The organism is Paraburkholderia sp. D15 (genome assembly GCF_029910215.1).
Lineage (GTDB): Bacteria > Pseudomonadota > Gammaproteobacteria > Burkholderiales > Burkholderiaceae > Paraburkholderia.
The window spans coordinates 1773235-1830905 of sequence record NZ_CP110396.1; the positions used below are offsets into that span (position 1 = coordinate 1773235).

The 57671-nt window shown below is 63.8% G+C and carries 48 protein-coding genes (2 of these 48 only partly in view); 32 read left to right on the forward strand and 16 right to left on the reverse strand.

Annotated features, from left to right (window positions below; all coding sequences use genetic code 11):
- A protein-coding gene (locus LFL96_RS27790; protein ID WP_281001106.1) for a DUF1295 domain-containing protein crosses the window boundary here: on the forward strand, positions 1-148 show its final stretch. It extends 635 nt beyond the left edge of the window; the window shows 148 of its 783 coding nt (coding positions 636-783); the start codon falls outside the window, past its left edge; its stop codon occupies positions 146-148.
- Positions 149-252: 104 nt separating this feature from the next.
- Positions 253-1368, forward strand: coding sequence for a cyclopropane-fatty-acyl-phospholipid synthase family protein (locus tag LFL96_RS27795; RefSeq protein WP_281001107.1), 1116 nt, complete (start codon positions 253-255; stop codon positions 1366-1368).
- Between the two features lie 84 nt (positions 1369-1452).
- Here the strand turns inward: LFL96_RS27795 and LFL96_RS27800 are convergent, their stop codons facing one another.
- Positions 1453-2241, reverse strand: coding sequence for a hypothetical protein (locus LFL96_RS27800; protein WP_281001108.1), 789 nt, complete (start codon positions 2239-2241; stop codon positions 1453-1455).
- Positions 2242-2361: 120 nt separating this feature from the next.
- On the opposite strand from LFL96_RS27800, the gene LFL96_RS27805 reads away from it, so the two are divergent.
- From LFL96_RS27805 to LFL96_RS27835, 7 genes are all read left to right on the forward strand, one after another.
- Positions 2362-3024 carry a response regulator gene (locus LFL96_RS27805; protein ID WP_281001109.1) on the forward strand — a complete coding sequence of 221 codons (663 nt, stop codon included), beginning with the start codon at positions 2362-2364 and terminating at the stop codon, positions 3022-3024.
- Positions 3021-4394 (forward strand): ATP-binding protein, encoded by a 1374-nt coding sequence (locus tag LFL96_RS27810; protein WP_281001110.1) that lies wholly within the window; start codon positions 3021-3023, stop codon positions 4392-4394. Before LFL96_RS27805 ends, LFL96_RS27810 begins: the two co-directional genes overlap by 4 nt.
- Positions 4395-4510: 116 nt before the next feature.
- The gene (locus LFL96_RS27815; protein WP_281001111.1) at positions 4511-5104 is read left to right on the forward strand and encodes a cytochrome b; all 594 of its coding nucleotides are present in this window, start codon (positions 4511-4513) and stop codon (positions 5102-5104) included.
- Between the two features lie 73 nt (positions 5105-5177).
- Positions 5178-6629 (forward strand): glycosyltransferase, encoded by a 1452-nt coding sequence (locus LFL96_RS27820; protein WP_281001113.1) that lies wholly within the window; start codon positions 5178-5180, stop codon positions 6627-6629.
- Positions 6630-6834: 205 nt separating this feature from the next.
- Positions 6835-8082 (forward strand): aromatic ring-hydroxylating dioxygenase subunit alpha, encoded by a 1248-nt coding sequence (locus LFL96_RS27825; protein WP_281001114.1) that lies wholly within the window; start codon positions 6835-6837, stop codon positions 8080-8082.
- A 157-nt stretch (positions 8083-8239) separates the two neighbouring features.
- Positions 8240-9259 carry an alpha/beta fold hydrolase gene (locus LFL96_RS27830; protein WP_281001115.1) on the forward strand — a complete coding sequence of 340 codons (1020 nt, stop codon included), beginning with the start codon at positions 8240-8242 and terminating at the stop codon, positions 9257-9259.
- A 466-nt stretch (positions 9260-9725) separates the two neighbouring features.
- On the forward strand, positions 9726-10169 hold the full coding sequence (locus LFL96_RS27835) for a rubredoxin (RefSeq protein ID WP_281001116.1): 444 nt from the start codon (positions 9726-9728) through the stop codon (positions 10167-10169).
- Between the two features lie 69 nt (positions 10170-10238).
- Here LFL96_RS27835 and LFL96_RS27840 read toward each other — a convergent pair whose 3' ends face one another.
- Both LFL96_RS27840 and LFL96_RS27845 read right to left on the reverse strand, forming a co-directional pair.
- A complete protein-coding gene (locus tag LFL96_RS27840; RefSeq protein ID WP_281001117.1) occupies positions 10239-11093 on the reverse strand; it encodes an oxidoreductase in 855 nt (284 codons plus the stop codon).
- A 153-nt stretch (positions 11094-11246) separates the two neighbouring features.
- A complete protein-coding gene (locus LFL96_RS27845; RefSeq protein WP_281001118.1) occupies positions 11247-12194 on the reverse strand; it encodes a LysR family transcriptional regulator in 948 nt (315 codons plus the stop codon).
- Positions 12195-12305: 111 nt separating this feature from the next.
- Between LFL96_RS27845 and lysA the strand changes: the two genes are divergently transcribed.
- Positions 12306-13559, forward strand: coding sequence for a diaminopimelate decarboxylase (lysA, locus tag LFL96_RS27850; RefSeq protein ID WP_281001119.1), 1254 nt, complete (start codon positions 12306-12308; stop codon positions 13557-13559).
- A 58-nt stretch (positions 13560-13617) separates the two neighbouring features.
- Here the strand turns inward: lysA and LFL96_RS27855 are convergent, their stop codons facing one another.
- Complete coding sequence (locus LFL96_RS27855; RefSeq protein ID WP_281003877.1) at positions 13618-14538, reverse strand: LysR substrate-binding domain-containing protein; 921 nt, start codon at positions 14536-14538, stop codon at positions 13618-13620.
- Positions 14539-14664: 126 nt separating this feature from the next.
- Here LFL96_RS27855 and LFL96_RS27860 point away from each other — a divergent pair, with 126 nt between their 5' ends.
- Together LFL96_RS27860 and LFL96_RS27865 are read left to right on the forward strand one after the other, a co-directional pair.
- The gene (locus tag LFL96_RS27860; protein WP_281001120.1) at positions 14665-15432 is read left to right on the forward strand and encodes a transporter substrate-binding domain-containing protein; all 768 of its coding nucleotides are present in this window, start codon (positions 14665-14667) and stop codon (positions 15430-15432) included.
- A 68-nt stretch (positions 15433-15500) separates the two neighbouring features.
- Positions 15501-16616 (forward strand): succinylglutamate desuccinylase/aspartoacylase family protein, encoded by a 1116-nt coding sequence (locus LFL96_RS27865; protein WP_281001121.1) that lies wholly within the window; start codon positions 15501-15503, stop codon positions 16614-16616.
- Between the two features lie 33 nt (positions 16617-16649).
- On the opposite strand, the gene LFL96_RS27870 is transcribed toward LFL96_RS27865, so the two are convergent.
- Positions 16650-16916, reverse strand: a complete 267-nt coding sequence (locus tag LFL96_RS27870) for a cupin domain-containing protein (protein WP_281001122.1) — start codon at positions 16914-16916, stop codon at positions 16650-16652.
- A 45-nt stretch (positions 16917-16961) separates the two neighbouring features.
- Positions 16962-17519: a Fic family protein gene (locus tag LFL96_RS27875; RefSeq protein WP_281001123.1), complete on the reverse strand. Its 558-nt coding sequence runs from the start codon at positions 17517-17519 to the stop codon at positions 16962-16964.
- Positions 17520-17864: 345 nt separating this feature from the next.
- Between LFL96_RS27875 and LFL96_RS27880 the strand changes: the two genes are divergently transcribed.
- The 3 genes from LFL96_RS27880 to LFL96_RS27890 all read left to right on the forward strand — a co-directional run bounded on the left by LFL96_RS27880 (position 17865) and on the right by LFL96_RS27890 (position 21747).
- Positions 17865-20336 carry a DUF6531 domain-containing protein gene (locus LFL96_RS27880; protein ID WP_281001124.1) on the forward strand — a complete coding sequence of 824 codons (2472 nt, stop codon included), beginning with the start codon at positions 17865-17867 and terminating at the stop codon, positions 20334-20336.
- Positions 20336-20851 (forward strand): hypothetical protein, encoded by a 516-nt coding sequence (locus LFL96_RS27885; RefSeq protein WP_281001125.1) that lies wholly within the window; start codon positions 20336-20338, stop codon positions 20849-20851. The genes LFL96_RS27880 and LFL96_RS27885 overlap by 1 nt, the downstream gene beginning before the upstream one ends.
- Before the next feature lie 380 nt (positions 20852-21231).
- Positions 21232-21747: a hypothetical protein gene (locus LFL96_RS27890; RefSeq protein ID WP_281001126.1), complete on the forward strand. Its 516-nt coding sequence runs from the start codon at positions 21232-21234 to the stop codon at positions 21745-21747.
- A 119-nt stretch (positions 21748-21866) separates the two neighbouring features.
- On the opposite strand, the gene LFL96_RS27895 is transcribed toward LFL96_RS27890, so the two are convergent.
- Both LFL96_RS27895 and LFL96_RS27900 read right to left on the reverse strand, forming a co-directional pair.
- Positions 21867-24032 (reverse strand): phospholipase C, phosphocholine-specific, encoded by a 2166-nt coding sequence (locus tag LFL96_RS27895; protein ID WP_281001127.1) that lies wholly within the window; start codon positions 24030-24032, stop codon positions 21867-21869.
- Positions 24033-24092: 60 nt separating this feature from the next.
- Positions 24093-24470 (reverse strand): hypothetical protein, encoded by a 378-nt coding sequence (locus LFL96_RS27900; RefSeq protein ID WP_281001128.1) that lies wholly within the window; start codon positions 24468-24470, stop codon positions 24093-24095.
- Positions 24471-24671: 201 nt separating this feature from the next.
- Between LFL96_RS27900 and LFL96_RS27905 the strand changes: the two genes are divergently transcribed.
- The 4 genes from LFL96_RS27905 to LFL96_RS27920 all read left to right on the forward strand — a co-directional run bounded on the left by LFL96_RS27905 (position 24672) and on the right by LFL96_RS27920 (position 32310).
- Entirely contained in the window at positions 24672-26639 is a 1968-nt protein-coding gene (locus LFL96_RS27905; RefSeq protein WP_281001129.1) for an amylo-alpha-1,6-glucosidase, read from the forward strand.
- 52 nt (positions 26640-26691) lie between these two features.
- A complete protein-coding gene (locus LFL96_RS27910; RefSeq protein ID WP_281001130.1) occupies positions 26692-29526 on the forward strand; it encodes a glucosidase in 2835 nt (944 codons plus the stop codon).
- Positions 29527-29721: 195 nt separating this feature from the next.
- Positions 29722-31365: a glucose-6-phosphate dehydrogenase gene (gene zwf / locus LFL96_RS27915; RefSeq protein WP_281001131.1), complete on the forward strand. Its 1644-nt coding sequence runs from the start codon at positions 29722-29724 to the stop codon at positions 31363-31365.
- Between the two features lie 165 nt (positions 31366-31530).
- Complete coding sequence (locus tag LFL96_RS27920) at positions 31531-32310, forward strand: ROK family protein (protein ID WP_281001132.1); 780 nt, start codon at positions 31531-31533, stop codon at positions 32308-32310.
- Between the two features lie 93 nt (positions 32311-32403).
- Here the strand turns inward: LFL96_RS27920 and LFL96_RS27925 are convergent, their stop codons facing one another.
- Positions 32404-33399 (reverse strand): aldo/keto reductase, encoded by a 996-nt coding sequence (locus LFL96_RS27925; protein ID WP_281001133.1) that lies wholly within the window; start codon positions 33397-33399, stop codon positions 32404-32406.
- 451 nt (positions 33400-33850) lie between these two features.
- Between LFL96_RS27925 and LFL96_RS27930 the strand changes: the two genes are divergently transcribed.
- From LFL96_RS27930 to LFL96_RS27950, 5 genes are all read left to right on the forward strand, one after another.
- Entirely contained in the window at positions 33851-36043 is a 2193-nt protein-coding gene (locus tag LFL96_RS27930) for a TonB-dependent siderophore receptor (protein WP_281001134.1), read from the forward strand.
- 76 nt (positions 36044-36119) lie between these two features.
- Positions 36120-36803, forward strand: a complete 684-nt coding sequence (locus tag LFL96_RS27935) for a Fe2+-dependent dioxygenase (protein ID WP_281001135.1) — start codon at positions 36120-36122, stop codon at positions 36801-36803.
- A complete protein-coding gene (locus LFL96_RS27940; protein WP_281001136.1) occupies positions 36800-37522 on the forward strand; it encodes a PepSY-associated TM helix domain-containing protein in 723 nt (240 codons plus the stop codon). Before LFL96_RS27935 ends, LFL96_RS27940 begins: the two co-directional genes overlap by 4 nt.
- A gap of 312 nt (positions 37523-37834) precedes the next feature.
- Entirely contained in the window at positions 37835-42775 is a 4941-nt protein-coding gene (locus tag LFL96_RS27945; RefSeq protein ID WP_281003878.1) for a response regulator, read from the forward strand.
- A gap of 93 nt (positions 42776-42868) precedes the next feature.
- A complete protein-coding gene (locus tag LFL96_RS27950; protein ID WP_281001137.1) occupies positions 42869-43183 on the forward strand; it encodes a high-potential iron-sulfur protein in 315 nt (104 codons plus the stop codon).
- 82 nt (positions 43184-43265) lie between these two features.
- Here the strand turns inward: LFL96_RS27950 and LFL96_RS27955 are convergent, their stop codons facing one another.
- Both LFL96_RS27955 and LFL96_RS27960 read right to left on the reverse strand, forming a co-directional pair.
- Positions 43266-43616, reverse strand: coding sequence for a DOPA 4,5-dioxygenase family protein (locus LFL96_RS27955; RefSeq protein WP_281001138.1), 351 nt, complete (start codon positions 43614-43616; stop codon positions 43266-43268).
- A 38-nt stretch (positions 43617-43654) separates the two neighbouring features.
- A complete protein-coding gene (locus LFL96_RS27960; RefSeq protein WP_281001139.1) occupies positions 43655-44128 on the reverse strand; it encodes a GNAT family N-acetyltransferase in 474 nt (157 codons plus the stop codon).
- Positions 44129-44844: 716 nt separating this feature from the next.
- Here LFL96_RS27960 and LFL96_RS27965 point away from each other — a divergent pair.
- Together LFL96_RS27965 and LFL96_RS27970 are read left to right on the forward strand one after the other, a co-directional pair.
- Positions 44845-45117 carry a DUF1488 domain-containing protein gene (locus LFL96_RS27965; protein ID WP_281001140.1) on the forward strand — a complete coding sequence of 91 codons (273 nt, stop codon included), beginning with the start codon at positions 44845-44847 and terminating at the stop codon, positions 45115-45117.
- Positions 45118-46222: 1105 nt separating this feature from the next.
- Positions 46223-46696: a hypothetical protein gene (locus LFL96_RS27970; RefSeq protein WP_281001141.1), complete on the forward strand. Its 474-nt coding sequence runs from the start codon at positions 46223-46225 to the stop codon at positions 46694-46696.
- 134 nt (positions 46697-46830) lie between these two features.
- Here the strand turns inward: LFL96_RS27970 and LFL96_RS27975 are convergent, their stop codons facing one another.
- Together LFL96_RS27975 and LFL96_RS27980 are read right to left on the reverse strand one after the other, a co-directional pair.
- A complete protein-coding gene (locus LFL96_RS27975) occupies positions 46831-49746 on the reverse strand; it encodes an EAL domain-containing protein (RefSeq protein ID WP_281001142.1) in 2916 nt (971 codons plus the stop codon).
- Positions 49747-49891: 145 nt separating this feature from the next.
- The gene (locus LFL96_RS27980) at positions 49892-50170 is read right to left on the reverse strand and encodes a hypothetical protein (protein WP_281001143.1); all 279 of its coding nucleotides are present in this window, start codon (positions 50168-50170) and stop codon (positions 49892-49894) included.
- A gap of 154 nt (positions 50171-50324) precedes the next feature.
- Between LFL96_RS27980 and LFL96_RS27985 the strand changes: the two genes are divergently transcribed.
- Positions 50325-50612 carry a hypothetical protein gene (locus tag LFL96_RS27985; RefSeq protein ID WP_281001144.1) on the forward strand — a complete coding sequence of 96 codons (288 nt, stop codon included), beginning with the start codon at positions 50325-50327 and terminating at the stop codon, positions 50610-50612.
- A gap of 7 nt (positions 50613-50619) precedes the next feature.
- Here LFL96_RS27985 and LFL96_RS27990 read toward each other — a convergent pair whose 3' ends face one another.
- Positions 50620-51330: a lysophospholipid acyltransferase family protein gene (locus LFL96_RS27990; RefSeq protein ID WP_281001145.1), complete on the reverse strand. Its 711-nt coding sequence runs from the start codon at positions 51328-51330 to the stop codon at positions 50620-50622.
- A 363-nt stretch (positions 51331-51693) separates the two neighbouring features.
- Between LFL96_RS27990 and LFL96_RS27995 the strand changes: the two genes are divergently transcribed.
- Complete coding sequence (locus LFL96_RS27995; protein ID WP_348638448.1) at positions 51694-52038, forward strand: hypothetical protein; 345 nt, start codon at positions 51694-51696, stop codon at positions 52036-52038.
- A gap of 118 nt (positions 52039-52156) precedes the next feature.
- On the opposite strand, the gene LFL96_RS28000 is transcribed toward LFL96_RS27995, so the two are convergent.
- Positions 52157-53107, reverse strand: a complete 951-nt coding sequence (locus LFL96_RS28000; RefSeq protein ID WP_281001147.1) for a LysR substrate-binding domain-containing protein — start codon at positions 53105-53107, stop codon at positions 52157-52159.
- A 100-nt stretch (positions 53108-53207) separates the two neighbouring features.
- Here LFL96_RS28000 and LFL96_RS28005 point away from each other — a divergent pair, with 100 nt between their 5' ends.
- Positions 53208-54152, forward strand: a complete 945-nt coding sequence (locus tag LFL96_RS28005; RefSeq protein WP_281001148.1) for a carbon-nitrogen hydrolase family protein — start codon at positions 53208-53210, stop codon at positions 54150-54152.
- 81 nt (positions 54153-54233) lie between these two features.
- Here the strand turns inward: LFL96_RS28005 and LFL96_RS28010 are convergent, their stop codons facing one another.
- The gene (locus LFL96_RS28010; RefSeq protein ID WP_281001149.1) at positions 54234-56195 is read right to left on the reverse strand and encodes a hypothetical protein; all 1962 of its coding nucleotides are present in this window, start codon (positions 56193-56195) and stop codon (positions 54234-54236) included.
- 387 nt (positions 56196-56582) lie between these two features.
- On the opposite strand from LFL96_RS28010, the gene LFL96_RS28015 reads away from it, so the two are divergent.
- From LFL96_RS28015 to LFL96_RS28025, 3 genes are all read left to right on the forward strand, one after another.
- On the forward strand, positions 56583-56936 hold the full coding sequence (locus LFL96_RS28015; protein ID WP_281001150.1) for a YciI family protein: 354 nt from the start codon (positions 56583-56585) through the stop codon (positions 56934-56936).
- 182 nt (positions 56937-57118) lie between these two features.
- A complete protein-coding gene (locus LFL96_RS28020) occupies positions 57119-57532 on the forward strand; it encodes a YciI family protein (RefSeq protein WP_281001151.1) in 414 nt (137 codons plus the stop codon).
- 55 nt (positions 57533-57587) lie between these two features.
- Positions 57588-57671, forward strand: the start of a protein-coding gene (locus LFL96_RS28025) for a VOC family protein (RefSeq protein ID WP_281001152.1). Its footprint extends 324 nt past the window's final position; the window shows 84 of its 408 coding nt (coding positions 1-84); it begins with the start codon at positions 57588-57590; the stop codon falls past the right edge of the window.

Below are 57671 nucleotides of genomic sequence, written 5' to 3' on the forward strand. Positions count from 1 at the left end.
GCCGCCGATACTGATGGCGTTCCTGCTGCTCAAGCTGTCCGGCATTCCGCTGCTCGAAGCGGGCATGGCGGAGCGGCGCCCCGGTTACGCCGAGTACATGCGCACGACCAGCGCACTGATTCCATGGCCGCCACGGCGGCAGAGATAACCAGAACGAAAGGGCCCGAGGGTGCTCGCACCGCTTCGCATCCACGCAAGTCAGGCTCGGAAAAATAACCATTACCCCGTTGCATGGGACAAGGAGTCAGCCTCATGAGCGTTTCCACGACCGGCCACACGCTGCCGCCTTCCGCGCCTGCCAATGCCGGCGACGGCTGGCTGATTCACGCGTGCGAACGCGGCTGGCTGCCCGACCGCCTGATCCGCCTCGGCATGCGTCAATTGATGCGTCAGCGTCTGCGCGACGAAGCCCTCGACGACGGCGAGATGCGCGCGCGACGCCTTAACCTGCTGCTCGACGAACTGCGCGCGAGTCCCATCGCGATCGAAACGCAGGCCGCCAACACGCAGCATTACGAAGTGCCGGCGGCGTTTTTTCATGCGCATCTCGGGCCGCACCTGAAGTACTCGTGCTGTCTTTATCCGCATGGCGATGAAACGCTCGCCGACGCCGAAGCGGCAATGCTGGAGCGCTATGCCGAACGCGCGGAACTGGCCGACGGTCAGCGGATTCTCGACCTCGGCTGTGGCTGGGGCTCGCTGTCGCTGTGGCTGGCGGCGCGCTATCCGCGCTCGGAGATCGTCGCGCTGTCGAACTCGCACGGCCAGCGTGCGTTTATCGAAGCGCGCGCGGCGGAGCGGGGTCTGCATAACCTCAAGGTCATGACGGGCAACGTCGTCGATTTCGAATTCGATCGCGCGCTGTTGGGCGACGGCTTCGACCGCGTGGTGTCGATCGAAATGTTCGAGCACATGAAGAACTACGCTCTGCTGCTCGCCAAAATCGCGCGCTGGATGCGCGACGATGCCGAGGCGAAACTGTTCGTGCATATCTTCGTGCACCGCACGCTTGCGTATCACTTCGAGGTGCGCGACGGCAGCGACTGGATGTCGAAGTACTTCTTCACCGGCGGCACGATGCCGTCCGAAGCGTTGCTGCTGAACTTTCAGGACGATCTGCGGATGGAGCGGCAGTGGTGGGTGAGCGGCACGCACTACGAGCGCACGGCCAACCATTGGCTCGCCGCACTCGACGCCGCGCGCGATCGCGTGATGCCGATGCTGGTCGACACCTATGGCGCGCGTGACGCGGCAGTGTGGTTGCAGCGCTGGCGCATGTTCTACATGGCGGTCGCCGAATTGTTCGGCTACGCGAACGGCAACGAGTGGGGCGTCGGCCATTACCGGTTCGTGAAGCGGCAGGCGTGATGCACGTGATGCACGTGATGCGATCGATGCGATGGCGTGGCGGCGCCCCTGGCGCGGCGGCCGCCATCGCATGAAGCTGCGCGGCTAGACCGCCGTTTCCCGCGCTGCGGCCCGCTTCGGCACCAGCACGATACACACGACGATAAACACCAGCAGGATCGCCGATGCATACAGGCGGCTGATATGCAGCCCACCCTGCGCGACCGGCTTGTCAAGAAAGTCGCCCAACGTCGCGCCAAGCGGGCGAGTCAGAATGAACGCAGCCCAGAACAAGGCCGTACGCGACACGCGCGTCCAGAAATACAGCGCGGCCACGACGATCAACCCGGCGCCGAACAGCATCGCGCCATATTCGTAGCCGAGGCCAAGACCACCGCGATCGTCGCCCGCGACCCAGTCGCCGAGCGCGGTGCCGAGCGTCTGCGAGAACAGGATCGTGATCCAGTAGAACCACTCCGCTTTCGCCGTGACCACGCTTTGCACGGATACGGTGCCTTCGCTGCGATACCAGATCGCCAGACTGAGCACCAGCAACGTCACGACGACGGCCGTGCCGCCCGGATAGCCGATACCGAGCGAGCGGTCCGCGAAATCGGCGAGGGTCGTGCCGAGCGTGGTGGTCGCGACGATCGTCCCCCAGTACAGGAAGCGATGGAATGCGCGCGCGTTGACCTGCGCGGCGACGAGTCCGACGAACAGCGCGAGGAAGATCGCCGAACCGATCAGGTAGCCGAGGTTCAGCGACATCGATACCCAGTCGCCGCCGGTTTCGCCCAGCGTGGTCGCGGCGACCTTGATGACCCAGAAACCCATCGTCACTTCGGGGACCTTGCTGATGGCCTGTCGGGCCATGCTCCCAGTACTGCCTTTCATATCGCGCTCCTTGCTGGATGATGGGGCGGATACTATTGGGCCGATGCTTAACCGCTGCTTAAGGGTCGGTTAATCTGGATTGCGCGACAATGGCGGCCGGTGTCAATGCACGGGGGCGCGATGCGTCTGCTACTGGTGGAAGACGATGAAATGATTGCGGAGACCGTGCTCGATTCGATGCGGCGCGAAGGCTACGCGATCGATTGGGCCGCCGACGGCCGTGCGGCTGAACTGTCACTCGACAACGGCGTGTACGACCTCGTGCTGCTCGATCTCGGGTTGCCGAGGAAGGACGGCATCGACCTGCTCGATCGCTATCGCCGGCAAGGCGGCCAGGCACCGGTGATCATCCTGACCGCGCGCGATTCGGTGCACGACCGCATTCGCGGTCTCGACGCGGGCGCCGACGACTATCTGATCAAACCGTTCGACCTCGACGAACTGGCGGCCCGCGCCCGCGCACTGCTGCGGCGGCGCACCGGCCAGAAGCAGCCGGTCTATGCGCACGGCGGCCTGACCCTCGACCCCGCCGCGCACGAAGTCAGCAAGGACGGCGCGCCGGTCGCGCTGGTGCCGCGCGAATTCGCGTTGCTGCAGGCGCTGATCGAGGAACCGGCGCGCGTCTTCACCCGTGCCGAACTCGAAGACAAGCTGTACGGATGGGGCGAGGAAGTCGGCAGCAATACGATCGAAGTCCACGTACACAGCCTGCGTCGCAAGATCGGCGCGGAGCAGGTGGTGACCGTGCGCGGCGTCGGCTATCGGCTGAAGAGGCTCGAATGAAGTCGATTCGCCGCTGGCTGCTGGGCTGGCTGATTTGCGGTCTCGCGGTCGTGTCGGGGATCGCCGCGTTCGGGATCTTTCACACCGCCCGCGAGGAAGCCAACGAACTGTTCGACTACGAATTGCGCACGGTCGCGCTGTCGCTGCCGTCGAGTCTCGACACCGCCGAAACGGTCGAGCGGCAAAATTCACAGTTCAAGGACATCGCGGACGACCGCATCCTGATCGAGATCTGGGACGGCGCCGGATCGCTCGTCTATCACTCGCGGCAAGCGGCGACGCTCGCGCGTCTGCCGCCGGGCTACAGCGTGATCGAACGGGGCGAGGAGCATTGGCGGGTGTTCGGCTTGCAGCAACCGGACCGCTTCGTGCAGGTTGCGCAGCCCGTCTCCGTGCGCGAGGCGCTGGCGTTGCGCCTCGCGCTTCATACGCTGTGGCCGCTCGGCCTCTTGATGCCGGTGACGATCGCGCTGGTGCTGTTCGTCGTCGCGCGAGGATTGGCGCCCATCGGCGGACTGTCGCGTCTGCTCGCCACGCGGTCGCTGGATTCGCTCGAACCGCTGCATATCGACGGGAATCTGCCGATCGAAATCCGGCCGCTGGTCGACGCGTTGAACGATCTGCTTCAGCGCCTGAATATCGCGTCGCAGGCGCAGCGCACGTTTATCGCCGATGCCGCGCACGAGCTGCGTTCGCCGCTGGCCGCGCTCAAATTGCAGTTGCAGGCCGCGTCGAACGACGGCACCTTGAAGGACGACGGCCAGACCATCGAGCGGATCGACACGCGCCTGAACCGTATCATCCGGCTCGTCCAGCAACTGCTGACGCTGGCGCGGGAAGACGCGCAGCCCGGTAGCGAGAGCACGTCGGTCAGCTTGCGGCGGATCGGCGAGCAGGCGGTCAGCGACTTCTCGCTGCTCGCGGAAGCGCGGCACATCGATCTCGGTCTGGAGTTCCGGCATCCGGTCACGCCGGACGACGCCTGCAACGTTCTCGCCGACCCGCACGGCGTGAGCGTGCTGCTGAACAACCTGATCGACAATGCCATCCGCTATACGCCGCCGGGCGGCAAGGTCGACGTCGTGCTCGCCATCACCGGCGAGCTTTTCGGCATCGAGGTGGTGGACAACGGCCCCGGCATTCCGGAGGAAGACATGGAGCGGGTGCTCGACCGCTTCTATCGCGGTCAACATACGCGGGGCACGGGCAGCGGGCTGGGGCTGGCGATTGCCGCGCGTATCGCGCAACGGCACCGCCTGACGCTGGCGCTGCGCAATGGCGCCGGCGGCGGCCTGGTGGTGGCGGTCACGGGCTTTGTCACGCAACAGGGAAATAATATGAAACACAGTGCCCTGCACGCGATGGAATAAAAGCCCACACTAAGGCGTTTGGCTAGTATGCCGGACGTCATCCGAACGTTCCGGCATGGCCGTTATTTCAAACAGCTTTCGCGGCATCACGGCCGCGACCGGAACACAACACGACGATGAACACCCGCACCGATTCCCTGTCTGACCTGAACGATCCGGCGACGCGCTACACCCGCACCGCCATGACGCTGCACTGGCTGATCGCGTTGCTGATGATCGGCAACGTGGTGCTGGGCTTGAGCGCCGATTCGCTGCCCGACGACTGGGTGCGTCCGGTGGTCGATACGCACAAGTCGATCGGCATCACCGTGCTCGGTCTCGCGCTGATGCGCATTCTGTGGCGCGTGTCGCACAAGCCGCCGCCGTTGCCGCGCGAGTTTCCGTCGTGGGAAAAAATTGCCGCGCACGTCGCGCACTTCCTGTTGTATTTGCTGATGATCGCGCTGCCGTTGTCCGGCTGGCTGCACGATTCGGCGTGGAAGGACGCGGCCACGCATCCGATGCGTCTGTTCAATCTGTTCACGTGGCCGCGCATCGGTTACGTGATGAACCTCGATCCGGCGCTCAAGGAGACGCTGCACGACCGTTTCGGCGCGTTGCATACGTGGCTCGGCTACGCGCTGTATGCGCTGCTCGCGATGCACATCGGCGGGGCGTTGAAGCATCAGTGGATCGATCGCAAGTCGGTGTTCAAGCGCATGGTGCCGTGAGGCGCAGCGCTTTTTCGCTTTTGTCCTCGCTTTTGCCCCGTCAACCGCTGCATCGAAGAATTCGAGCGTCATTTTGAAGAAAACTCTGGAACAGTCGCTCGCGCTTGCATCGCCCCGTATCCTGCCGCGTCGTTCGACGCCGTTGAGCGCGCTGATTCACCTCAGCGTGCTGGTGCTGTGGGTGCTGCTGTTTGCGCGCGCCTTCTTTCTGAAGGGCGCGCTCGCGTGGTCGACCGGCATCGTCTACGTGCTGTACGACACCGTGCTGCTCGCGTTCGTCACGTGGAAGTCGCTGCCGCTGATGCGTCGTACGCCGCCGCTCGAACCCGATTACGACCGCCGCAATCTACCCTCGATGGGCGTGATCGTCGCGTCGCATAACGAGGCGACGGTCCTGCCCGTGACGCTCGCCGCGTTGCTGCGGCAAACCCACGGCCCGGCGCAGATCGTGATCGCCGACGACGGCTCGACCGATCACACGCGCAAGCTGCTGACCGAACGCTTCGGCCTGAGCCCGGCCGCCGACGGCGTGTTGAGCGCGCCGAGCACGCTCTATCCGAACCTGTACTGGCTGCGCGTGCCGCACGGCGGCAAGGCGCGCGCGCTGAACGCCGCGATCACGCTGATGCATACCGACACGGTGATGACCGTCGACGCCGACACGCTGCTCGACGACGATGCCACCTACGCGATGCGCGCCGCGTTCGCGAACGAGCCGAAGCTGGTCGCCGCCGCCGGCATTCTGGTGCCGGTCTGCGGCAAGTCGGCGTCGGGCCGCGTGTTCCAGTGGTTCCAGACCTACGAGTACATGCGCAACTTCATCGCCCGTTTCGCGTGGATGCGCGCCGACAGTCTGCTGCTGATCTCGGGCGCGTTCGCGTCGTTCCGGCGCGATGCGCTGGTCGACGTGGGCGGTTTCGACCCGCAGTGCCTGGTCGAGGACTACGAGCTGATCCATCGCCTGCGGCGCTACTCGGTCGACCACGGTCTCGGCTGGGACGTGCGCGTGGTCGGCGACGCGCATGCGCGCACCGACGCGCCGGACAACCTCGGCAGCTTCCTGCGCCAACGGCGCCGCTGGTTCGCGGGCTTCCTGCAGACGCAGTACTGGAACCGCGACATGACCGGCAACCCGCGTTACGGCACGCTCGGCATGCTGATGCTGCCGGTCAAGGCGATCGACACCATGCAGCCGATCTACGGCCTGACGGCGTTCGCGTTGCTGGTGGCGTTTCTGTTCGGCGGGCACGGCGCGATCGTCATCTCGATCTTCAGCGTGATCGGCCTGAAGACCGCGATCGACCTCGCGTTCTATCTGTGGAGCATCCATCTCTATCGACGCTGGACCGGTCAGCGCACCGGCTCCAGTCTCGGCATGGCGATGCTCGCGGCGGTCGCCGAGCCGTTCACGTTCCAGCTGGTGCGGCACGTGGGCGCGGCGCTCGGCTGGCTGCATTTCTTGCGCGGCGGACGCTCGTGGGGCGTGCAGCGCCGCTCCGGCCTCGTCGCGCACGACGAAAGCTAGCGGTGGTTTTTGAGGGGGCGCGGCGTGACACGGCCGCGCGCACCAGGGCGCTAAACCCCGCCGGGCGGGGCGCCGGCGCGGCCCAGGGTGCGCTCGGGGAACCCAGGGGACCCCTCCTTCGAGTAGACTGACGGGCGATGCCGCCCTGACAGAACCTCGAGAAAGGCGGCGACCTTCTATCCGCTCGTGCACGGAGGCCCCACCTATGCATGCTGTTCCCCCGCTAGAACAAGACACCGCAGAAGCAACCGTCGCAACCGTCGACGCGCCGCCGGCGCGTGACGCAGCGCAAAAGAGCGCGCAATGGTCCGCCAACGGCCAGACACCCAACCCGACCGCCAACGATAAACCGGTGCGCGACCTGCGCCGCGTCGGGATTCATCCCGACTACTGGTATCCGCTTGCGTGGTCCCACGAGGTGAAGCGCGGCAAGACGCACGGTGTGACGTTCGCGGGTGAGCCGATCGTGCTGGCGCGCACCGAGACCGGCAAGGTGTTCGCGCTGGAAGATCGCTGCGCGCATCGGCAGGTTCCGCTGCATCAGGGCGTGGTGGAAGGCGAATCGATTCGCTGCGGCTACCACGGCTGGACCTACGACTGTTCGGGCAGCTGCATCGACGTGCCGTATCTCGGCAAGGACCGCCTGCCCAACGGCGTGCGCTCCTACCCGTGCCGCGAAGTGGAAGGCCTGATCTTCGTGTTCCCGGGCGACCCCGCTCTCGCCGACGAACAGACGCTGCCGCCGCTCGGCTCGGTATCGGACCCGAAGTACAAGACGCGCCGCTTCGGCCGTCCGGTGAACTGCCACTACTCGTTCATGCACGAAAACCTGATGGACATGAACCATCAGTTCCTGCACCGCCGGCAGATGGGCCAGATGCGCGCCCGTTCGCTGGGCCGGCGGCGCGGCGACGGCTGGGTCGAGGTCGATTACACGTTTGCGCGCATGGCCGGCCAGCAGCCGATCGGCGAGGCGATCGTGTTCGGCCAGAGCCGCAAGACCGGCGGCGACAACGACAAGGACGTGATGACGATCCGCACGCAGTATCCGTATCAGACGCTGCAGATCCGTACGTCGGAAAACACGCTGGTGATGGACCTGTGGATCATCTACGTGCCGCTCGACCGCGAGCAGCGCACCAACCGCACCTTCGGTCTGCTGTCCATCCGCAAGCCCGGCATTCCCGGCGTGCTGAATCTGGCCTGGCCGCTGCTCGTGTGGTTCACCGAGCGGATCTTCAAGGAAGACCGCGAGATCGTCGAAGCCGAGCAGCGTGCGCACGATTCGCAAGGCGCGGACTGGAATCACGAGGTGTTCCCCGTGATCAACGAACTGCGCGAACTGCTGCGCGAAAGCGGCGCGCCGGATCAGGTGGTGGGCGCCGGCACGGGCGATACATCGGTGATCCGCTTCTGGGATTCGCGGCACGGCAAGCCGCAGCCGAATAACTGATATTCGAGTATTTTTGCGTCGCCCTGGACCGTACAATCATCCGCGACGATGAGCGGCGTGCCGGGCGATGCGGCTGGCATCACCACCGTGCGCGGGGCGCGGGCTGATCGATCGGGAAAGCATACAAACATAATTAATCGCCTGAGAGGCTCATCCGATGAGTATCGAACTGCATGCGGTCATGCCGATTGTCGTGTTGTTGTCGGGCCTTGCCTATGTAGCGTGGGCGCTCGCGAAGGGCGGCCCCAAAGCCCCTCCGCCCATGGATTCGATCAACTCGCCGTTCAAGTCGATCGATTACTCCGATTTACCTCCCCTCGAACATTTCGTTGCGCGCGATCAAACCGCGCTCGCTTATCGCGTCTACCGTGGCCGCACGGGTGCGGGCACAGGCATAGGCACGGGCCCCGGCAGCATACGCGGCAGCGTGGTGTTGATTCACGGCTCGTCGGCAAGCAGCGTAAGCATGCATACGCTGGCCAAGGCGCTCGTCGCGGAGGCTTACGACGTCTACGTGCCCGACGTACGCGGTCACGGCGAATCGGGCAAGAAAGGCACGATCGCGTACATCGGCCAGCTGGAAGACGACCTCAGCGATTTCATCGACGCCGTGCAGCCGCCAGGCCCGCGCACGCTGGCCGGTTTCTCCGCAGGCGGCGGCTTCGTGCTGCGCTTCGCGGGCGACGCGCGGCAGATGGCTTTCGATCGCTACGTGCTGCTCGCGCCGCTGATTCACCACAACGCGGCGAGCACGCGGCGCGGCGGTGGCGGATGGGTGAACGTGGGCCTGCCGCGAACCATCGCGCTGGTGATTCTCAACCAGCTGCGCATCACCTTCTTCAATCATCTGCCGACGGTGGCGTTCGCGCTGACACCGGAAGCCGCGGCGATGCTCACGCCGCAGTACTCGTACAACCTGATGCAGAACTTCCGTCCGCGCGACGACTATCGCGCGACGATTCGCGCGACCCGGCGTCCGGTCGAGGTGCTGGTCGGCGCGAACGACGAAGCGTTCTACGCCGATCAATTCGCCGGGGTTTTCGCGGAAGCGGGACGCGTGGTGCCGGTCACGATCGTGCCCGGCGTCGGACATATCGGTTTGACGTTGGAGCCGGCCGCGGTGGCCGAAATCGTGGCGGCGGTGTCCGAGCGGCAGGGCGAGGCCGTCGCGTCCTGAACGCCTGGCGAGTTCCGGATGCCCGGCGTATACCGGGCAATCTTTGCGGCGCGCGGAGAATTAATCCATCTCCTGACGCGAGTCAATGAAGCGTGCGCGAGCGGGCATAATGTCGGCCTGATTGTCGATCTGATACACCCGGGTTTGCGCCAGTCGGTCTAACCGGCTCGCGGACCCGTGTACCATTTCGCTTTTTCCGACTTTTGAAGAAACGCCCGTGACCTCGCAACCCGTCTCCACCCCATCGCGTAAATCCCTCACCCTGCTGCAACTGCTCGGCCTGATCGGCGCGGCCGGTCTGATTGCCGCCATCGTGCTGAATCAGTTCGTCTGACTTCGCCGCGACGTTTCGTCGGCCGCCTGGTTTTCCGTTTTTTCGTTCATGCCGGTCAGTGCGCGCGTCGGAACATTTTTCGACGCGCGCGCGTCCGGCTTTCCCGTTTCCCGATAGAGATTCCGATCTGCCATGTACAAGAAGGGCGTCGCCGTGGAAATCCAGTTTTCGCCCGAGCGGCTCAATGACGGCGCTGGCGATCCGTACTGGATCGATCTGACGCAGGCCGAGGCGCAGCGACTGCTTGAAGCGTTGCAGGCGCGGCTCGCCGCGTCGCCCACGGCGACCGATGCGCCGCTCGTGATGAGCCTCGATGCCACGTCTGTCGCATCTGCTGCATCGGTCACGTCAGTCACGCCGACGATCGCGGACGACGCGCCGGCGCCCGCTGCCGCGGCGCCGGCGGACGACTTCAAGCAATGGGTCTGCGTGATCTGCGGCTGGGTCTACGACGAAGCCGAAGGCCTGCCGGAAGAAGGACTCGCGCCGGGCACGCGCTGGGCGGACGTGCCGGCGGATTGGCGTTGCCCACTGTGCGACGTGGGCAAGGAAGATTTCGCGCTTGTCGAGTTTTGAAGCCGGCGGTTGCTAACTCACCAGCAACCCACCGGCTTCTCAACCCACCAACGTTTCAATCCCTCAGTTTCAACCCGCGCCCTCCGGATAATCCGCGCCCACCGTGGTCGCTTCCCACGTGTCGAAATCGCCGCGCATGAAGTCGAGCTTCTTGCGCGCCAGTTCGAGCGCCATCTTGCCGAGCAGTAGACGCAGCGGCGGCGTGTCGGACAGCGCGGCGTCGATGATCGCCTGCGCCGCGCGCACCGGATCGCCCGCCTGTTTGCCGCTGCGCGCCTCGGTCTGCTTGCGGCGCTCGCCGGCGGTGCTCGCGTAATCGTCGATCACGGTGGCCGACTGTTTGATCGACGGTCCGGCCCAATTGGTGCGGAACGGTCCCGGTTCGACGATCATCACGTCGATGCCGAGCGGCTTCACCTCCATCGCCAGCGATTCCGACAGGCCCTCGACCGCATACTTGGTCGCATGGTAGTACCCAGTCGCCGCGAAACTCGTGATGCCGCCAATCGACGACACGTTCACGATCAACCCGCTCTTCTGTGCGCGCATGATCGGCAGCACCGCCTTGGTCGTGTCGACGAGACCGAACACATTGGTTTCGAACATCGCGCGGACCTCCGCGTCGTCGCCTTCCTCGATCGCGGCGAGATAGCCGTAGCCCGCGTTATTGACCAGCACGTCGATGCGGCCGAAGTGCTGCTTCGCCTGCTTGACCACCGCTTCGACCTGCGCGAGCTGGGTGACGTCGAGCGGTAGAACCAGCACGCGGTCGCCGTGCGCGGCGGCGATGTCCTGTACCTTCGACGGGTCGCGCGCGGTCACCACCGCGCGCCAGCCGCGCTCCAGCACCAGCTTCGCGAGCTCGCGGCCGAAGCCGGTGGAACAACCTGTGATCAGCCAGACGGGATTGTCTCGATTCATCATTTGGGAAACTCCTGTTGATGGTCTGCGACGTCGGAATGCGGAACACGGCGTGCGAACGCGTGCGGCGCGGCGTGTTGTACGGTTCGCGCAGCTCGTGAAGCCGCTGAATCGCCAAAGTGCTTAGCGTGAAGCGTGCCCGGTCTGATTGCCGGGTCAGGAGCGAGAGTTCGCGCGATGCGCACGGCCTCCGGTGTGACGCTTCAATTCTAGACGCAGCGCGGCGGCCTCGCTTTGCAGCGCTTCGACGAAGACCCGCGCAAGCGGATGGCCTGGCCGATGCTCCGGCTCGATCACGCTCACGCGAAACGGCAGCGATATCGCGAGCGGACGAATCTGCAAACCCCGGTCGGCGAAATCGAGTGCGGTCAGCGGATTGACGATCGCGATGCCCAGCCCCTGGCGCACGAAACTGCACACCGAGACCGCGTTCGGCGTTTCGACGATCTGGCGGCGCGCGATACCGGCTTGCGCGAAAGCGTCGTCGATCTGAACCCGGTAAGGGTCGTTGGGCGACAGGCTGACGAACGGTTGATTCGCAAAGTCCCTGAGCGCGATGACGCGCTTGTTCAGCAACGGATGCCCGTCGGGCAGCACGCACACTTCATCCACTTCGAGCAGCGGCGTCAGACGCGTGCCGGCCGGCGGCGCGCCGTGTTCGGTCAGGCCGAGATCGTAGCGTTGCGCGGTGAGCCATTCCTCGAGAAAGGGCGATTCCTGGGTCGCAACGGACACGCTCGCGCCGGGTTGCGTATCGAGAAAGCGCTTCGACGCGCCCGGCAGGATCGAATGCGAGAACGCGGGCAGCGCGATCACGGCAAGCTGGCCGCCCTGGAACTCGCGCAAGCTCGCCGCCGTCGATGCCACGCGTTCGAGCCCGACATACGCGCGCTTGATTTCGTCGAACAGCGTCAACGCGGATGCCGTGGGACGCAGCCGTCCATGCACCCGTTCGAATAGCGCGAAGCCGATGCTCTGTTCCATGCGGGCGAGCTCGCGGCTCACCGTCGGCTGCGAGGTGAAGAGCATGGCGGCGGCCTGCGTGACGCTGCCTGTCGTCATCAGCGCGCGAAAAACTTCGATGTGACGGTGAGTGAGCGCCATGATGGGTATATCAGGAATGAATGGGTCAGCGAATAATAGGTATTTTACTGAAAGGCTGGTTCTCCGCATCATGTCGGTCAGGTCAACGCTTGAGCATGGGAGCAGGAAATCGTGACGTCATTCGATTCGTACCAGATCGCCGGATTGGCGCGACAGCACGGCACGCCGCTGTGGATTTACGACGCGGACACGATTCGCCAGCGCATCGACGAACTGCGCGCATTCGACGTGATTCGCTACGCGCAGAAAGCGTGTTCGAATCTGCACATTCTTCGGTTGATGCGCGCGCAAGGCGTGGTCGTCGACGCGGTGTCTCACGGGGAAATCGCGCGCAGCCTCGCCGCGGGCTTCACGCCGGACGGCGACCCGGAGGGCGTGATCTTCACCGCGGACTTGATCGATCACGCGACGCTGGCCACCGTGATCGAGAAACGCATCACGGTCAATGCGGGGTCGCTCGACATGCTCGAACGTGTCGGACAACACGCACCGGAAGGTCATCGCGTGTGGCTGCGGATCAATCCTGGGTTTGGCCACGGACATAGCAACAAGACCAACACGGGTGGCGAGCATAGCAAGCACGGCATCTGGCTCGACGAGTTGCCGCAGGCGCTGGCGCTCGTGCGTCGCTATCGGCTGAAGCTGGTCGGGCTGCACATGCATATCGGTTCCGGCGTCGACTATGCGCATCTATCGCGGGTGTGCGATGCGATGGTCGAGGCGGTTCAAGGGCGTCAAGGTCTTCAGGGGCACGATATCGAGGCGATTTCCGCGGGCGGCGGACTGTCCGTGCCGTACAAAGCGGATGACGCGCGCATCGATACGGGACACTACTTCCGGTTGTGGGACGCGGCGCGCCGGCGGATCGAGGCGCACGTCGGGCATCGCGTGAGACTGGAGATCGAACCGGGGCGCTTTCTGGTGGCCGAGGCCGGCCTGCTCGTCGCCGAGGTGCACGCGCTGAACCGGCGGCCGGCGCAGCAATTCGCGCTGGTCGATGCGGGGTTCAACGATCTGGTGCGGCCTTCGTTTTACGGTAGCCATCATGAAATGACGGTGTTGAAACGCAGCGGTGCGCCGAGCGATGCCGCGCCCGATGCGCTCGCTATCGCCGGGCCGTTGTGCGAAGCCGGCGATGTATTTACGCAGGCAGCGGGCGGCGTCGTCATGAATCGGACGATGCCCGCGCCGGAGGTAGGCGACTTCGTCGTGTTTCACGATGCGGGCGCGTACGGCGCGTCGATGTCATCGAACTACAACAGCCGGCCGCTCGCGCCCGAGGTGTTGCTGGAAGGTGGCGAGCCGAGAGTGATCCGGCGTCGCCAGACGATCGAGGAACTGGTTGCGCTTGAAACGATGGATTGAAGGCAAGGCAAGGCAAGGCAAGGCAAGGCAAGGCAAGGCAAGCGCTAACACGCCCGCCTCAACGCGCCCGCACCGTGCGCGAATACGATGCGATCATCGTCGCGAATTCCTGCGCGGCCGGCGTCAGCGGAACCGCCGCGCGTTGCAGCAGGCAGACATCCTGCTCGACCGCCCGCTCGCGCACGGGAATGGCGGTCAGCGTGCTCGCGAACGGCCCGCGCTGCGCGACGACCGACGCCTCCAGCGACAGACAATCCGTCGCGCCGACCAGATGCAGCGTCTCGTACAGACCCTCCACGGTCGCGATGATTCTGGGCGGCGGCAGCCCGTGGCTATCGAACATCTGGTTGAGCCGGTGCACCTGCGGGTTGTCCGTGAGATTGGGCGAGCGCGTGGCCAGCCACGGGCAATCGACCAGTTCGGCAAGCGACGTCGCATGTGCCTTCGGATGACCCCGCCGGCACACGACGACCGGATCGGACGGATAGAGCGGCGTGACGGAAAGATCGGTCGTATCGGTGTACTTCGACACCAGCGCAACCGCGAAGTCGAGCGTGCCTTCGCGAATCCGCGAGATCATCATGCGCGAGGTGCCGGTGCGCAGATGCACCGCGACCCGTTCGAAGCGCGTGCGAAATTGCGTCAACACCGGCGCGAGCGCGTCGATCAACGGCTCGGTGGTCATGCCGAACGTGACTTCGCCGACGTAGTCGCCGCGCAGTTGCCGCACTTCCTGCTCGGCCCGCTCGCATTCGCCGATGATCGCACCCGCCCGCTGCAACAGACGTTGCCCCAGCGCGGTCAGCGCGATGCCGCGATTCGTGCGCGTGAACAGCGTCGCGCCGAGCATCGATTCGAGATTCTGCAACTGCTGCGTGATCCCGCTCTGCGCGATGCCGAGCGCCCGCGACGCCGCGCGGATGCTGCCGTGCTCGGCCACCGCGGTGAACGCGCGCAACTGGGAGATCGTCAATGCCATGGCGGAGTGGGTCCGGTGATCGGTAAAAGTGATCATGATAGTCCGAATGGGACTTCTTTGAGGCGCGGGCGCGGCATAGGATCGTGCTGTCGTACTCCGCCCACTCCACACTCCCACCCGCCTTCCATGAAAACTCTGCTGACGATCCTGTGCGCCGCGCTGACCTTGAGCAGCGGCGCATTCGCCGCCGAGCCGCAGACTGTGCGCCTCGGCATCGATCCGACCTATCCGCCGATGGACGCCAAGGCGCCCGACGGCACGCTCAAGGGCTTCGACGTCGACCTCGGCAACGAGATCTGCAAACGCATTCACGCGCGTTGCCAATGGGTGGAGCTGGAGTTCTCGGGGATGATTCCCGCGTTGCAGGCACGCAAGATCGACGCGGTCATGTCGTCGATGGCGATCACGGAGAAGCGTCAGCAGCAGATCCTGTTTTCGTCGAAGCTGTTTCAGTTCAAGTCGCATCTGATCGCGCGGCAAGGTTCGCCGCTCTCGGCCGGGTTGAATGCGTTGTCCGGCAAGCAGATCGGCGTGCAGTCGGGCACGCAGTTCGAATCGTATGCGTTGAAGAACTGGGCGCCGAACGGCGTGCACGTGGTCGCGTACAAGAGCCAGGACGAAGTCTTCGCCGATCTGGAAAACGGCCGGCTCGACGGCGCGTTGCTCGGCACGGTGGAAGCCGATTACGGTTTTCTGCGCACGCCGGCGGGCAAGGGCTTCGCCTTCGTCGGCGAGCCGCTTTCGATGGGCGATCACGGCGTGGGTATCGGCTTGCGCAAGGACGAGACGGAATTGCAGGCGTCGATCAACGCGGCGATCGCCTCGATGCTCAAGGACGGCACGTACGCGCAGATCGCGAAGAAGTACTTCGACTTCGACCCGTACGGCAACTGACCGGCAATCGACCGGCGACGAGTCGCCTTATTTCCCCCTTATCCGCATTTGCTCCAGGCTTTTCCTTCATGAACAGGCAATCGATTCCGCTTCTCTCGCCGGCTATCGGCACGCACCGCGAACTGGTGTCGTTTCATTTCGGCCCGACGGATCAGGGACACAAGATCTACATCCAGTCGTCGCTGCATGCCGATGAAACGCCCGCGATGCTGACCACCGTGCTGTTGAAACGTCGTCTGCTCGAACTGGAACGACAAGGCGCGCTGGCGGCGGAAATCGTGCTGGTGCCGGTGGCGAATCCGGTCGGGCTCGGTCAATACGTGCTCGGCCAGTTTCTCGGCCGTTTCGATCTGGGCAGCGGCAAGAACTTCAACCGTCATTTTCTGCAGTTCACGAAGCTGGCGGCGCGCGCGCAGGAAGTGCTGGGCAGCGATCCCAAGGAAAACGTGCGGCTGGTGCGCAAGCTGATCGCCGAAGAACTGGACGCGCAGAAGCCGCTGACGGAATTCGACTCGCTGCAATTGGCATTGCTGAAGCTTTCGCACGATGCGGACGTGGTGATCGATCTGCATTGCTCGCTGGAAGCGGCGATGCATGTCTACACCAGCGAGGCCGGATGGGCGGAGTTCGAGCCGTTGTCGCGCTACCTCGGCGCGCAGGCTTCGCTGCTCGCGACGAACTCGGGCGGCGATTCGTTCGACGAGACGCACAGCTTGTTGTGGTGGACGTTGCAGCAGGCGATGCCGGCGGACAAGCCGGTACCGAACGGCGCGGTTGCGGTGACGGTGGAGTGTCGCGGACAGCGTGACGTGTCGTACGAGGTGGCGCAGGAAGATGCGGACGCGATCGTCGATTATCTGGTGTGGCGCAAGGCGATTCGCGGCGCGGTGAAACCGCTGCCGCCGTTGCTGTCGCCGGCGACGCCGCTGGCCGGCAGCGAGCAGTTCTACGCACCGGTGAGCGGGATTCTGATTCATCGCGCGAAGATCGGCGACACGATTCGCGTTGGGCAGCCGCTGTTCGATATCGTCGATCCGTTGACGGATGAGACGACCACGATTTCCAGCCATACCGAAGGCGTGTTTTATATGCGTCGCGCGATTCGTTTCGTGACGGCGGGCGCGCCGTTGGGACGCGTGACGGGCACGCGTCCGTTCAGGACGGGGGTGTTGCTGGGGGCGTGAGGATATAGGGCGGGGTGGGTTGCCCGCCGTTCCTTATTTTCTTCCGACCAGATACGTCACACCATTCGGACCGTAGCGCTCCGAATGCGGTTTGTCAGCCGCGAGGTGGAAGACGTCGCCGGCTTTGTACACCTGCTCCTCGTCGCCGCAGACGATGTGCAGTTCGCCCTCCAGGATCAGCGCCTTCGCTTCGAAGGGATGGGTGTGCACGTCCATTGTTGCGTTGGGTTCCTTCGTCACGACGACGGGTTCGGGGAAACCGTCTTGCGTCAGGTTTTGGGTGAAGGTTTCGCGGTTCATGGTGGGGCCTTATACAAGGAGGTGAACGCGCCTCGGCGTGGCCTCTTACATGCCAGATCCCGGCGACGGCGGAGCCGTATCCGGTGCAGTTGCGCGACGTAGCCCGAGCACGTCGAGATAGTTGTCGAGCGAGCGCTGGACCGACTCGGCCGCGAGGCGGGCGGTGTCACTATAGTCTCCGCTGACGCACGCTTTGTCGAGCGCGGCGTAGTAAGCAAGCCGATCTTCTTTGCGGATGATCGCGGGCGGGTAGCTCGCCTTCATTAACTCGAAGTTCAGCAGCAACCGTCCCGTCCGGCCATTACCGTCGACGAATGGGTGAATCTTCACGAAGCGCGTGTGCAGTTCCGCCGCACGTTCGACGGGGTGCATGTTTCCGGCCGTTTCATACCAGGTGATCAGAGCGGCCATTTCGGCGGGCGGATGCAGGAAGTCGGGCGGAGTCGTGCTCGCGCCCTCGATCGCGTTGGAGTGATACGTCCACTCCAACATCAGCTTTTCGCGCAAAGAAGCGACCGTGTGCCGCGGCAGCGGGCGTGCCGCATCGAGCGTCGCCTTGTCGGCGTCGATCGTGTTCAGGAGCCCGGCGATTTGATTCGGCATTTGCATTCCCAATGCGAGATTTGTTGTCATGCGCCCAGGTGACGGTCAAAGTCATCTCAGGTCCTATATCCCCAATGGGGACAACAATCAAGCATCGGCGAAATTCCGGCCGGGATGGGTAGCGGACGGCATGAAAACCGGACGCATTTCTGAGGCCATAGAGCGTTGCATCTCATCTTGTTGCAAACCGCGACCCCGATTCGCCATGCCCGGCAATTTTGCACATCCGTCAAATTTCGTCTCAAGGTTTCACCTTTTCCGAGTTTTCTTATTCTGAGTCGGACCTCCCTGATTCAGCGTCTAGCGATTGCGAATTTCCAACGACGCTGAGAAGAAGGGAGGCCTATGAGATTCAACGATTCGCCTTGCGGAACGATGGGCGATCTGATGCGCGCAATCGCCCTGTTTGCGCTGTTGTTCATTGCATTCGGTGCAAATGCAACCGACTGTCTCACGCTCTACTCGCAGTCCGGTGCAATGCCGGGATCGAAAACCTGCCGCCTCGACGTCGTGGGCAATACGCCGGGCGGCATGGGCAACTACGCGTGTATCAACGACCTCGCGCTGATCGATCAGTGGTGCGCCTCGCCGGTTCCAGACGAACCGGAGGCGACGTGCCCGGTTGCTGATCCGGTGTATCCCGGCAGCGGCGCGGTGACGCTGACGCAAGCCGACTTCGTCAGTGGCGACGACATTCCCCTGCTGTTCACACGCACGTACCGCTCGAAATCGCTGTCAGGCGCAGCCACGGCGATGGGACCGGTCTGGTTCCACAACTGGCAGCGCAGCCTCGGGCTGGCTAATTCGAACAACGGGAGTTCGTCGACGGTTCTCGCGTATCGGGACAAGGGTGAGCCGGTGACGTTCCGTTGGACGAGCGGCACGTGGCGCTCGACTGGATTCACGGGGCTCGCGCTTTCGCAGAACGGATCGGGCTGGACGCTGACCGACCTGCAAACGGAAACCATTGAGTCTTACTCCGCGCAGGGTCTGCTGTTGTCCGAGACCACGAAGACGGGATTCGTGCGCACGCTCGCCTACGACGCATCGGGTCTGTTGACGACCATCACCCAGCACGCGACGGGGACGTCGGCGAACCAGGACCTGACACTTCGTCTGGACTACGACGACAGGCGTCGGTTGTCGCGTCTGAACGATCCGCTGGGCCGCATGACGCAATACGGGTACGACGCGAGCAGCAACCTCGTATCGATCACCTGGCCCGACGGCTATCAACACCGCTACGTCTATGACGACGCCCGCTTCAGGAACGCGCTGACCGGCGAAGTCGACGAATCGGGCAATCGCGTCGCCACCTGGACCTACGACTCGCAGGGGCGCGCGGTCGCCGTCACTCATCCCGACACATCGCGCAATGTGCAGTTTGCCTACGGCCCGGGTTCGACCGTGATCACCGATCGCCGACGGGCGACGACGTTAAACATGTCGTCGATTGGCGGCATGTTGCGGCCGACGGGCACCGCGTCGGTCGCGGGAAACACGGCCTCGACATGGGACAGCGCGGGCCGGCCGCTCAAGGATACGGATGCGAGCGGCGGCAGCGCCGACTACAGCTACGACGATGCGGGCCGCCCCATCCGCGCCACGATCAAGAGCCCGTCCGGTACGTCGATCACAACAATGCGCTATGCGGACGCGACGAGTCTGCGTCCGTCGATGATCGCATCGCCCGGCTTGATCCAGTCGTTCGTCTACGACGTCAACGGCAACACCACGGGCATTGCCGAGACCCCCACGCTCGATGCAACGGGCGCGAGCGCGTTCGATGCGCCGAAGTCCGGCGGCGTGACGATGGCTTACGGCATGACGTACGACGCGACGAACCGGCTCGCGTTCGTGCAGCAACTGGCGGACGGCCAGGTGAAGGGCCAATGGAGAGTCACGCGCGATGCGACCGGCAACGTCTTCGCGATCGTGATCCAGCAGACGATTCCGGACGCGACCGAAATGGTCCTGCGTGACGCGGCGCACCGGGTGTTAGCCGGTTACAACCCGACCGGCGATTTCTATCTGCGTTACGACCGGCGCGGGCGCATCGACGTCTTCAAGTTCAGCGAGTACGCGAGTCCGGCGAACGGCGGTATCCGGCGCGTGTTCAAGGCGAGGTGGACGTACTCGCCGGACGGCCAGGTCGCGGCGCGAAGCGCGACGGTTGCGAGGGACGGCAGCGTGCTCGATCTGAACGACGGCACGGACATTCCGGTCAGCAGCGAGGAGGCGGATCAGTGGATCGATAACTACAACAATGGCGATTCGCCGGTTGGGCCGCCTGCGGGGTTGCAGGGTGCCCGGTCGATGCTGCGGTCGGGGACGGCCGTTGGTGGAGGCGCTATTTGTGGAAGCTGCCACTTCTCGGTGGGCTTGATCGACGGTGCGGCGCGAGGTATTGCGTTTGTCTGGCGGATCGCACAGAACCCGGCGGTGCGATACGGCATCGGTCAGGGTGCGCGCAAGGCGGCGGAGAACTGGGAGCGCATCAAGCAGATGTGCAAGCCGGCCGCCGAGACGGAGGTCGATGGGATTCCGCCGGGACGGATTACGTCGGAATACACTGATATTACGGTGGGCCGGAGCACGCGGAATGTCGAAACAGATGTTGGCAAGGGTGAATTTGAAGCAAATCTACGCAACGATGGTTGGGCCGAAAAGGTCAGTTCCGACGGTAAGACGGATATCTTTACCAAAGGCGATCTCAAGTACACAGTGCGTGAGCATTCGAACGCTGGCAGCCCAACTGCGGAATATTTCCCGGCAGGAGCCACCAGCGCAACCCTAAAAATACGACTGGCCAAGTGATGAAAGATCTGGACTATATATACGACCGAGCAGCGTTTACGGAACTGTGGGAACGTGCGACGACGAACGTTTCGTCTCTAGTGAGCAAGCCGCGCGACGATCTACTTTACTTTGATGCGATCGACATCGCGACGCAAAAATTCTACGAGCTAGCACAGACGTTGCTCGCGTTCGAGAATGCGACTGATTTCGCGACGTTGATTCTTAAACCCGATCCGTTCACTTATTTCCATCACCTCTTCGGCAAATATCCCGGCTTCATTCATCGAAGCGGTAACACGTACGAAGATTTTTTTGAGCTCATGATGCGAGACCCTGGTGGCAACATCGCCGACGCGCTGGGCGTGAATCACGAACGCTACGTGGTCATGCCGCTGACAGGCGAATGGATCGCGTTCGGTGATAGATCCTGGGACATTGGTGTTCTTTATGGACCGCCGGCCATCATGGAGTGCGCAAAGCGCTTCTATCCGTTCTTCATTACTCCGCCGGAGCTTTTTCGAGTTCAGCCATAAAAAACTCGAGTACTTGCAATCTCTCGACACTCAAAGTGAGGTGAAATGGACGGGCGTATCTTTTTCGACGACGCGGCTGAATTCAACGGTCTGTTGACTACGGCCAGGACTCACATTCGGGAGCTCGCGGGCATGCCTGCGAGCGAACCGGTGTACTTCGATTCAGCCACTACTACCAGGTCGTACGAGATCTGCTTACGTTCGCCCATTCGCGCGAGACCGCGATTTTTTCGAGCACACCGGAAGTCAATGACTTTGCACGTAGGCGACTGGCCCGTGATCTCGTACAACCACCAAAAACCTTCAAGATTGCTCATTGAGATTTGGGAGGACGGCGTTGCAGGCGCGCGCCGCCCGACCCTCAAGATCCGACTGCCGAAATGACGCCAATCGACTTCATCCACGAGCGCTCAGAGTTCGCACCGCTTTGGACGCGTGCAAAAAAGAGCCTCGATCTGCTTCGTACTATGCCGCTCGAGGACTTGCTCTTTTTCGACTCGATCGATCTCCAGACGCAAAAGTTCTTCGAGCTCATACGCCATTTACTTGCCTTCAAAGGATCGAGCGACTTCGCCACGCTGGTCATGAAACCAGACCCGTTTAACTACTTTCACTTCCACTTCGGCAAGTACCCTGGTTTTATACAGCGGGCCAATCATACTGATGAAGAGTTCTTCGAATTTTTGTTGAAGGATCCAGGCGGTAGCCTTGCAGACGCACTCGGAGTCAATTCGGAACACTACGTCGTGATGCCCCTGCCGGGAGACTGGATTGCCTTTGGCGACAGATCGTGGGGAACAGGTGTACTTTACGGGCCGCCCGACATCATGGAATGTGCCAGAAGTTTTTATCCGTTCTTCCACTCTCCGCCGGAGCGCTTTCGAGTTGAGCCATAGTCGATAGCCCACAAAAACAAAGAGGCGCGAATTCGCGCCTCTTCGTCCATGCAAACCTCGGCAGAAAAAAGAAAGGCTCTGTTCAACATCCGGAGCCCTCACTGCATTAATTCAAACCCTCAATTCACCACCAGCACCGGCGCCACCGCCGCCGGATCGCTGATACTCGGCCGGCCATTCTCGACGTGTCCCGCGAAGCGGCGCGAGAAGCTCGCGTCGTCGTTATCGGTCACCGTCAAGTCGTACCAGTGGTGGCTCGACGCCAGCACCCACGCTTCCTCGACAGGCGACCCGGCCGGCACGAACACCGGACGCACACGCGCACCGTATGCGTTGTCGGTCACCGTCAAGCGCGCCACGCCGCCGCCGTTGTTGCTGAACTTCAGGAACACGTTGCCGTTCGCCACGTCGTATTGCACCTTCACCTCGGGTTGCGCCGGCTTGCCGCCATGCCCGCCCCAACCCGCCACCTGCGATGCCGCCGACGTCTGCTTCGCCGCCACCTGCGCATTGCCCGCGAACTTGCGCACGAACCCATTCGGCCCGAACACCTCGAACGCGTACACGCCATCCGTCGACGTCAGATCGAACGTCTCCTTCAGCGACTTGCCAGCCTCCACCGTGTAACGCCACGGACCATCCGCGCGGTTCGTCGAGTACACGTAGAAATGCGCACCCTGTTCGCCGGTATTGCCGATGGCAATATCGAACGTGTTCTTCTTCGCGTCCGCATGGCCATTCACATGCAACTCATACGGCAACGCACGCGCGAAGCGAATGCCGCTTTCCTGCGGATCGATCGCGCCGGGCGTCGTCGGCACGGTTGGCTTCGGCTGCGTCGCGCACTGGTTGTCCGCGATGCTCTTGTAGTTGCTCGTATCGGGCAGCGGTGGCACCTTCGAGTCCGGCGTGCGGAAGTCGAATGCGGTCGTCAGATCGCCGCACACCGCGCGGCGCCACGCCGTGATGTTCGGCTCGTACACGCCGAAACGCGTTTCGATGAAGCGAATCACCGACGTGTGATCGAACACCTGCGAGCACACGAAGCCGCCCTTGCTCCACGGCGACACGATCGTCATCGGCACGCGCGGGCCGAGGCCGTACGGCAGACCGTCCGCCGTGTAGCTGCCGCCGCGCAACGGATTGACCACGGTGTGGATTTCGCCGTCGGTGCTAACCGTCGACTGACCCTGCGCCGCCGTCGTCGCCGGTTGCGGCGGCACGAGGTGATCGAAGAAGCCGTCGTTCTCGTCGTACATGATGAACAACACGGTTTTGCTCCACACCTCGGGATTCGACGTCAACGCATCGAGAATCTGCGACGTGTACTCGGCGCCGTAAGCCGGCGTATAACTCGGATGCTCGGAATAGGCGGCCGGCGGGCACAACCACGACACTTGCGGCAACTGATTCGCCAGCACATCGGCCTTCAGATCGTCGATGGTGCGCACGGTCTGCGCGCGCTGATACAGCGGCGAACCCGGCTGCGCGTTGATGTAGTTGGCGAAATTCTGCAGGATGTTGGTGCCGTAGTTGCCATTCAGCGGATCGTCGCCGGTCAGCCCCTGCTGATACACCTGCCACGAAATGCCCGCGGCCTGCAGACGCTCCGGATACGTGGTCCACGACAGCAACTGGTAATTCGGCGGCCCGTCGCCGTCGACGTAATCGTTGTTGTCGAGCAGCGGGCCGCCCATCGTGCCGGTCGGATCGACCATGCCGGTCATCAGATACGAACGGTTCGGGTGCGTGGGGCCGGGCAGCGAGCAGAAGTACGCGTCGCAAATGGTGAAGGCGTCGGCCAGCGCGTAGTGAAACGGAATGTCGCTGCGCAGGTGGTAGCCCATCGTCATGTCGGTCTTGTTGGCCGGCCACTGGTCGTAGCGGCCGCCGTCGATCGCGGCATGGGTCTTGTACCAGGTGTGATCGAGATCGCCGACGCATTGCGCGCTGGTGGTCGCGGTGTTCAGATGGAACGGCAGCACCGGTTTGGTCGGATCTTCCTTCGACGGTTGATACCACACCGGCTTGCCGCCCGGCAGCGGAATCGGGAAGCGGTCGTTGTATCCGCGCACGCCGCGCAGATGGCCGAAGTAATGGTCGAACGAACGGTTCTCCTGCATGAACACGACGATGTGCTCGACATCGCGGATCGTGCCCGTGCGCGAAAACGCGGGGACGGCCAGTGCATTGCGGATCGACTCGGGCAGCGCGGTCATGGCGGCGGCAGCGCCGGCGGAGCTTGCAACGGTCTGCAGGAAACGGCGACGGCTAGTTGAAGTCATCGAATATCACCTTCTGCGGGGAGGAAAGCGTAGCGCGCCTCGCGCGCCGGGGGAATCGGGTCAGTTGCTGGTGGCGCTGTCGCCGGGCGCGTAACGCATCACCGGCGCGACCTGCTGGTTGTCGGCAGCGAGACTGGCCTGCATGTTCTCGACGATCGGATCGGAGGCGGCGGCGGAAGACGCGCTGGCCGTGACCGGATTGGCCACGATCGTTGAGGATGGGTTGAGGATTGGCGTTGCGGACATGGCGGCGGCACGCTGCTGCATGTCGCCGTTGGCCGCAGTCATGCCAGTCGAAGACGACGAGGGGCGCGCATTCGAAGTGGAATCGTCGGCACCGCAGCCGCTCAACGCTAACGTGGCGAACGTCGCGGCTGTTGCTATCGCAAGCAGAACGACGCTCGCGCTTCCAGTGAAGCTCGTGTCTCTCGTTTTCATGTCTGCGTCCAGTTTCGTGAAAGCGGATGCAGTCTCTAATCCTTTCAAGAAATAATTGTGAAACGTTTGCGAGTGGTAAAACTTGCGCGAATACGTTGGTTCGACGAAAGGAATGGGAAAGTAAAAAGAAGGACAATGGTCACGCCAACGCCATACCCTTCATGCCTCGACAACTCGATGTTCCACGCAACCGGTTGATCCATGACACGTATCGAACGACCCATCGACATCACGCGTCTCGAAGACGAATGGCTGGAAGCGGACGGCTTCGGTGGTTTTGCGTCCGGCACCGTGGGCACGCTACGCACGCGTCGTTATCACGCGCTGCTGCTGTCGGCGACGCGTCCGCCCGGTGGACGCATGGTGCTGGTCAATGGCCTGGAGGCATGGGTCGAAGCGAACGGCGAGCGCGTGCCGTTGAGCATGCAACGTTATGTGCCGGACGTGATCTATCCGGACCTGACCGCGCGGCTTCTCGCATTCGATACCACGCCTTGGCCGACGTGGCGTTTTGCGCTCGGTACGCACACCACGATCACGGCGGAAGTGTTCGTGAGCAAGGCCACCTGCGAGACGGTGCTGCGATGGCGGCTCGACCGTGCGCAAACAAACGCGGAAGAAACGACTGCGCCGGTACTGAAAGTCCGTCCGCTGCTTTCGGGCCGCGACTACCACGCACTGCATCACGAGAACCCCGCGTTCAACTTCAACGCGCGAACCAGCGACGATCTGACGTGCGCCAGCTGGCAGCCGTATGGCGACGTTCCTGCTATTCACGCGTCGACGAACGGCGCATACACGCATGCGCCCGATTGGTACCGGAACTTCTGCTACGCACGCGAGCAGGAACGTGGTCTGGATTTCAGCGAAGATCTCGCGACGCCTGGTGTCTTCAGCTTCGACCTCGCGCGTGGCGAAGCGGTCATGATCCTGAGCGCGTCGGGTAACGCGCAATCATCGAATGCCGCGACTCGTGCCGCCGCCCTCGCGCTTGCCGAACAACAGCGCCGCGTCGCGTTGGGCTCGCGTCTGCAACGTTCCGCGGACGCCTACATCGTCGCGCGCAATCAAGGCCGCACGATACTCGCGGGCTTCCCGTGGTTCACCGACTGGGGCCGCGACACGTTCATCTCGATGCGCGGCCTGCTGATCGCGTCGGGGCGCCTCGACGAAGCCGAGGCGATCCTGCTCGAATGGTCGGACACGCTGTCCGAGGGCATGCTGCCGAACCGTTTCCCCGACTATGGCGACGCGCCGGAATACAACTCGGTCGATGCATCGCTATGGTTCGTCGTCGCCGTGCACGACTATCTCGCCTCGGGCCATGCGAGCGACGCCACACGTCAGCGTCTGCAGCAGGCCGTGGAGGCGATCCTCGCCGGCTACACGCGCGGCACCCGCTTCAACATTCAGGCGTCCGCGCAAGACGGTCTGTTGCGCGCGGGCGTTCCCGGCGTGCAGCTCACGTGGATGGATGCGAAAGTCGGCGACTGGGTGGTGACGCCGCGCATCGGAAAACCGGTCGAAGTGCAGGCGCTCTGGATTAACGCTTTGCGCATTGCAGCAAGCTGGAATACGCAATGGCAGCAGCCCGCGCAAACCGCGCTGCAAGCGTTCAAGGAACGCTTCGTCGACCCGGCCACGCAGGCGCTGTTCGATAACGTCGATGTCGATCACGTCGCCGGCACGATAGATCGCGCGATCCGCCCGAATCAGATCTTCGCGATCGGCGGCCTGCCGTTTCCGTTACTGGAAGGCGATGCGGCTCGCGCAGTACTCGATCAGGTCGAAGCGCAGTTGCTCACGCCGTCTGGCTTGCGAACGCTGGCGCCGTCCGATCCTGCCTATCGCGGGCACTACGGCGGTCCGCCACTCGCACGCGACGGCGCCTATCACCAGGGCACCGTATGGCCGTGGTTGCTGGGGCCATTTGTGGAAGGCTGGCTGCGGGTTCATGGCAGTGCAGCAGAAACCTGCGACGAGGCGCGCACGCGTTTTCTGGCTCCGCTGTACGCGCAACTCGACCGTGCCGGGCTCGACCATCTATCCGAAATCGCCGACGGCGACGCGCCTCACGCGCCGGCCGGCACGCCGTTTCAGGCGTGGTCGCTCGGCGAACTGCTGCGGCTCGAACGACTGCTTGCGCGCCTGAGGCCCATTGCGGCGTAAACCGCGCTACGATGTGTGTCCCGCTGCCAAGCCTGCTGCAAGGACGGAAGTCATGCCACCGCTGCGTGCTGCCAATGTGCTCGCTACCCTCGAAGGCTCACGCCTGCATTCGGCCGACTGTGCCCACTGGCAGCGCTGGGGGCCGTACCTCAGCGAGCGGCAATGGGGCACGGTGCGCGAAGACTACAGTCCGGGCGGCACCGCATGGGACTCGTTCCCGCACGATCACGCGCGTAGCCGCGCATACCGCTGGGGCGAAGACGGCATCGCCGGTTTCGGCGACGACAAACTGAGCTGGTGCGTGTCGCTCGCGCTGTGGAACCGCAAGGACCCCATCCTCAAGGAACGCCTGTTCGGTCTCACGAACGCCCAGGGCAATCACGGCGAGGACGTGAAGGAGCTGTACTTCTATCTCGACGGTACGCCCACGCATTCGTACATGCGAATGCTCTACAAGTACCCGCACGCCGCCTATCCCTACGAAGACCTCGTTCAGGAGAACGCGCGCCGCGGCAGCGACATGGCGGAGTACGAAGTGCTCGACACGGGCGTGTTCGACGATTCGCGCTATTTCGACGTTCAGGTGGAATACGCGAAGCACACGCCCGACGACATCCTGATGCGCGTGACGATCGAAAACCGCGCGGACGAGGCCGCTTCGCTCGACGTGCTGCCGCAGATCTGGGCGCGCAATTCGTGGTCGTGGAAAGAGAACAAGGACAAGCCGTCGCTGACCGCCGCCACGGACCATGACGGCAACGTGCAATTGCTCGGTCATCAGCACGGTCACGAACCGATCGTCGTGACCGCCTGGTCGAAAGACGCGCCGTCGGTGAACTGGCTGTTCTGCGAGAACGACACCAACGTGAAGCGTCTGTTCAACATGGACGGCACAGGCCCGTTCAAGGACGGCTTCAACGATTACCTCGTGCACGGCGACGAGCAGGCTGTACGCCGCGACAAAGGCACGAAGGCGGCCGCGCATGCCGCGATCGAACTCGGGCCGCATGGGCGAGCGGTGGTGTACCTGCGCTGGCGTCTGCAATCGACACCCGACGACACCCCGCTCGACGCGGACGCGCTCTTCGCGCGCCGTCTTGCCGAGGCCGACGAGTTCTACGGCGCGCTGCAGCACGAGATCGCCGATCCGGACGCGCGCCTTGTGCAACGCCAGGCGCTCGCCGGCATGCTGTGGTCGAAGCAGTACTACCAGTACGACGTGCAGCGCTGGCTGGAAGGCGACCCGCTGCAACCGCCGCCGCCCGAGAGCCGCAAGCATGGCCGCAACGCGGACTGGCGGCATCTGTGCAACGCGGACATCGTATCGATGCCCGACAAGTGGGAGTATCCGTGGTACGCGTCGTGGGATCTCGCGTTTCATGCCGCGGCGTTCGCATTGATCGATCCGGCGTTTGCCAAGCGCCAATTGCTACTGCTGGTGAAGGACCGCTATCAGCATCCCAATGGCCAGATGCCTGCCTACGAGTGGGCGCTGGGCGATGCCAATCCGCCCGTTCATGCATGGGCCGCGTGGCGCGTCTATGAGATCGACCGGGCGCTGACCGGCAAGGCGGATCGCGATTTTCTCGAACTCGTGTTCCACAAGCTGCTGCTGAATTTCTCGTGGTGGGTCAACCGCAAGGACGCGGACGGCCGCAATATTTTCCAGGGTGGCTTTCTCGGACTCGACAACGTCGGTATTTTCGATCGCTCGTCGCCGCTGCCCACCGGTGGCCATATCGACCAGGCCGACGGCACCGCATGGATGGCCGCATATGCGCTCGACCTGATGCGGATCGCGCTGGAACTCGCGTACGCGAATCACGTATTCGTCGATATCGGCGTGAAGTTCTTCGAGCATTTCCTGTACATCGCCGAAGCCGTGAGTTGCGACGACGATTGCGACACGGGGCTGTGGGATACGCAAGACGAGTTCTTCTACGACAAGCTGCGTCTGCCCGACGGTACCAACATTCCGATGCGGGTGCGCTCGATCGTCGGGCTGATTCCGCTGTTCGCGGTGCACGTGCTCGAACATCGTCTGCATGGCGGCTTGCCGGGTTTGCGCGAGCGCCTCACGTGGTTCCTCGAACATCGTCCGGATCTCGCGCGGCTGGTGTCGCGCTGGAACGAACCGGGCAAGGGCAATGCGTTGCTGCTTTCGCTGTTGCGCGGGCATCGAATGAAAGCGCTGCTGCGGCGCGCGCTCGACGAAAGCGAGTTCCTGTCCGATCACGGCGTGCGGGCGCTGTCGCGCGTGCATCGCGACGAGCCGTTCGTGTTCCGCCACAACGGCGACAGTTTCACGGTCAAGTATCTGCCGGCCGAGTCCGACTCGCGTGTATTCGGCGGCAATTCTAACTGGCGCGGGCCGGTGTGGATGCCCGTCAACTATCTGCTGATCGAATCGCTGTACGAATTTCATCGCTATTACGGCGACGATTTCCGTGTCGAATATCCGACCGGTTCGGGCCAGAAGTTCTCGCTCAGCGAAATCGCGGATGAACTCGCGCGCCGCTGCACCACGTTGTTCCTCAAGAACAAGGACGGCGAGCGTCCGGTGATGGGCGCGTATCCGCTGTTGCAGGCCGACCCGCGTTCGCGCGACCTGGTGCTGTTCCACGAGTATTTCCATGGCGACGACGGGCGCGGCGTGGGCGCGTCGCATCAGACCGGCTGGACGGGGCTCGTCGCATTGCTGTTGCAGCCGCGCGCGATGGGCGCGTCGGGCAGCGTGCCGATGACAGGCGAGAGCGACACGGCGCCGATTCCGACCGCGCCGAATGCGGCGAGCACGCAAGCTGCGGCGCCGGCGCCGGCAACGGAGGCCGCGCCTGTCGCGGCGGTGGATCCCGCACCCGCGCTCGTGACGGCGGTGACGAAATAGCGTCGGTGGTAGCAAGCCGTGGGCCGCAGGCGAACCAGGGGCTGAGGAGGTTACATAAGCCCTACAAAAATCCCTGTCAGCAACACTTGGCAGCGAGATAACGAGGTAACGGGGATCGTTTTTGAACTGTGTGGCTTCAAGCGTGGTCTTTCATAAACCGCCACGTCCGTTCCATTGGCTTCCTGAGTGAATCCCATGTCGACTACACCGAATACCACCGCTTCCAACCGTCCCACCGATGCCACCGATGCCACTGCGGCCGAACCCAGCTGCAAGGTCAGCGTGAGTCCGCACGAACGCACCACGTCGTCCGCGCCCGCTTCGCCGGCCGGCAAGCGGCCGGCGCCGCCCTGCACGCTGGTGATCTTCGGCGCGGGCGGCGATCTGACCAAGCGTCTGCTCATGCCCGCGCTGTACAACCTCGCCGTCGATGGCCTGCTCGACGACGGCATGAAGATCGTCGGCGTGAATCACGGCGAGCGCGAGACGAGCGTGTGGCGCGACGATCTGCACAAGTCGCTCGAACAGTTCGCCGCCGACAAGGCCAGCACCTTCCACGCCGGCAAGCTCGACGACAAGGCGTGGGACTGGGTCGCGCAACGCCTCGAATACATGGCCGGCGAATTCGAAACCGACGATGTGTTCACGAAGCTCAAGCAGAAGCTCGATCAGGCGCAAGGCGGCAACGTCATTTTCTATCTCGCGGTCAGCTCGCACTTCTTCAAACCGATCGTCGAGCGTCTTGGCAAGGCGGGGTTGTTGAAGGAAGGCGAGGGCGACGGTGGGTGTTTCCGCCGCATCGTGGTCGAGAAACCGTTCGGTACCGATCTCGCGTCGGCGCAGGATCTGAACGCGCACATCCTGTCGTATGCGAAGGAATCGCAGGTGTACCGCATCGATCACTTTCTCGGCAAGGACACCGTGCAGAGCATTCTCGCGGTGCGCTTCGCGAATGCGCTGTTCGAGCCGATCTGGCGGCGCGAGTATATCGACAGCGTGCAGATAACGGCGGCGGAAACCATCGGCGTGGAAGGGCGCGGCAAGTTCTACGAGCAGACCGGCGCGTTCCGCGACATGCTGCCGAACCATCTCTTCCAGTTGCTCGGCATGGTCGCCATGGAGCCGCCCAATTCGTTCGATGCCGAAGCCGTGCGCGACAAGAAGGCCGACATCATGCACGCGATCCAGCCGCTGACCGCGGATGACGTGGTGTTCGGTCAGTACGAGAAAGGTCCGGCGGGCGTCGGCTATCGCGAGGAACCGGATGTGGCGCCGGACAGCACCACGGAAACCTACGCCGCCGCGCGTGTGTTCGTCGAGAACTGGCGCTGGGCCGGCGTGCCGTTCTATCTGCGCACCGGCAAGCGGCTCGCCGCGCGTCGCACGGAAATCTCGGTGCAGCTAAAGCCCGTGCCGTTCCGCCTGTTTCGCGACACGCCCGTCGACGCGCTCACGCCGAACGTGTTGACGCTGCGCATCGATCCCGCGCACGGCACGAGCTTCGACTTCAACGTGAAAACGCCGGGGCCGGTGATGCAGGTCGGCGCGGTGCAATCGTCGTTCGACTATGCGGACTTCTTCGCGGAACGCGCGAACGTCGGCTACGAAACCTTGCTCTACGACTGCATGCTTGGCGACGAGACGCTGTTTCAGCGCGCCGACAGCATCGAAACGAGTTGGGCCGCCGTGGACGACGTGCTGCATCCGAAGCACGGTGGCGCGCAACCGGTGCACGGTTATGCGGCCGGCAGCGAAGGCCCCGCGGAAGCGGACGCGCTGCTCGCGCGCGACGGTCACGCATGGCGGCCGTTGAAGCAGGACCCTGTCGAGAAGAAGTAACTCCATCACGCGCACTCACACTATCGGGGGGATACCGTGGCAACACGTCAAACGAGCAAGGCAAGCAAAACAGGCACCAAAAGCCCGGCAAGCACCAGAGCCGCCAAAAGCACGAACGGCACGAAAAGCGCCAAAAGCGCCAAAAGCGCGCCACGCAACGCGAAAGTGCAGAGCAGCACCGAGCGGATTCTGGCGATCGACGTCGGCGGCACGGGTCTGAAAGCGGCGATCATCGACGCGGACGGTCAGATGAAGACCGAGCGCCTGCGGGTACCGACGCCGCATCCGTGCACGCCGGATCAGCTGGTGGATGCGCTCGCGAAACTGGTCGAGCCGCTGGTCGAGAAGGAGCCGGCCACGTTGATGTCGATCGGCTTTCCCGGCGTGGTGCGCAACAACCGCATCCTGACCGCGCCGCACTTCGGCGTGGAGGGATGGCACGACATTCCGCTCGCGGATGAACTGGCGCAGCGCCTCGGCGGTTTGCCGGTCCGCATGATCAACGACGCGGAAATGCAGGGCTTCGCCGCGATCGAGGGGCATGGTCTCGAATTCGTGCTGACGCTCGGTACGGGCGCGGGCACGGCCCTATTCCGCGACGGCGAGCTGATGCCGCATCTGGAACTCGCGCACCATCCGGTCAGCAAGAAAGGCGTTGCGTACGACGAATACATCGGCGACGCGGCGCGCGAGAAAGCCGGCAACAAACGCTGGAACAAGCGCGTGCAGAAAGTGATCGAGATTCTCAGTGCGCTCGTGAATTACGACAAGCTGTGGATCGGCGGCGGCAATGCCGCGCGCCTGACGTTCGATTTGCCGGCCAACGTGGCGACCGTGTCGAACGATGCGGGCATCGAAGGCGGCGCACGTCTGTGGCATCCGCGTTCGTTGCGCGACACGCGGCAACTGCCCGAAGCAACTGCTCGCACGGGCAAGTTCAAGTAAGCCCCGGGGTGGTGCGCGGCAGGTGCCCCGACCAGCGCGTACGAATGCGAGGCGAGGCGGCGTTGCTCACCGCTTCGCCTGGCGCTCAAACGCTTACCGCGCCGCGTCACCCCAGCGATAGTCGACGCTCGCGTCGTCGAGTTGCGTCTTGATCTGCGGATCGAGCACGAACTCGGCGGCCGCGAGCGTATCGGTCAACTGCTCGGCGCGGCTCGCGCCGATAATCGCCGACGTAATCGCCGGATTCGCCATCACCCACGCGAGCGACACGCGTGTCAACGATTCGCCGGTCGGCGCCACGATCGCCTTCAGGCGTTCGATCGTTTCGAACTCGCGCTGGTGCCAGTAACGCGCCTGATACATCGCGCCCGCCTTGCCGACCGTTTCGGTGAAGCGTCCCTCGGCCGGCGTTGCGTCGAGCTTGTGCTTGCCGGTCAGCAAGCCACCCGCGAGCGGGTTGTAGGGAATCACGGCCAACTGTTCTTCCGCGGCGAGCGGCAGCAATTCGCGTTCGATCTGGCGGAACAGCAGGTTGTAGCGCGGCTGCACCGACACGAAGCGCGCGACGCGCAACACGTCGGCGCGACCCAGGGCGCGCGCCAGACGGTACGCGAGAAAGTTCGACACACCGACATAGCGCGCTTTCCCCGATCGCACGATCGTGTCCAACGCTTCGAGCGTTTCGTCGAGCGGCGTGTTCGCGTCATCGGAATGGAGCTGGTAGAGGTCCACGTAATCCGTGCCGAGCCGGCGCAGCGATGCGTCGATCGCGTCCAGCAGATGTTTGCGCGACGCACCCTGATCCCATGCCGAAGGCCCCATCTTGCCGACCGCCTTGGTCGCGAGGATGAAGCGATCGCGCTTGCCCTTCAGCCAGCGCCCGACGATTTCCTCCGTGCGTCCGGCCAGATCCTCGCCGCCGCCGAGCGGATAGACGTTGGCGGTATCGATGAAATTCACGCCGGCGTCGGCGGCCGTATCGAGAATGCGCCGCGATGCGTCCTCTTCCGTCTGCAAGCCGAAGGTCATCGTGCCGAGACACAGTCGCGAAACGCTCAGGCCGGTACGGCCGAATTGGCGGTATTGCATGGTCAACTCCGAAGTTGGGCAGGATGGTGACAACAGGTGTTGCAAAAAGGATAAACGCTGCCGGAATTTTTTGTCGGCGGTCTGGCTCGGCATTCGTTATTTATTTGAAAGATTTGAGCGGCGTTATTCATGCCGGTGAAATCGGCCGGAGCGGCCTCAGCCTTGTCTGAACATTACAAATAAGTAATAAATGCAAAAGGAAATTGAATTGAAAATTACAATAAGCCTTCGTTCGTAAAACGCCGAAACAATCCAATTACAGCGAGTAAGCTTTGCCGCCGTTGAAGCGTCTTTATGCATATGGAATGATAGCGATTCTCATTTAATCATCAGCCAGCCAACCCGTCGTCTTTGCTCCACGCAAGAGAGCGGCAGCCAGCCAATGCAGCTTCGTCAGTAATCGCATGCGCAGACATGCGAGCCGGACAAGTGCACCTTCGACGGGATTTCCATGCTCAATCACACGCCGCTTGCGACCGCGTTAGCGCTAGCTTTTGCCATTCCGTTCGCGACGCCGGCCGTCGCGCAGACCGCCGTGCAAAGCACCGCGCAGTCGTCGGCCGATAAGAACACGGCGGGCAAGACGGCCGACAACGCGACCCTGCCGACCATCGGCGTGTCGGCGCAAGCCGAGCAGCAAGACTTCCAGGCGGAAAAATCGAATGTCGGCGCGAAGACGCCCACGGCGCTGCGCGACATCCCGCAAACCGTCACGGTGATCAACAAGGATCTGTTGTCCTCGCAAGGCGCGACGTCGTTCCAGGACGCGCTGCGCAATGCGCCGGGCGTGACGATCGGCGGCGCCGAGGGCGGGCAGATCGGCAACAACATCAACCTGCGCGGCTTCACCGCGCAGAACGACATCTATCTGGACGGCTTCCGCGACCGCAACCAGTACTATCGCGACACCTTCGACCTCGAAGAACTCGAAGTGCTGTACGGCCCGTCGTCGATGCTGTTCGGCCGCGGCTCGACCGGCGGCGTGATCAACCAGGTCAGCAAGAAGGCGAACCTGAAGGACTCGGCGGAAATCAGCGAAATGGTCGGGACCGACGACCGTTACCGCAGCACCGTCGACGTGAACCATAAGCTCACCGACACCGCCGCGATCCGCCTGAACGCCTTCGGCCAAAGCCTCGGCTCGACGCGCGACGTGATGAAGAACAAGGACTACGGCATCGCGCCGGAAGTGCGTTTCGGTATCGGCACGCCGACCGAAGTAACGCTCTCCGCGCTGATCCAGCACAACGACGACATGCCCGACTACGGCGTGCAGGCGTTGAACGGCCGGCCCTCGCCGGTGCCGAAGAACACCTTCTACGGCCTGACCACCGACCGCACGATCCAGGACGTGCAGACCTTCACCGCGGCGATCAAGCACAAGTTCTCCGACTCGCTCACGCTGACCAACCAGACGCAGTTCTCGCACTCGATGACCGACGCGCGCGAAACCGCGCCGCAATCGGTGCTGACGGGGCCGCTCGCCAGCAGCACCGCGTTGGTCAACGGCAATTTCACGACCCTGTCGCCGTCGCAACTGTTCATCAAGCTGCAGAGCCACGACCGCGTGATCGAAAACCATTCGCTGTACAACGACACGATGCTCGAATACAAATTCAACACCGGTCCGGTCAAGCACGACCTGATCGCGGGTGTCGAGCTCGGTCACGACAGCTACTCGAATCAGGCATACACGCGCAACAACCTGCCGGTCGTGTCGATGCTGAACCCGGCGTATCTGTCGTCGCCGGCCGGGGTGACCACGACGGTCGGCAACTACGCGAATTCCGGCTCGAACGAAATCGCCGCGTACCTGAACGACACCGTGTCGCTCAACCAGCACTGGAAAGTGATCGGCGGTTTGCGCTGGGATCGTTTTCAGGCGCAGATCAACAACACGATCAGCTTGCCCGGCTACGCGAGCCAGACCAACTTCTTCACCAGCGTTCGTGCCGGCGTGATCTATCAGCCGACCGACTGGCAGTCGTATTACGTGTCGTACGGCACGTCGTTCGACCCGTCGCTCGAAGCATTGACTGTCACGAACCTGACGCAGAATCTCGCACCGGAGTCCACCAAGTCGTACGAAGTGGGCGGCAAGTGGGATCTGCTCGGCGGCAATCTGTCGGTGAATTCGGCGTTTTTCCGCGAGGAAATGACCAATGCGCGCACGCAGGTCTCGCCGACCGAATACGAACTCGACGGCGATATTCGCGTGGACGGTTTCCAGGCCGGGGTCACGGGTCACATCACGGACAAGTGGCAGATTTTCGGCGGCTATACGTACATGGATGCCGTCGTGCTGAAGGCGCTGGACGGCACGCAGGGTCACACGCCGGCCAACACGCCGCGCAATACGTTGACGCTGTGGACCACGTACGCGATCACGCCGCACTGGGAAATCGGCGGCGGCCCGACCTACATGTCGCCGCGCTACGCGTCGAACACGAACTATGTCGAAGTGCCGGGCTACACGCGCTGGGACGCGACCGCCGCGTACCACGCCAAGAAATACGACGTGCGTCTGAACCTGTTGAACCTGACCAACAAGCAGTACTACGACGGCCTGATCCAATCGGACGGCGGACGCTCGGTGCCGGGTATCGGCCGCACACTGCTGGCCACGTTCGACTACCGCTTCTGATGTCAGTCGAGCGGTTGCGGTAGGCTTGCCGTTTTTTTGTCGGAAACGGCAAGCCCCGCGAAAGGAAAACCACCCTATGTTGCTGCAGATTCCGAAGGTACTGAACGCCGAGCAGTTGCGCTTCGTGCGCGAGCGGCTCGACAGCGCCGGCGACGCCTGGGTCGACGGCCGTGCGACGGCCGGCTATCAGGGCGCGCCGGTCAAGCGCAATCAGCAGATCGCCGAGCATTCGCCGATTGCGCGTGAACTCGGCGACGTGATTCTGGCGGCGGTCGAACGGCATCCGCTGTTTATCAGCGCGGTGCTGCCGAATCAGGCCTACCCGCCGCTCTTCAATCGCTACGAGAGCGGCATGACCTTCGGCAGTCACGTCGACGGCGCGGTGCGGGTGTTGCCCAACGGCGTGAAACTGCGCACCGATGTGTCGGTGACGCTGTTCATCTCCGAGCCCGGCGAATACGACGGCGGCGAACTCGTGATAGAGGACACCTACGGCGTGCAGCAGGTCAAGCTGCCGGCCGGCGACATGATCGTCTATCCGGCCACCAGCCTGCATCAGGTGACGCCGGTGACGCGCGGCGCCCGGCTGGCGAGTTTCTTCTGGGTGCAAAGCCTGGTGCGCAGCGACGCCCAACGCGCGTTGCTGTTCGACATGGACACCGCGATTCAGCGTCTGAATGCCACCCACGCCGACGACGCCGCGCGCCGCAGCCTCGTCGGCTGTTATCACAATCTGTTGCGAACCTGGAGCGAAACGTGAGCGTACCCGAGGCAATCGACCTTCAACCCGTGGCGGAAATCGATACCGCCAGCCGTGCGCCGCAGCGGCTCGACGGCGGCGAACTGAAGGCCCGTCAGCAGCGCTCGCGCCGCGCCACCTTCGTCAAATGGCTGCGCAAGGTGCACGGCTGGATCGGCTTGTGGGGCGCGGCGCTGGGGCTGCTGTTCGGTACGACCGGATTTCTGCTGAACCATCGCGGCGGTCCGTTGCGCATTTCCACCGGCGAGCCGCAAGTCTCGACGATGCAGGTGCCGCTGCCGCAACCCGCGCCGGAAACGCCGCGCGAGCTGGGCAAGTGGCTCAAGCACGAGCTGAAGCTTGCCGGTACGCCGGGACGCGTGCAGAAGGAACCCGCGCATCCGGTCGCGTGGGGCGATCGCAGCGTCGAGCAGCCGGAGCACTGGCAACTCAATTTCGCGTCGCCGCATGAAAACACGTCGGCGGAATACTGGGTCGGCAATGGTTTCGTGACGGTCAAGCGCAGCGACAACACGTTCCTCGCGATGCTGACGAACCTGCACAAGGGTGTAGGCCTGAGCGTCGGCTGGGTGCTGCTGATCGATACGCTGGCGGGCAGCATCATTCTGCTGTCGTTGACCGGCGTGCTGCTGTGGACCGAGCTGAACAAGCGCAAGACCCTCGGCGCGGTGCTGGTGCTCGGCTCGATCGTCGCGGCGGTGTGCGTCGGACTGATGTAAAAATTTCCCTCCTTTCCCGGCGTGCCGCGTTTCGCGGCGCGTCGTCCCGAACCCCGCCTCGCCAACCTCGCGCCAGCCTCACGCCAGCCTCACGCCGCAAGCGGAAAATCCTCGCCTCTTCAGGCATTTACGCCCTCTCCCGACTTCCTCCCGCGCGCTGCGGCGTGCGAGAATCGCGCAAGAAGAATTGCGCCACGTTGGCGCACCGGTCCGGCATCCCGGGCACCGTTTTTGCAACGGCGCTCGCACGTTTGCGACCCACCCCGCGTCGAGGAGACTGTGTTGAAAGAGCCGGACAGCTTTACGTCGGACATGCCGTCCGCCCCTCGCAGCACGCCGCCGTTCCTATCCGGCGGCGGCGAGCTGGGTTCGCTGATTCGCGCCTACGACTGGACCCAGACCACGCTGGGCGCTCCCGAGAGCTGGCCGCAGGGGCTGAAGATCGCGATCCGCATCATGCTGACGTCGCGGCAGCCCATCTGGATCGGCTGGGGCGACGAGCTGATCTACTTTTACAACGACCCGTATAAATCGATCATCGGCGGCAAGCATCCGGTGGCGCTGGGGCAACCCACGCGGGTCGTGTGGCGCGAAATCTGGAGCGAGATCGAGCCGCTGCTGAACACGGCGATGACGGGTACCGAGGGCATCTTCGTCGAACAGCAGTTCCTCATCATGGAGCGCAACGGCTTTCCCGAGGAGGTCTATTACACCTTCTCGTACAGCCCGATTCCCGACGACGACGGCGAGCCCGGCGGCATCATCTGCGCCAATAGCGACGACACCCAGCGCGTGCTCGGCGAACGTCAACTGGCGCTGCTGAAGGAACTGGCGGCCGCGAGTCCCGACGGCCGCGACCTGCGCGAGGCGTGCGAACTGAGCGCGCGGGCGTTGCAGACCAATCCGCACGACTTGCCGTTCGCGCTGCTCTACGCGGCCGAACCCGGCAGCGACGTGGTCACGCTCGTCGGGGCGAGCGGCATCGCGCCGGACCATCCGGCGGCGCCCGCTTCGATGAACCTGAACGACAACCCCGCGTGGCCCGTCGCCGACGTGATGAGAAGCCAGATTCCGCAGACCGTGCACGGTCTGACGGAGCGGTTCGGCACGGAACTGCCGCGTGGCCCGTGGCATATCGCGCCCGGGCAGGCCGTCGTGCTGCCGGTATCGGCGGGCAGCGATACGACGCCGACGGTGGTGCTGATTGCCGGTCTGAATCCTTGCCGCCTGTTCGACGAGGCCTATCGCGGTTTTCTGAATCTGACGGCGGGGCAGATCGGCGCGGCGATCGGCTACGCCCAGGCCTATGCCGAAGAGCGGCGGCGCGCGGAAGCGCTGTCCGAAGTGGACCGCGCGAAGACCACGTTCTTCTCCAACATCAGTCATGAATTCCGCACGCCGTTGACGCTGATGCTCGGCCCGCTCGAAGAACTGCTCGCGAAACCGCGGCTGCAGACGAGCGTCGCCGACAGCGAGCCTGGCAATGGCAGCGGCATTGATGGTGACACCGACGATCGCGCGCTGATCGAAATCACGCATCGCAACGGGCTGCGTCTGCTGAAGCTGGTCAACGCGCTGCTGGACTTCTCGCGGATCGAGGCGGGGCGTATCCAGATTCACACCCAGCCTACCGACGTCGCCGCATTCACGGCCGAACTCGCGTCGCTGTTCCAGTCCGCGATCGAGGCGGCCGGCTTGAAACTGGAGGTGGAGGTTCCCGCGTCGCCGGTGGTCGTGCAGCTCGATCGCGAGATGTGGGAAAAGGTCGTGATGAATCTGCTGTCGAACGCGTACAAGTTCACGTTCTTCGGCACGATTCGCGTGACGGTGCGAGTCGTCGAGGGCGGCGCCGTCGCGATCGGTTTCAGGGACAGCGGGATCGGCATCGCCGAGGAGGAAGTGCCGCGGCTGTTCGAGCGTTTCCACCGCGTGGCGGGCGCGCCTGGCCGTTCGGTCGAAGGCAGCGGCATTGGCCTCGCGATGGTGCAGGAGCTGGTCAAGCTGCACAACGGCACGGTGCAGGTGGACAGCGTGCTGGGCGAAGGCGCGTGCTTCACGGTGATGTTGCCGCGCGGCTCGGTGCTTTCGCAGACCGAGGACGAAGCCGTGCACGCGGCGATGAGCAAACTCGCCCGCACGTATGTCGATGCCGCGCTGCGCTGGAGTCCGGAGAACGAGATCCTTACGGACTTGACCGTCAGCGATGCGCATGACGATGCAGCTGGCGGACCCGCAGAAAACGGCGAGACCGCGGTCGCCGCCGCCGCGACGCCCACGAGCGTGGCGCGTGTGCTGGTGGTCGACGACAACGCGGATCTGCGCCAGTACATGAGCCGCATTCTGCGCACGGCGGGCCACGAGGTGCAGCTCGCCGCCGACGGCCAGACCGCGCTCGACGCGGCGCGCGCGGCGCCACCCGACCTGGTGCTGTCCGACGTGATGATGCCGCGTCTCGACGGCTTCGGTCTGCTGCGCGAGTTGCGTGCCGATCCGGTGCTGCGCGATACGCCGGTGGTGATGTTGTCGGCGCGGGCGGGGGAAGAGGCGCGCGTCGGCGGAATCGAGCATGGTGCCGACGACTATCTGACCAAGCCGTTTTCCGCGCGCGAGTTGCTGGCCCGCGTGGCGGGCAATCTGCAACTCGCGCGTTTGCGGCGCGAGACGGAGATGAAGCTGCGCGAGGAATCGCGCACGCTGGAAATTCTCAATCGCATCGGCTCGACCGTGGCCGCCGAACTCGATCTGAACCGCGCGGTGCAGATCGTGACCGACGCGGCGACGGAGCTGACCGGCGCCGCCTTCGGTTCGTTCTTCTACAACGTGCTCGACGAGCAGGGCGGCAGCTACATGCTGTACACGCTGTCCGGCGTGCCGAAGGAAACCTTCTCGCAGTTTCCGATGCCGCGCAACACGGCGGTGTTCGAGCCGACCTTCAGCGGCGCGGGCATCGTGCGCGTCGACGACATTACGCAGGACCCGCGCTATGGACACAACGCGCCGCATCGCGGGATGCCGGAAGGGCATCTGAAGGTGCGCAGCTATCTGGCCGCGCCGGTGCAGTCGCGCAACGGCGAGGTGGTCGGCGGACTGTTCTTCGGTCATCCGGAACCGGGCGTGTTCACCGAGCGCGCCGAGCGCATCGTGGTCGGTATCGCCGCGCAGGCCGCCATCGCGATCGACAACGCGCGCCTGTATCAGGCCGCGCAATCGGAGATCGCCGAGCGCAGCAAGGCGCAGGATGCGCTGCGCGATCTGAACGAAACGCTGGAGCGCCGCGTGATCGAGACGGTGGCGGATCGCGACCGGCTTTGGGAGTTGAGCGAAGACCTGCTGGTGGTCGCCGATATCGAGGGCCGTCTGCAGCGGGTGAGCCCGTCGTGGACCACCTTGCTCGGTCACAACAAACAGTGGTTGCTGTCGCGCTCGTATGTCGATTTCGTGCACCCGGACGATAGGGACGTCGTCGCGGCGCACCTGGCGGAACTGCGCCGTACCGGCGTGCCGGTGCGTTACGAAAACCGTTGCAAACGAATCGACGGCACGTGGGCCTGGGTCGCGTGGACGCTTGCGCTCGATCCCGACACGGAACGTATTCATGGCGTGGGCCGTGACGTCACCGCCGACAAGGAAACCACCGAGGCGCTACGGGTTGCCGAGGAAGCGCTGCGCATGGCGCAGAAGATGGAAGCGATCGGCAAGCTCACCGGCGGCGTCGCACACGACTTCAACAACCTGCTGCAAGTGATCGGCGGCAATCTGCAACTGCTGGCGAAAGACGTCGCCGGGTCCGAGAAGGCCGAGCAACGCGTGCGCAATGCGCTGGCGGGCGTGGCGCGCGGTGCGAACCTCGCGTCGCAATTGCTGGCGTTCGGGCGGCGTCAGCCGCTCGCGCCGAAGGTCGTCAATCTCGGCCGCTTCGTGCGCGGACTCGACGACATGTTGCGCCGGGCATTGGGGGATGGCGTCGAAATCGAAACCATCGTGTCGGGCGGCTTGTGGAATACGCTCGTCGACCCGTTCCAGGTCGAGAACGCGTTGCTCAATCTGGCGATCAATGCGCGCGACGCGATGAGCGGCCACGGCCGTCTCACGATCGAAGCCGGCAACGCCGCGCTCGACGACGCCTACGCGAAGCGCAACGCCGAGGTGACGCCAGGCCAGTACGTGATGCTCGCGGTGACGGATACCGGCGCGGGCATGTCGCCGGAAGTGCGCGAGCGCGTATTCGAGCCGTTCTTCACGACGAAGTCCGAAGGGCAGGGCACGGGCTTGGGATTGAGCATGGTGTACGGCTTCGTCAAGCAGTCCGGCGGCCATGTGAAGATCTATAGCGAGGAAGGGCACGGCACGACCATCCGTATCTATCTGCCGCGCGTGCGCGAGGAAGAAGATCTCGAAACGAATGTCGATCCGGGTCCGGCCAAGGGCGGCACCGAAACCATTCTGGTCGTCGAGGATGACGAGGAAGTGCGGACCACCGTGGTGGAAATGCTGTCCGATCTCGGCTACCGCGTGCTGAAGGCGAAAGATGCGCAGAGCGCGCTGGCGATCGTCGAAAGCGGCGTGCCGATCGACCTGCTGTTCACCGACGTGGTGATGCCGGGTCCGCTGCGCAGCACCGAACTCGCGCGCAAGGCCCGCGAGCGGCTGCCCGCGATCGCGGTGCTGTTCACGTCGGGATACACCGATAACGCGATCGTGCATTCGGGACGGCTCGACGAAGGCATCGAGCTGCTCAGCAAGCCGTACACGCACGAGGCGCTGGCGCGCAAGGTCCGCTACGTGTTGCAGACGCAGAATCCCCAGGCGGCCGAAATCGCCGAGGCCGAGCAGCAGTTGTTGCAGGTCGATCCGCCGATCGCGCCGCAGGGCGCCGACAGTTTCGCCACGCCCGCCGCGACGCTGCGGATTCTGCTGGTGGAAGACGACCAGATGATCCGGGAAAGCACCGCCGATCTGCTGCGCACGTTCGACTTCGACATTCTCGAAGCCGATGGCGAGACGCAGGCCAAGCGGATTCTCAGCGAACACGCGATCGACGTGATGTTGACCGACGTGGGTCTACGCGGAAAGTCCGGTGTCGATCTGGCGCTGGAGGTGTGCGGCGAACGGCCTGACCTGCGCGTGATCTTCCTGACCGGCTACGACTTGGTGCTGACGCCGGAACAGCGCAAAGTGCTGCCTCACGCTATGCTGCTGCGCAAGCCGTACGAAGTGCTGGATCTGATCGATGCATTGAAGACGCCGCTGTAGCGGGCGTAGCCGCTGCCGCAGCATCCGCCGCGGCAGCGCGCTGTTCGATCCGTTCGACGCGGCGCCACGTAACCCAACTTTCTCCGGATCGACATGAAACACTCTCGCCGCCAATTTCTGCTGGGACTGAGCGTGGGCGTCGGCTCATCGATCGTGCTGAGCGGCACGGCGTGGGCCGACGCGGCGAACACGCTGAGCGAAACCGATCCGAAGGCGCAGGCGGTCGGCTACAAGGAAGACGCGACGAAGGTCGACAAAGCGAAATTCCCCACCTACGCGGCGGGGCAAAATTGCGGCAACTGCTCGCTGTTTCAGGGCAAGGCCACCGATGCCTACAGCGGCTGCACCTTGTTCGGCGACAAGCAGGTCGCGGCGCGCGGGTGGTGCGATTCGTATTCGACTATGTGACGAGCGGCGCGTCGCCGCCGTCGCTCATATCGCTGACGCGGCTCACGCCCGCACACGTCTACATCCCTGGACCGCCGCCGCTTTATCCCAACGCACTCAGCACCAGCTCATGCGAGCGGCCGATCCACACCGCCGCGTCGCGATGATCGCGCAACGAATCGCCGGTGTTCGGATGCAGGAACACGTCGAGCGCGCCGTGATTCAGCGTGAGCCAGCCGACCAGTTCCGCGAATTGCCCGGGCGCGAAGGCAAGTTGATACGACCATTTCGGATGCGGTCCGACCGGCCGCTCGTGAAAGCGGCCTAATTGCAGCTTGCCGTTCCAGTGCGCTTCGACTTGCTCGCGAAACGCCCAGGCGGCGTCGCGGCTGTCGGCATCGAAATAGATATGAGCGTGCCAGCTCTCTATGGCTGAGGTGTCGCGAAAGGTCATGACAGGTTCCGGGTTGAGCATCGGTCTTTATCCGACATTCATTCTGCTTCAGTTTCCGCCGACGCGCGCGGCGCGCGCCGCATGTGAAACTCCTTCTCATCCTCGCCGACGATCTCGAAGCCGAGACGATCGTACAGGCGCTTCGCGGGATTGCCCCTGAGCACCTTGAGCGTGACCGGCAGCGCGTCGGCCTGCGCCGTGCGCAGAATCGATCGCAGCACGCGTTCGCCGAGGCCGCGTCCTTGCAGCGCCGGCATGATCTGCACCTGCACGACGACCCACTCGGTGTCGCTGCGATGCGCTTTCAGCAAACCGCCAGGCGCACCGTCGATGCAAATTATCTGGGCCGCATCGAAGCGATACTGCAAACGCGCGCGGTGGGCATCGTCGTCCGCGGGTTCGCCGACGCGGTTCAGATGCGGCGTCATCGTGGCCTTGCGCAGATCGAGGAGAAACGCTTCGTCCGCGGCTGTCGCCGGACGCAGCGTGACGGTAGGTTCAGGTGTCGGCATGACGGGCAGTGAGCGGCGCGGCGGCGAGTAAGAATGGTCGTGAATTGTCGCGCGCGCAGTGCATTTTTACCAAACGGCGATGTTAGTGCTTGCCCACTTTCCGTTGCAGCAGACGTATCCGCGCGACGACCGCAGGTCCGGCGCGGCTGCGGGCGGGTGCGCGGCAGCGTGTTCGGACCCAGGCGCTGTCAGGGTTTGCGACCGGCCACACGTCTGGCTTACTTGCATCGCGCCATGTCCGCGATCTGCGGCGCAAGTGCACGAGCACTCATTGGCATGGGGTTTGCTTTTTCCCAGATCGCGCGTGGCCGCCGCATGCGGTGCGGATCGCCGGCGCATGAAGCAGCAAACCGCCGAACGAGGGCGCCAACCGGCGACCGGGGCGGTAAAGAGCATCGCAACAAGAACGGCAATAAAAACCACAAATGCTGACGACGACACCACACTCATTAGCACGCGGGGCCGACGGCGAAGCGTTCACGCTCGCCATCCACTCCTTCGCCACCGATTGCCCACACACTCGACGCGCGTCGAATGCGTCCACGCCGCCCATGGGGTAGCGTGGCTCGACCCGTTTAAAGAATCCAACGCCTGGCCGGCGTATCCATTCAGTTTTTTCCGCCGTCGTTCGTTCAGAAACGACGGTTCAAAACAGTGGTTCAAAAACAGCGCTTAAAAAACGGCGAGCGGCTTAACGAACTTTTGCGAGGTGGGCTATGGAGATGATCGAGTTTGAACCTAGCGTCTCGGCAGACGGACGTTCGGTAATTTTCCAACTGTCGACGCGCGGTCGCGATCTCGAATGCGCGGTCACGCGCGAGGCGTTGGAGCAGCATTTCTGGCTGCAGCGCGGCGCCGCCGAGGCGCGCGTGCTGAAGACCTTCGAGGATGGACGCAAGCGCATCACCGCAGTCGCCGAGAGAAAGATGCTCGCGCGGCCCGGCGAAAAAGTGCTGCTGACCATCGGCGATTTCATCGCGCGCGGTTAAGCGAATCCGCGTTTCGAACGAGCGGCGCCGATCGCGCGTCGCTCGCGCGTCGTTCGCATCGTCATTGCCGGTTTTCACCGCGCTGCGACCTGCTCCAGACGGAAGCCGTCGTTCATATTTCGCCTATACGTCCTACGAATTCGTGTCAGTTCGTGTCCGTGCGCCGATTCGTCAAATTGGCCCGCCAATTCCCCTCGCTTCGACCAATTGCATTCGCGACTTCGCGCCTAAACTGTTTTCCATGGCGCGACAAATCACCGAGCCCATCGACGCGGACTCCCCCCGCGTTGTTTTGAACCGTACCGTTGATGGCAGTGTGCCGCGGTTGTCCTACGCGGCAGGCAGTAAAGCAGCAGGTAGTCGAAGCAATGAAAAATTACGCGCTACGGGTGTTGGAAGGCGCGAATCAGCAGGGGGTTGCGGCCAGGCGTGGTAGAAGGAAGTTGAAGTGGAAGTGGAAGTTGAAGGCGAGGACCGGGCCGCAATTAAGTAGTTTTAGTCTTTCGGTAGCAAGGATTTGAGTAGCAGACGTTCAAGCCGTTCAGGCAATTGCAGTACATGCGGTACACGTATTTCTCGCAGCACAGGTAGCGCAGTACAGGTAGTACGGGTAGTACAGGCAGCAAAGGAACAAGCAGTTGGATTCAGGCAGCAAGAGTCAAAGCAGCAACCGTTTCTGCAGTAGCAGTTCGAGTAGCAACAGCATTTTCGCTTCGATGGTTAGAGGTCGGCAAGCATCCACGCGCGTGTACGACTGTTCCATCCTGTCCGGCCCTGTTCCCTCGCGGGAACAGGGTTTTTTTTCGTCGAAGCCGCGGGCGGCGACTTGCAATCCGCGTAATCGCGCCGATATGCGGACGTTGCAATCCGCGCGCGGCGGCTGGATTCGGCGAGAATGAGCCGGATCGCCGGCGAGGGCGGCGCGATGCCGCACCTCAAACACGCAGCGCGGTGTTTAAGTCTGTCTTAATTGTTGCTTGCCATGATGGCTTCACAGACTCGCATCAAGGGCCTGTCAGGCCGCCGGAACATCGGCGGCGTTTGCCACCGGAGAGCAAGAAAGTTCGGTGGCGAAGCCGAGAGTAAGTGAGGAGGTTGAACCGTTATGTCGAATAAGTCGCGAGTCCGCAAGCACCATCAGTCCGCCATGTCGCCGCTGCTGCGTGCATTGACCTTCAGCCGCACGGCGCACGAGCCGGTCACGGCGGCCATGCTGATGCAGTGCTACACCGCCCTCGACGCGTTCCGGCGCGGCCATGGCTCGCGGGATCTGCATCTGACGTTGAGCCGGCATCTGCTGGTGTCGCAGGAATTGGCGCGGCTCGGTCTTGGCGAGGAAGTGCTTGCCGACATCGAAAGCGCGCACGCGGCGATGGTGCGCCTCGACGCGATCGAACACGAGAACGACGGCTGGTCGCTCAATGACGACGACTACGCGCGTCTATGCACGGCACTGGCGATTCTCGACGGGCAATTGTCGGTGGCGTCGCTGAGCGAAATCGCGAACGCCGAAGCGCGCATGATCGAAGGCTTGATGCGGTCGGCGCAGGTGCAGGCGATTGCGGAAGCTGCGGTGTAGAAAAGCGTGCGCCGCGCACGTTGTATCGCGGCGCGCGAAACGGGTGAGCGACTCGTGCGCGAGCGGCGCATTGCGCATTGGTCGCTGGCCGGCCGCCGCGAGTTGACCACCGGTTTTTATCTAGCCCCTGGCTTCTAGCTGTCCACCTTCAGGCGCACTTCGCTTGCATCTGACCGCTCGCTCGTGATCGCTTCGATCGCCGCCACGGCATCCCGTTGTTCCTGCACACGCGCTTCCTTCTGCTCCGCCGCGGACCGCAGCATGCCCGCGATCGCATCGCTCGACACCGCGGCGCTATACAGAAAGCCTTGCCCTTCACTGCATCCGTGCTTGACGAGGAAGCCGCGCTGCTCGTCGGTCTCCACACCTTCCGCGATCACGTCGAACTTCAACGCGTCGGCGATCGCGATCACCGCGAGCGTCAGCGCTTCGCATTCCGTGCCTCGGCCGATCTCCTGCACGAACACCTTGTCGATCTTGATCCGGTCGACGCTAAAGCGTTGCAGATAGCTCAAGCTCGAATAGCCCGTGCCGAAATCGTCGATCGCGATCTTGACGCCGAGTTCGCGCAGATCGTGCAGCACGCGCGCGGCGTCGGCGGCATTGCGCATCAGCGCGCCTTCCGTCACTTCGAGTTCGAGCATGTCGGGCTGGCAACCGGCGTCCTGCAACGCCGAGCGCACCACGCCGACCAGATCGGAGCGCTCCAGTTGTACCGGCGACACGTTCACCGAGACACGGATCGGCGGCAGACCTTGCGCGCGCCACCGCGCCGCCTGCTCGCAGGCGGTCCTCAGCACCCATTCGCCGATGCCTTGAATCAGCCCGGTCTCTTCCGCAATCGGAATGAACAGCGCCGGCGAGACGACGCCGAGTTCCGCGTCGTGCCAGCGCAGCAGCGCTTCCACCCCAAAAATGCGCCCCGTCACCATGTCGATCTGCGGCTGATACGCGACCTGCAGCGATTTCGACTTCGCCGCGCGGCGCAGCCGGGTCGATAGATGCAGCCGTTCGGCGGCCGCGCGATTCAGTTCGGGACGATAGAACTGGTAGCCGTTGCGGCCGCGCGATTTCGCGAGATACATCGCCGCGTCCGCGTTGCGGATCAGCGTATCGGCATCCCCGCCGTCCTGCGGGAACGTGCTCACGCCGACGCTGGCTTCCACGTACAACTCGCGCTCGCCGCAATAGAACGGCTCCGCCATCGCGGCGATCAGGCGTTCGAGCATGGGCACCAGTTGTTCGCTGCTGGCGCGCGCGGCGACGATGATGAATTCGTCGCCGCCGTAACGCGCGACCAGATCGTTGGCGCGCACGAGCCGCTGCAGACGCTGCGCGACGCTCGCCAGCAGCGTGTCGCCGACGCGATGACCCAGCGAGTCGTTGACCTCCTTGAAGCGGTCAAGATCGAGGAACATGACCGAGACCTGGCTGCTCGAATCGGCGGCGCGCTTGATCGCTTCGGCGAGGCGCTCGTCGAGCAGCATGCGATTGGGCAGGTCGGTCAGCGCGTCGTAGCGCGCCTGGTGTTCGAGGCGCGCCTGATATTCGACCAGCGCCGTGACGTCGCTCATCACGCCCACGTGATGCGTGACCTTGCCCTGCTCGTCGCGTACTGGCGCCACCAGCACGTTGTTCCAGAACTGCTCGCCGTTCTTGCGCAAGCAGGGCAACGTGACGTTGGCCTCCGCGTGCTGCTCCAGCGCCGTGCGGATCTCGAACCATTTCTGCGGATCGCCGGCGAGCTGGAACAGCGAATCGCAGTCCGAACCCGTGACATCTTCGGACGAGTAACCGGTAATGCGTTCGAACGACGGATTCGCGAAGATCACGATGTTGCCCTCGGGCCGCACTTCCGCGATCACGATGCCGTTGATGCTCGCGTCGATCGCGCGCCCTTGCAGACGCAGTGCGAGTTCGGATTTGCGCCGCGCGGTGATGTTCTCGTAGGCGATCAGCACGCCGTCGGTGTTGCCGTGCTGGTCCTTCAGCGGCAGCTTGGTTTCGGAGATCCACACTTCCGAGCCATCCACCGCCGTGGCGGCGCGTTCGTGATGCCGCCGCGTCAGTTCGCCCGACATCACGCGCACGTCTTCGTCCCGCGCGACGTTGGCGTCGGTGCCCCACAGCAGGTCGTGATCGCTGAGGCCGATCAGCGCATCGCGTGAAGCGAGGCCCGCGTCGCGCGCATAGATCTCGTTGCCGCCGACATAGCAGTGCTTCGCGTTCTTCCACGCGATGCCTTGCGGAATATTGTCGAGCACGTATTCGAGCGTCTGCTTCGACTCGAACAGTTTGGCGCGCGACGAATCGGCAAGACGCAGCGCGGCACGCAGCCGCCGCGCGATGCGAGCATTCAGGCGCAGCAGCGCGAACAGCAGCGCCGCGGCCGTGAAGCCGCTGACGAGCAGCGCATCGGACACCCACTTCGCGTCCGACGACGATTTGCTGACGACGGAATCGAGCGCGCCGTCCGCCTCCATCCGCACATCGACGACGTGTTCGAGCACGCTATAGAAATACGCGTCGATCTCGTTGAGCGCCGGGTCGCCGAGGCTGACGCTGCCGGGCCGCTGGTTGACGCGCACCGCCAGCGTCTCGCTGCGCGCGCCCAGCTCGCGCATCATGTCGTCGAGTTCGTCGAGACGCGACAGACAGTCCTTGCGTTCGCGGCAACCGACGCGCGCGTCGTTGGTCAGATCGAGCAGCGTCGTCATGGGAAAGAAATACGGCGCGCGGTTGTAGAACGCGCGCGTGCCGATCAGCGTGTTCAACTCGCCGTGCTCGTCCAGCATGATCTGCTGCACCTGATCGAGGTCGCGTTTCAGGCGGCCCCATTCGTGCAGCGTGCCGACCGAATTCTCCTGCTCGTGCGTCTGCCGGCGCGCCAGAAACGTGTTCAGGCCGATCGCGGAGAGAATGAACATCACGACGATGCCGGTAAACACCCTGGCGGCGAGTTCGCGTTGGAATACCAGCCCCGCGAAACTGGTGGTGTCGCGCCGTTTCGACGGTCCGCTTTGTGTGCGGTTATTTTGCGGCTTTACCATGAATGGCCCCGAGTCCGTCTGTCGACGGGATAACGGCTTTTTCCGCGCGGTTCTTGAGTATTGCCAGGATTACCAAAAAATACCCGCGCAAGGTGCAACCCGGCGCGGCGGCGCCGTGACAGGCATACCGGGTTGTGTGTGCCACTCAGGCGCGCCAGATTGCCTTCAGACGCCCGAGTTCGGCGGGCCGCGTGTACGAGCGATACAGCTCGCCGACGGTGCCGAAAGCCAGCGCGGGCTTCAGGGTTGCGCCGGGTAGCGCTTCTTCCAGCCAGTCGAACGCGTTCATGTCGCGCCGGGCGGCGTGGATCGCCGCCGTGAGCGCCGATAGCGCCCGTTCCGCCGAGTGGCCGCCAAGGTCGACGAAGCAGCTCTCAAACGGATGTTTCGCCGGACTGTCGATGTGCAAGGCTGACTTTTGCATGGGCAAATCGATCTCCTACGCTGAGTGCCCATCCTGTATAGCAAGCGATTGTGACAATGCGTGACACACGACACGTCGAATCCAATCGCGTGGCCTTCCCGTATATCAGGTTGTGCCACGCAATCACGCGTGGCGTCATTGCTGGGGAACGATCATGGAAAAATCGACGTTGAAGGTGGTGTTGGCCCGTATCGCTGTCGTTTCGATCTGCGCGAGCACGGCAACGTTTGCGCAGGCCGGCGGCAACGGTAATGGCGGTAACGGCAGCGGCGGCTCGCATGGCGCGGCCACCTCCGGCATGACGTATCACAGCGAGCCGGTGACGAGCCCGTGGAGCACCGTGCCGGGCCGCATGAAGAGCGACATGAACATGAGCATGAGCAATGCCGCGATGCCCGGCATGCCGGCCGACGATATGGCGAAGATGAAGCCCGCGCAGTGAGCGCGTGTCAGAGCCGCGGCAATTCGTTTTTCATCCACTCGTGCACGGCGCGGCTCAAATCCTGTTGCGACATCTCCTGCGACGAGAACGCCGGCCCAACCACCACGCGAATGTGGCCGCGTTGGGTGGGCCAGCCTTTGGCCGGCCACACCTTGCCCGCATTCAACACGACGGGCACCGCCGGCACACCCGTCGCGCACGCGAGGCGCACGCCGCCCGAGGTCAAACGCAGCGGCGCGTCGTGCGGCACGCGCGTGCCTTCCGGAAAGATCACCACGACATCGCCCTTCGCGAGCTTCTCGGCGCTTTCCTGCGTGACGGCCTGATGTGCCTGACGCGCGGAGCCGCGATTCAGGCTGACCATGTCGAGCCCCCGCAGCACCCAGCCGAAAAACGGAATACGTAGCAGGTCTTCCTTGAAGACGAAACTCACGCGGCGCGGAAACAGCGCCATGAACGTGAGCGTTTCCCATGTCGATTCATGACGGCACAACAGGATCGCGGGCCCGGCGGGAAGATGTTCGAGGCCTTCGATCGAGCACGAGACGCCCGGCAGAAAACGCATCACGAACACCAGCGCGCGGCACCATTGTCTGGCGAGCCAGTAGCGTCCCGCGCGTCCGACGAACGGAAACAGCAGCAGGATGACGATCGAATACAGCGTTCCGCTACCGAGCAGGTAAACGATGAATAACCATTTGGTGAGAGTCGTGCGCATGGGAAGCGGAGAAAAAGGTGGGCGGTAGTGCGATTCAGCGGTGACGCGGTGAGACCGCGATGCGCGCGATACGTTCGTTTGCCGGCGTCGATGCCGTGTGGCGCGGCGTGGTGAGACTGTGTTGCAACAGTAACTGAAAAATAAAATGTCCCTTGCGAGCATTGCCGGTTTTGCCTGCTTCCGCGGCCTCTCAGGCCTCTCAAGCCTCGCGGGCATCGGAACGTTGGCTTGACCGCCAACCGGCGCGGCCGTGAAGTGTATGATTTCCCGACCGCGTCGACCGGCGAAAATCGCATGTCGATTGATTTATTCGTGTTCGCCCACATGTGCCCGATTGCTTCAACGCATTCGGCCCCGACAGACATGATCAAACCCGAATTCAACGAGCGCGACAGCGCGCGCCCCGACCTGCTGTGTCTTCTCGTCGCGATCGCGGCGGCTTCGTATGCCCTGACCAACGAATGGCGGGTGGACCACGTCGTCACGATCTGCCGTCAGTGGCTCGAGAAAAACCGCCTGACGATGAACTGGCTGGACCGCGTGCGTATCGGCCAGCTGGCGCTGAAAATCGCCAGCGAGGATCTGCTCGAAGCGGGCGTTGCGGTGCGCCTGTCCAGCGTGAATGCGCTGTTCACGAGCGAGATGGAACTCAACGAATCCAGCACGATGGTTCAACGCATGATGGCGCTTTGCAACGAGGCGCTTTAAGTACTCCACTCGCCGGGCGGTCCATCGCGGTCTCCACGCTGTCCGTCCGGCTTCACGCCGCATCTCATCGCATCTGACGTCGCGCCGCGCCGCTTTGCCTGGTTCGCTTTGCTTCGCGTTATGCGAGCTTGACCTGCGCCGGGTCGAAGCATTCCGCCAGCGCGGTCTGCACCTTGACCACCGCCGCATCGCGCAACGCGTTGATGCGCCAGCCCACTTCGATCGGATACTCGGGCAGCGCCAGCGGGCAAGGCAACAGCAAGAGTCCCGTCATGCCCGCGATCGCATGCGCCGCGTGCGTCGGAATGGTGGCGACGGCCTCGGTGCCTTTCAGCAGATAAGGCAGTGCCGCGAAGTGCGTGGTGGATGCCGCCACGCGCCGTTTGCGTCCTGCCGCCGCCAGCATCTCGTCGACGATCCCCACCACGCCGCCCGACGACACGAGGATGTGATCGCGCGCCGCGAAGTCGTCGAGCGAAAGGTGCGGTGGGTGGCGCGGGTCGTGCGGGCTACGGCCGTGCAGGCTGTCCGGGTCGACGAGACAGGCGTAGCGGCCCTTGCCCAGCACTTGCCGCCCCAAACCCCGCAACGAGAAACCGCCCGCGGCGATCGCGAGGTCCATTTCCTGATTGGCCAGCGCGTCGGTGACGATCTGGCTGTGGGTCTGGCGAAAGATCACGCGCAACCCGGGCGCGCGCTTCGCCATCAGCGCCATCAGCTTGCGGCCGATCGCCAGCTCGAAATCGTCGGACATGCCGATCGCCACCGCGCGGCCTGAAAAATCCGCCGGATTCGGCGCTGCAATCGCGAGACTCTGGCGGAATTTATCGAGCGCTTCGCTGACGAGCGGTTTCAGTTCGCTCGCGCGCGAGATCGGCGTGAGCCCTCGGCCCGTGCGGACGAACATCTGGTCGGCATAGAGCGCGCGCAGCCTGCGCAGCGCCGCGCTGACGGCCGATTGCGTCATATCCAGCCGGATCGCCGCGCGGCTCGCGCCGCCTTCCTCGTACAGCGCCTCGAAGATTTTCAGCAGATTCAGATCGACGTCCGAGATATCACTGCGATTCATATCGGAAAGTTAGAGATAGCGTTCCATTCATTTTATGGTGGACGCAAGATTCCGCACATCGACACCTTCACTCCCCCTCACTTTTTTCAGGTTGAACGTCATGTCCAGATCGAAAGTCGCCGCGCTGCAAATCGGATCGTCGCCCGAGGGCAAACAGCAGACGCTGGAGCACATCCTGTCCTACGAGACGGCAATCCGCGAATCGGGCGCGGCGGTCGTGGTGATGCCCGAGGCGCTGCTGGGCGGTTATCCGAAGGGTGAGATCTTCGGTACGCGGCTGGGATATCGCCTCCCCGAGGGGCGCGAAGCGTTTGCGTCGTACTTCCAGAACGCGATCGACGTGCCCGGCCCCGAGACCGACGAACTCGCCGCGTTGTCCGCGCGCTGCGGCGCGTCGATCGTGATCGGCGCGATCGAACGCGCGGGTTACACGCTTTACTGCACCGCGCTGTTCTTCGACCCGCAGGCGGGTCTCGTCGCGAAGCACCGCAAGCTGATGCCGACCGGCACCGAGCGCCTGATCTGGGGACAAGGCGATGGCTCGACGCTGCCCATCGTCGAGACGCGCGCGGGGCGCATCGGCGCGGCGGTGTGCTGGGAAAACCACATGCCGTTGCTGCGGACCGCGATGTACGCGAAGGGCGTGCAGATCTGGTGCGCGCCGACCGTCGATGAACGCGAAATCTGGCAGTGCTCGATGCGCCATATCGCGCACGAGGGGCGCTGCTTCGTGATCAGCGCGTGTCAGGTGCAGCCGTCGCCGAACGAGTTGGGGATCAGCGTGCCGGGCTGGGACGACAACCGCCGGTTGATCAACGGCGGCAGCGTGATCGTTGGCCCGCTCGGCGACGTGCTCGCGGGGCCGTTACGCGGCGAGAGCGGCTTGCTGGTCGCGGAGATCGACACCGGCGAGCTGATCCGCGCGCGGTACGACTTCGATGTGGTGGGGCACTATGCGCGGCCCGATGTGTTCTCGCTTAACGTCGACGAACGCGCGAAGCGGCCGGTGGCGTTTTCCAGCGACGCGGCGGGCGCGGATGCGTGAATCGACGGCGCGCGCCGACGCCAATAAAAAACGCCCCTCGCGGGGCGTCGCGACATCGTCGCAAGTCGTTACGTTAAGACGTCAGTCGTTGTACTTCGTGATGTCGAAATAGCTGACGCCGTTCTGATAGCCGCTCAACTGCACGAGCCGCGAATTGCCCGGCACCAGCGGCGCGAACTGGCAATTCACGCAGGTCAGCGTGCCGGCCGAATTGACGCCTGCGCTGACGGTGGTCTGATATTGACCGAACGTGGTGTTGTTCGGGAAGCCGACCGAGAAGCCATCGACTTCGAACGGTCCAGCGGCGGCCATGCCCGAGGTCTGAATCTGCACCGACGTGACCGGATACGCGAGATTCTTGCCGTTGATCAGGCTCGACCACGTGACGCTCATCGCGTATTGCGAGCCGGCCAGCGTGCCGGTCGGCGTCAGGAATTGCGTCGCGAAGTCCGGCAGCAGCGAGGGCCACGGTACCACGCTGCCCGCCGCGGCGTTCAGCGGACTGCCGGTATTGACCACCGACGACTGGCCCAGCTGCGCGCCGTTACTATCGTAGAACGTCACCGTGTAGGAGGCGTAAAGCGGGACCGTGCTCGCATCGACGGCTTGCGGTGCGTAATAGCCGGTCGAAGCCGGCGGCGTGAAGCTCGCCGTCGACGACAGCGATTGCCACGACCAGCGGTACAGCGTGGTATTGCTGTTGGTCGTCGCGGGCGCGACCGGCGCGGCGCTCAGCGGCGTGTCCGACAGTCCGAGCGTGCTGGCGCCCACCGCATTGCGCGCCAGCAGCCACACCGGCGCGGCGAGACCCGGCCCGGAGACGGAAGCCGAATACACCGGCGGATTCGTCGTCTGCGGAATCGAGATGGTCAGCCCGGCTTCGTAGCGATTGACGTCGGCGAGGCGCGCATCGAGGAAGGTGTGGCGCGAGAGCTGCGAGGTTATCGTCGCCGCGAATTGCGACTGGTTGCCGATCAGGTCCCAGCCGAGTTGCGTGCCGTTGGGCAGCGTGACCGGCGTCGCGCGTTGCTGCGCGAAGCTGTACAGAATACCGGCGTCGATGCCGTTCGCGAGCGTGAACGGCAGTTGCACCAGCGCTACCTGCTTGCCGTTGCGCGTGAGGAAGGCCAAGGTTTTCGGCGAGCCGAACACCGCGCCGACGAACGTCGCGTCAGTCAGGCCATGCGCGACGGCGAGATCGGTCGAACCGTTTTCCAGGTAGGCCGGGTCGATGGCCGGCGAGCAGGCCGTGTTGAGTACGCCCGACGCCGCGCAGGTGGTGAGCAGCGACGCCAGCGGTTCCAGATAATTCGCGGGAGCGGGCGGCGCGACGAAGGTGGTCGATGCGCCGGTCTGCCTGTTCAGCGGCACGACGGTGCCCGGCGCCGCGGTCGAGATCAGCGACAGGCCGCCGTTCGGCCCGTTGATCAGCGCGAGCGCGTCGATCACTGCGTCCGCGCCGGTGTGGTTCGGCGTGAAGGCCGTGCCGATCGGATCGTAGCCTGCCGTCTGCACGCCGTTCTGCGTGAGGATGTTCGCGAGCATCGTGTCCAGCGCGATGGTCGCGATCTGCACCGAGGGCAACGTGACCTTGGCCAACGCCGAGTTGGCGAGCAGGTCGAGCGGGTTGCCGGACGCGGTCAGCATCGCGGCGATCGCGGTGGTCAGCGTGGTCACGTTGGCAATGACCGGCGCTGCGCCGCTCGGCTGTTTGGCCAGCACCGTCACGAGCGGTGTGGCGAGCCCGGTGGCATCCGTCGCGACGATCAGGAACGGCGCGGTCATGCCCTTCACCGGGATCGTGTACGCGCCCTGGGCGCCGCTGGTCGTGGTGGCCGTCGCGCCGGTCGCATCGGTCAGCGTGACGCTCGCGCCGACCAGCGGGCTGCCGGACGCCACCGTGCCGCTGACCGAGCCCGCGGCGGCCACCTGGCCGCTCGATGTCGCCGCCGCGCCGGAGCCGCTGCCGCCGCATCCGCCGAGCTGGAAAAAGACCACGGCCACGGCCGCCGCGACGGCGGTACGCACTGACGATCGATACATGAAATTCCCCGATGCCTGGATTATTGATGTGTGGTGTTCAAGCGGGCCAACCGACGATTCGCGATGGCTTGCGATGACTGGCGATTATTAACGGCCCTTGAAAGTGAACGGCATTTTGCCGGCCGACTTGAGCGAGTTCGGAGAATACTTCAAAGCGGAATGAGCGTGTCGCACGCTCAGCGTAAAACCTGATACGAGACGGATATTACGAGTGCTCGTAAGCGCCACGGCCGGGCGGGGCTCCCGCGCCGCATCGCGTTTGCGGGCGCCTTACGGCCTTGTTAGACTGGCTGCCCACACTCGCCGCCGACGCGACGCGATCCATGCGCCCGCCGTCGAGCACCCGCCGCGAGTTCACGCCGGCGGCACGAATAATCGGAGACGCCCATGTCCTACATGCTGCTTATCGTCGAACCTCCTCATCAGCGCGCCGAACGTGGCGACATCGCCGGGCGCGAAGTCTACGACCAGATGGTGCGTTTCGCGACCGGCCTGAAAGAGCGCGGCAAGCTGGTCACGGCTGAATCGCTGACTTCGTTGAACGACGCGGTGCGCGTTCAGGTCCGCGACGGCCAGACGAAATTGCTCGACGGTCCGTTCGCGGAGGCGAAGGAAATGGTCGGCGGCTTCTACCTGCTCAACTGCGAGACTCGCGAGGAAGCGCTGGAGATTGCGCAGGCGTGTCCGGCCGCCGCGTGGTGCACCGTCGAGGTCCGCAAGCTCGGGCCGTGCTTCATGTAGGCGAAGGCCGTTGAACCGCTTAGGCTTGTTGTCCGGTTGAGGGTTTTCCCTGGCGTACTGATCGGCGTGTCGATCGGACTGCGCGTGATTCGTCGTGTGAGTAAGGAGCCGGGCGTTTGACGCGCGGCCCCCTCTCTCACAACGAACGTCGCGCACGCGAAACAAGCTCAAGGAGAACGGCCATGCGATTCATGATTCTGGTCAAGGCGACCGCCGACAGCGAAGCCGGCAAGATGCCGGAGGCCTCGCTGATCGCCGCGATGGGCGCGTATCACGAAGAACTCGCCAAGGCGGGCGTGCTGCTCGATGCCACCGGCCTGCAACCCAGCTCGAAAGGCTGGCGTATCCGCTACAGCGGCGGCAAGCGCACGGTGATCGACGGTCCGTTCGCGGAAACGAAGGAACTGGTTGCCGGCTACACGCTGATCCAGGTGCGCTCGCGCGAGGAAGCGATGGAATGGGCGCGGCGCTTTCCGTCGCCGTTCGGCGAACACGCCGACGGGGAAATCGAGGTGCGGCAACTGTTCATGCTCGACGATTTCGAGCCCGGCCCCGAGGTGGACAGGATGCGCGAGGTGGAAGCGAACCGGCGCTGAAACGCGCGGCGTTCCGCTCTTCGTCGATTAACCCGGTCTTCGGATGCTATCCATCATGCACAAGCAAATCTACGTCAATCTCGCCGTCGACGATCTCGAACGCTCGAAGGCGTTCTTCAGCGACATCGGCTTCAAATTC

Excerpts from the sequence above, each read along its gene's own strand:
- LFL96_RS27795 (WP_281001107.1), top strand. The coding sequence starts at position 253 with ATGAGCGTTTCCACGACCGGCCACACGCTGCCGCCTTCCGCGCCTGCC.
- LFL96_RS27800 (WP_281001108.1), bottom strand. The coding sequence starts at position 2,241 with ATGAAAGGCAGTACTGGGAGCATGGCCCGACAGGCCATCAGCAAGGTC.
- LFL96_RS27805 (WP_281001109.1), top strand. The coding sequence starts at position 2,362 with ATGCGTCTGCTACTGGTGGAAGACGATGAAATGATTGCGGAGACCGTG.
- LFL96_RS27810 (WP_281001110.1), top strand. The coding sequence starts at position 3,021 with ATGAAGTCGATTCGCCGCTGGCTGCTGGGCTGGCTGATTTGCGGTCTC.
- LFL96_RS27815 (WP_281001111.1), top strand. The coding sequence starts at position 4,511 with ATGAACACCCGCACCGATTCCCTGTCTGACCTGAACGATCCGGCGACG.
- LFL96_RS27825 (WP_281001114.1), top strand. The coding sequence starts at position 6,835 with ATGCATGCTGTTCCCCCGCTAGAACAAGACACCGCAGAAGCAACCGTC.
- LFL96_RS27830 (WP_281001115.1), top strand. The coding sequence starts at position 8,240 with ATGAGTATCGAACTGCATGCGGTCATGCCGATTGTCGTGTTGTTGTCG.
- LFL96_RS27835 (WP_281001116.1), top strand. The coding sequence starts at position 9,726 with ATGTACAAGAAGGGCGTCGCCGTGGAAATCCAGTTTTCGCCCGAGCGG.
- LFL96_RS27840 (WP_281001117.1), bottom strand. The coding sequence starts at position 11,093 with ATGATGAATCGAGACAATCCCGTCTGGCTGATCACAGGTTGTTCCACC.
- LFL96_RS27845 (WP_281001118.1), bottom strand. The coding sequence starts at position 12,194 with ATGGCGCTCACTCACCGTCACATCGAAGTTTTTCGCGCGCTGATGACG.
- LFL96_RS27855 (WP_281003877.1), bottom strand. The coding sequence starts at position 14,538 with ATGGCATTGACGATCTCCCAGTTGCGCGCGTTCACCGCGGTGGCCGAG.
- LFL96_RS27860 (WP_281001120.1), top strand. The coding sequence starts at position 14,665 with ATGAAAACTCTGCTGACGATCCTGTGCGCCGCGCTGACCTTGAGCAGC.
- LFL96_RS27865 (WP_281001121.1), top strand. The coding sequence starts at position 15,501 with ATGAACAGGCAATCGATTCCGCTTCTCTCGCCGGCTATCGGCACGCAC.
- LFL96_RS27870 (WP_281001122.1), bottom strand. The coding sequence starts at position 16,916 with ATGAACCGCGAAACCTTCACCCAAAACCTGACGCAAGACGGTTTCCCC.
- LFL96_RS27875 (WP_281001123.1), bottom strand. The coding sequence starts at position 17,519 with ATGCCGAATCAAATCGCCGGGCTCCTGAACACGATCGACGCCGACAAG.
- LFL96_RS27880 (WP_281001124.1), top strand. The coding sequence starts at position 17,865 with ATGAGATTCAACGATTCGCCTTGCGGAACGATGGGCGATCTGATGCGC.
- LFL96_RS27885 (WP_281001125.1), top strand. The coding sequence starts at position 20,336 with ATGAAAGATCTGGACTATATATACGACCGAGCAGCGTTTACGGAACTG.
- LFL96_RS27890 (WP_281001126.1), top strand. The coding sequence starts at position 21,232 with ATGACGCCAATCGACTTCATCCACGAGCGCTCAGAGTTCGCACCGCTT.
- LFL96_RS27895 (WP_281001127.1), bottom strand. The coding sequence starts at position 24,032 with ATGACTTCAACTAGCCGTCGCCGTTTCCTGCAGACCGTTGCAAGCTCC.
- LFL96_RS27900 (WP_281001128.1), bottom strand. The coding sequence starts at position 24,470 with ATGAAAACGAGAGACACGAGCTTCACTGGAAGCGCGAGCGTCGTTCTG.
- LFL96_RS27905 (WP_281001129.1), top strand. The coding sequence starts at position 24,672 with ATGACACGTATCGAACGACCCATCGACATCACGCGTCTCGAAGACGAA.
- LFL96_RS27910 (WP_281001130.1), top strand. The coding sequence starts at position 26,692 with ATGCCACCGCTGCGTGCTGCCAATGTGCTCGCTACCCTCGAAGGCTCA.
- zwf (WP_281001131.1), top strand. The coding sequence starts at position 29,722 with ATGTCGACTACACCGAATACCACCGCTTCCAACCGTCCCACCGATGCC.
- LFL96_RS27925 (WP_281001133.1), bottom strand. The coding sequence starts at position 33,399 with ATGCAATACCGCCAATTCGGCCGTACCGGCCTGAGCGTTTCGCGACTG.
- LFL96_RS27930 (WP_281001134.1), top strand. The coding sequence starts at position 33,851 with ATGCTCAATCACACGCCGCTTGCGACCGCGTTAGCGCTAGCTTTTGCC.
- LFL96_RS27935 (WP_281001135.1), top strand. The coding sequence starts at position 36,120 with ATGTTGCTGCAGATTCCGAAGGTACTGAACGCCGAGCAGTTGCGCTTC.
- LFL96_RS27945 (WP_281003878.1), top strand. The coding sequence starts at position 37,835 with ATGCCGTCCGCCCCTCGCAGCACGCCGCCGTTCCTATCCGGCGGCGGC.
- LFL96_RS27950 (WP_281001137.1), top strand. The coding sequence starts at position 42,869 with ATGAAACACTCTCGCCGCCAATTTCTGCTGGGACTGAGCGTGGGCGTC.
- LFL96_RS27955 (WP_281001138.1), bottom strand. The coding sequence starts at position 43,616 with ATGACCTTTCGCGACACCTCAGCCATAGAGAGCTGGCACGCTCATATC.
- LFL96_RS27960 (WP_281001139.1), bottom strand. The coding sequence starts at position 44,128 with ATGCCGACACCTGAACCTACCGTCACGCTGCGTCCGGCGACAGCCGCG.
- LFL96_RS27965 (WP_281001140.1), top strand. The coding sequence starts at position 44,845 with ATGGAGATGATCGAGTTTGAACCTAGCGTCTCGGCAGACGGACGTTCG.
- LFL96_RS27970 (WP_281001141.1), top strand. The coding sequence starts at position 46,223 with ATGTCGAATAAGTCGCGAGTCCGCAAGCACCATCAGTCCGCCATGTCG.
- LFL96_RS27975 (WP_281001142.1), bottom strand. The coding sequence starts at position 49,746 with ATGGTAAAGCCGCAAAATAACCGCACACAAAGCGGACCGTCGAAACGG.
- LFL96_RS27980 (WP_281001143.1), bottom strand. The coding sequence starts at position 50,170 with ATGCAAAAGTCAGCCTTGCACATCGACAGTCCGGCGAAACATCCGTTT.
- LFL96_RS27985 (WP_281001144.1), top strand. The coding sequence starts at position 50,325 with ATGGAAAAATCGACGTTGAAGGTGGTGTTGGCCCGTATCGCTGTCGTT.
- LFL96_RS27990 (WP_281001145.1), bottom strand. The coding sequence starts at position 51,330 with ATGCGCACGACTCTCACCAAATGGTTATTCATCGTTTACCTGCTCGGT.
- LFL96_RS27995 (WP_348638448.1), top strand. The coding sequence starts at position 51,694 with ATGATCAAACCCGAATTCAACGAGCGCGACAGCGCGCGCCCCGACCTG.
- LFL96_RS28000 (WP_281001147.1), bottom strand. The coding sequence starts at position 53,107 with ATGAATCGCAGTGATATCTCGGACGTCGATCTGAATCTGCTGAAAATC.
- LFL96_RS28005 (WP_281001148.1), top strand. The coding sequence starts at position 53,208 with ATGTCCAGATCGAAAGTCGCCGCGCTGCAAATCGGATCGTCGCCCGAG.
- LFL96_RS28010 (WP_281001149.1), bottom strand. The coding sequence starts at position 56,195 with ATGTATCGATCGTCAGTGCGTACCGCCGTCGCGGCGGCCGTGGCCGTG.
- LFL96_RS28015 (WP_281001150.1), top strand. The coding sequence starts at position 56,583 with ATGTCCTACATGCTGCTTATCGTCGAACCTCCTCATCAGCGCGCCGAA.
- LFL96_RS28020 (WP_281001151.1), top strand. The coding sequence starts at position 57,119 with ATGCGATTCATGATTCTGGTCAAGGCGACCGCCGACAGCGAAGCCGGC.